The sequence below is a fragment of the Cupriavidus pauculus genome (assembly GCF_003854935.1).
Taxonomy (GTDB): domain Bacteria; phylum Pseudomonadota; class Gammaproteobacteria; order Burkholderiales; family Burkholderiaceae; genus Cupriavidus; species Cupriavidus pauculus_C.
Genome location: NZ_CP033970.1, coordinates 1,817,160 through 1,872,905, shown reverse-complemented (window position 1 = coordinate 1,872,905; position 55,746 = coordinate 1,817,160). Strand labels below are relative to the sequence as shown.

The window sequence follows — 55,746 nt, the reverse complement described above, 5'->3', positions numbered from 1 at the left end:
GTTCGGCTGGATCTGCGGCAGGTTCACGGCGCCGATTGTCGCGCCTGTTTCCAGGAAGTTGGCCAGCTTGGTGGCCACCTCGACGCCGATGTTCTCTTGCGCTTCCTCGGTGCTGCCGCCCACGTGCGGTGTCAGAATCACATTCGGCTTGCCCTGCAGCGGCGTGACGAACGGATCGGTATTGCTGCGCGGTTCCTCCGGAAACACGTCGATGGCGGCGCCGGCGATGTGGCCGCTGTCGAGCATCGCGGCGAGCGTGTCGATATCGACCACCGTCCCGCGCGACGCGTTGAGCAGGATGCTGCCCGGCCGCATGGCGGCCAGCGCCTTCGCGTTGAGCAGGTTGCGCGTCTGGGGCGTGGCGGGCACGTGCAGCGTCACCACGTCGGCCGCCGCCAGCGCGTCTTCGAGCGAGTGCATCGGCACCGCGCCGCCAATCGACAGGCGCGGGCGGACGTCGTAGAACACCACGCGCATGCCCATCGCCTCGGCCAGGATGCCCACCTGGGCGCCGATATTGCCGTAGCCGATCACGGCCATGGTCTTGCCACGGATCTCGAACGAGCCCTTGGCCGTCTTCTGCCACTGGCCCTGGTGCGCGGCGCGGCTTTTCTCGGGGATGCGGCGCATCAGCATGATGGTCTGGCCGATCACCAGCTCGGCCACCGAGCGCGTGTTCGAGAACGGCGCGTTGAACACCGGAATGCCGGCGTGGGCCGCGGCCCCGAGGTCCACCTGCGAGGTGCCGATGCAGAAGCAACCAACCGTCAGCAGCCGCTGGGCGTTGGCAAAGTGTTCGGCGCCCAGATGCGTGGCGGAGCGGATGCCCAGCAGGTCGTGGTCGCGGACGGCGGCAAGCAGGGCGTCGCCGGCCAGCGCCTTCGATTGCGTGGCGACGTCGATCTGATGGCGGCCCAGCAGTTGCTGGCCGCTGGCGTGGATGTTTTCGAGCAGGAGAGCGCTTGCCATGAGGGTAGGGCGTGCTTCAGAGGAGTTTAGAAGGCGGATCGGGCGTCCTGTACCGGACGCGCACAACCAGACAATAGCACCGAGCCTTTCCCGTGCTGGGGTTATGGGCAAGCCATAGGGGACCGGCCAGTCGTCATACAAGTGCTTGTCACGCGGCGCACTTTCTCATAGGATGTCGGACAACTATAACGACGCTGGACGCGGCTTCCAACGCACCCGTCCGGCATCCCAAAGAGGAGACCGCATGGCATCGCATCCGTCCAACGTCGATACCCGCCGCCGCCAGTGGCTCAAGGCCGGCGCGGCCCTTGGCGCCGCCGCCGCGAGCGGCCAGGCCCTGGCCCAGGCTTTCGAATTCAAGCCGGCCCAGCGCTACCCCGACCCGGCCGTCGAGATCCTGGACCCGAGCTTTGGCAAGTACCGCCTGTTCAGCTCCACCGTGGAGCAGGTGGCCACCGGGTTCCGCTGGGTCGAGGGGCCGGTGTACTTTGCCGATGGCCGCTACCTGCTGTTCTCGGACATTCCGAACAACCGCATCATCAAGTTCGACGAAACGACCAACCAGTGGAGCGTGTTCCGGTCGCCGGCCAATTTCACCAACGGCCACTGCCGCGACCGGCAGGGCCGGCTGGTGAGCTGCGAACACCTGACGCGGCGCGTGACCCGCACCGAGTACGACGGCTCGATCACGGTGCTGGCGGACCGCTACCAGGGCAAGCGCTTCAACTCGCCCAACGACATCGTCTGCAAGTCCGACGGCTCGCTGTGGTTCACCGACCCGCCGTTCGGCATCGCCGGCGACTGGGAGGGCGACAAGGCCGCGTCGGAACTGCCGCACGCGGTCTATCGCATCGACCCCAAGGACAACAGCGTGACGCAGGTCATCGCCGACCTGAACGGCCCCAACGGCCTGGCGTTCTCGCCCGACGAGCGCAAGCTGTACGTGATCGAGTCCCGCGCGCAGCCGTACCGCGTGATGTGGGCCTATGACGTGGGCGCCGACGGCCAACTGAGCGGCAAGACGCGCGTGATCGATGCCAACGGCCCCGGCGCGCTGGACGGCTTCAAGGTCGACGTGGACGGCAACATCTGGGCCGGCTGGGGCAGCAGCGGGGCGCCCGGCGCGGACCCGGCCAAGCTCGACGGCGTGCGCGTGTTCAACCCGCAGGGCAAGGCCATCGGCCATATCCACCTGCCCGAGCGCTGCCCCAACCTGTGCTTCGGCGGGCCCAAGCGCAACCGCCTGTACATGGCCAGCAGCCATTCGGTGTACGCCCTGTACGTGGAAACACGCGGCGCGGTCTGAGTCTGACCGGCGCGCCACCGGCGGCCGATACATGGCCGCCGGGGCCGCCGGCGCTGACAAAAACTATTGAAATCACCCACCGAGAAAACTGACTTCCAATCCGCGTGGAATCTGCGACGATGCGGCATTCGCCACCGTCCAGGCGGGCTTGCCCGCACCCACGAGGAGACCTTCATGAAACGCGCATGTCTGGGCGCCCTGGCGGCCGCCGGGCTGTTGGCGCCGCTGGCCGCGCAGGCCACCGAAGGCGCGCTCGGGCGGCCGGTGGCCGGCACCAGCGTGTCGCCCAACGTGGGGGTGATCCCGGACCAGCCGGTCTGGATCGGCAACCTCCAGCAGCTTTACCTGGACGGGTCGGTCAGCGGCGGGCGCGAGGTAGCCATCGGCGGACGCACCACGGCCGGCATCGACGCCAAGCTGGCGCTGACGCTGGCAACGGTGATGAAGGTCTGGAACACCGGCCCGGGCGCCTGGAACTTTGCCACGAGCTTCACGCTGCCCTATGTCTGGACGTCGGTGCACGCCACCACGGCCTTCACGGGCGCCAACGGCGCGTTCTCGCGCGGCAGCTCGGACCGGGCGTCGAACCTCTACGACATCTACTTTGCGCCGGTCATCGCCGGCTATCACTTCTCGAAGACCAGCCACATGGCGCTGAGCTTCAACATCTGGGCCCCCACCGGCCAGTACGACAAGAACGCGCTGGCCAACCCGGGCCTGAACACCTGGACCTTCGTGCCGCAGGTGGCATTCACCCACCTGATGCCGCAGTACGGGCTGGAATTCAACGCGGTGGCCGCGTTCCAGTTCTACACGCGCAACAGCGCCACCGACTACCAGAACGCGCCGCTGTTCACGCTGGACGTCATGGGCGTCAAGAAATTCGGCGCCTGGGGCGCCGGGGTGGTCATGGGCACGGTCCAGCAGCTCGGCGACGATACCGGCCCCGTGGCCGACCGCCTGAACGGCTTTCGCGGCCACGACTTCGCGATCGGCCCGATCGTGACCTACGACACCAGGCTGGCCGGCAAGCATCCGCTGTCGTTCAGCCTGCGCTGGGTGCCAACCGTCGCCAGCAAGAACCGGCTCGACGGCACCGCAACCTTCCTGGCCACGGCGACGCTGGTGTTCTGACAGCCCGCATCTCCGGCAGCGTTTTCTCCCCTCTCCCGCGCGCGGGAGAGGGGCCGGGGGTGAGGGCCAGCGGTACAAGTTGCCACCACTCGGCAAGCAGAACCTCGACGCCCTCTCCCGAAGCCCCTCTCCCAGCGGGAGAGGGGCGCCACCCATCAGCTCAATCCACGCTCAACCCAATGCCATCGCCGGGTCGCTGATGCCGTGGCGGCCGGTTTCGACGCGGCCGGCAAAGCGGCGGTAGAACGTCGGGTCGCTGCTGCACGTGACCGCGAAGTCGTACCACTGGGCGCTGTCGGCCAGCTTCCAGTCCAGCGTCGACGTGCCGCCGGCGGCCACGTCAGCCTTCCACGGGCCGTCGGTCCGGTAGGCCAGCGGCGTGACCGTGAACGTGCACGGCCTGGCGCCCTGGTTCATCAGGTCGACGTAGACGTTGCCGTTGGCGATGTCGTAGCAGACGCGGATCTCGGGCGCTGCCTGCGCCGCGCCCAGCGTCTTGACGTCGCCGGTGAAGCGGCGGTGGTAGCCGTTCGGGCCGAGCACCCACAGGTCGTACTTGCCGAAGTTGTCCAGCGCGGCGTCCCAGCTGTCGGTCAGCGTCTTGCCGGCTTCCACCATGTAGCGGCGCGGGTTGCGGTCGAGCTTGTTGACGTCGTACACGTGGAACACGGCCGCCTGGCCGCCCGTGTTGGCGAAGACCAGTTCCACCTGGCCGCTGGCGTGGCAGCGGGCGCTGGTGTGCAGCTCGTAGGGCAGCGCGCGCGACGGCCGGGTGCCCTGCGCCTGCTGCGGCAGCAGCATGTCGCGCGGCACCGGCACCTGCGGCAGGGCCTGCTGCGCGGCGCGAATCTGGTCGGCCTGGGTGCGCGTGGACGGGCCGCTGAACGCGGGCAGCGGCTCGGTGTTCGGCGACTTGAAGTTGAAGGCGCTGGTCAGGTCGCCGCAGACGGCGCGGCGGTACGGGCTGATGTTCGGCTCCTTGACGCCAAAGCGGGCTTCCAGGAAGCGCAGCACCGACGTGTGGTCGAACACCTGCGAGTTGACCCAGCCGCCCCGGCTCCACGGCGAAATCACGTACAGCGGCACGCGCGGGCCCGGGCCGTAGACGCGGCCGTCCTTGGCCGGCTGGCTGGTGCTGCCGGCCGGCGGGCCGTGGTCGAAGTACTCGGCCTTGAGGTCGTCCTCGGACAGCGTGGTCTTGCCGGCGTAGCTCTTGTCGACGTTGCGCGACGGGGCCGACGGCGACGGCACGTGGTCGAAGTAGCCATCGTTCTCGTCGAAGTTGATCAGCAGGACGGTCTTGCTCCAGACGTCGGGGTTGGCGGTCAGCGCGTCCAGCACCTCGGCCAGGAACCACGACCCCTGCACCGGGCTCGACGGCCCCGGATGCTCGCAATAGATCGACGGCGCGTTGATCCACGACACCTGCGGCAGCGTGCCGTTCATCACGTCACGGCGGAACGCATCGAGGTACTGCTCCGGCTGCGCGCCCGGCAGCGTGTTGGCGATGCCCTTGTACAGCGGATTGGCCGCGTTGTCGGTGGCCGCGTTGTAGGCGTGGTACGGCAGCGCCTGGCCCGTGTTGTTGTACGGGGCGCCCGGCGCGCCGCCGCTGGACACCGGGAAGCCCGAGTTCAGGTTGGCCTGGCGGAACGTGCGGAACGCGCCCAGCATGTTGTCGCCCCATTCGTCGGGCATGTTCTGGTAGCTGATCCAGCTCACGCCGGCCTCTTCCAGGCGCTCGGCGTAGGTCTTCCACGTGTAGCCGGTGTTGGCGTCGCCGGCCGTGCCGTTGATGGCGTCCCACTCGTTGTTGACGAAGGCCACGCCCTGGGGCATCGCGCCGTTGGTGCCGGTCATGTGGAACGAGCGGTTGGCGTCGGTGCCCGTGTGCATGGCGCAGTGATAGGCGTCGCAGATCGTGAACGCGTTGGCCAGGGCGAACTGGAACGGGATCTCCTTTTCCTTGTAGTAGCCCATCGACGTGTCGGTCTTGGCCACGGGCCAGCGCGACATGCGGCCGTTGTCCCACGCCTGCTGGCTGTCGGCCCAGGCGTGCGGGGTGCCGGATACGCGCTGGGCGTTGCCGGCCTGGTCATCCAGGTGGTACGGCGTGATCAGCGTGCCGTTGGCGCGTTCCTGCTGCCAGACCTTGCGGCCGTTCGGCATCGGGATCGTGATGCGGTCGCCAAACCCGCGCACGCCCATGAGCGTGCCGAAGTAGTGGTCGAACGAGCGGTTTTCCTGCATCAGGATCACGACGTGCTGGACGTCCATGATGGTGCCGGTGACGTTGCTGGCCGGAATGGCCAGCGCGCGGCGGATGCTGGGCGGAAAGGTGGCGAGGGCTGCGGCCGAGAAGGCGGCGCCGGCGCTGGCCTGCAGGAATTTGCGGCGGGATGTCATGTTCTGGAAACGGGCAAGGGTTGGTGGCGGTGCGCGGCAGGCGATCAGGGCGCGCAGCGCTTCTCGACGGGCTGGGACGGGGTGGACGGGTCCGAGGGGTTCGACGGGTTGCCGGGGTTGGTCGGATTCGACGGTGCCGGGGCGTCGTCGTTGCCGCCGCAGGCGGACAGTGCCGCGACCGTCAGGCAGACGGCCAGCAGCACCCGGGCAGGGCGCAGCAGGGATGGCATGGGGATTCCTTCGACTGGAGGGGTTGTCTTGCTCCGGCAGATGGCCGGAAGCCCCGCAAGGCTAAGGAGGGAACGTGACAGGCCAGTGACGCAATCGCCGCTTCGTGAAACCGAATGTAAAACTGTGGCGACATCACCGAAATAAAACGGGGCGCCATGAAGGCGCCCCGCAGGCGTGGTAGGAGGGGGACGACGGCCGAATCAGTCGGCCGTGATGTTGCCGGTCTGGATGACCTTCTTCCAGCGCGCGAACTCGGACGCCTGGAACGCCGTGAACTGCTCCGGCGTGTTGGCGACGACCTCGAAGCCCAGTTCCAGCAGCTTGGGCTTGTTGGCCGGGTCGTTCATCGCAGCCACCACGGCATTGTGGAGCTTGGCCTTGATATCCGCCGGCAGGCCCTTGGGCGCGGCGATGGCCTGCCACGAGTAGACCGTCACGCCCTTGTAGCCCAGTTCCTCCATGGTCGGCACGTCGGGCAGGATCGGCGAGCGCTTGGTGCTGGTGATGGCCAGCGCGCGCAGCTTGCCGGCCTTCAGGTGCGGCACGGCGGTGTTGATGTTCATGAACGTGGCATCCACCTGGGCGCCCAGCAGGTCGTTCAGCGCCGGCGCGCCGCCCTTGTACGGCACGTGCACGCCGGTGGTGCCGGTCTGCTGCCAGAACAGCTCGGCGGTCAGGTGGTCGCTGGTGCCGTTGCCTGCCGAGGCGAACGACATCTTGTTCGGGTTGGCCTTCTCGAACGCGATCACGTCCTGCAGCGACTTGTGCGGCGATGCGGCCGGCACGGCCAGCACGTTCGGCGCCTGCACGGCCACGCTGATGTAGTCGAAATCCTTGGTCGGGTCGTAGCCCGCGTTCTTGGTCAGGTGCGGGCCGATCACGAACGGGCCCAGCGACGACACGAACAGCGTGTAGCCGTCGGCCGGCGCGCGCCTGGCTGCCGCCGCGCCGATCATGCCGGCCGCGCCCGGGCGGTTGTCCACCACAAAGCTGCCGCCAAACGTCTGCTGGAACTTGGCGCTCAGGATGCGCGCGATGTTGTCGGTGGAGCCGCCCGGCGGGAACGGCACGATCATCGTCACGGGTTTTTCGGGCCAGGCCGCGTGGGCGGCGGCCATCGTGGCGCCCAGCAGCAGCGATACCAGCGCTTTCTTCATCATCGTTGTCTCCTTCGTTGTGCGTGTGTTGTACGTGTGGCCGGCAGCGCGGGTCAGCGCGTGCCGAATTCGGCCTGCTCGCGCGTCCAGGCGCGGGCCTGGTCGCTGATGGTCAGCCCCAGGCCGGGGCGGGTGGGGACGATGATCCGGCCGTTGGCGATGTCCAGCCGCTCGTTGAACAGCGGCTCCAGCCAGTCGAAATGCTCGACCCACGGCTCGCGCGGATAGGCGGCGGCCAGGTGGACGTGCAGCTCCATCGCAAAGTGCGGCGCGATCATCAGCCCGGCATGCTCGGCCAGCGCGCAGACCTTCAGGAACGGCGTGATGCCGCCCACGCGCGGCGCGTCGGGCATCAGGTAGTCGGCCGCGCGGTGGCGGATCAGGTCCCAGTGCTCGGCGGCGCTGGTCAGCATCTCGCCGGTGGCGATCGGCGTATCGAACTGCTGCGCCAGCGCGGCGTGGCCCTCGTGGTCGTAGGCGTCCAGCGGTTCCTCGATCCAGACCAGGTTGAACGATTCGAACGTGCGGCACATGCGCTGCGCGGTGGGGCGGTCCCACTGCTGGTTGGCGTCGACCATGATCGGCACCGCATCGCCCAGCTTCTCGCGTACGGCCGACACGCGCTGGATGTCGAGCTTGCCGTCGGGCTGGCCGACCTTGAGCTTGATGCCGCCGATGCCGCGCTCCACCGACGCGGCCGCGTTGACCAGCAACTGGTCCAGCGGCGTGTGCAGGAAGCCGCCGGACGTGTTGTAGCAGCGCACGGCGTCACGGTGGGCGCCCAGCAGCTTGGCCAGCGACAGCCCCGCGCGCCTGGCCTTCAGGTCCCACAGCGCCACGTCGAACGCGCCGATGGCCTGCGTCGACAGGCCGCTGCGGCCTACCGACGCGCCGGCCCAGCATAGCTTGTCCCAGAGCTTGCCGATGTCGCTCGGGTCTTCGCCCAGCAGGGTAGGGGCGATCTCCTGGGCGTGGGCGAACTGGCCCGGGCCGCCCGCGCGCTTGGAATAGCTGAAGCCCAGCCCCTCGTGGCCGCTGGCGGTGCGGATTTCCGCGAACAGGATGGCCACTTCGGTCATCGGCTTCTGGCGCCCGGTCAGCACCTTGGCGTCGCTGATCGGCGTGGCCAGCGGCAGGTAGCAGGACGACAGCCGGATCGACGTGATGGCGTCGGCGGCGGACGGGCGTTGCGAAGCGGGCGAGACAGACGGGGCGGTCATGGGCGGGCGCATCCTGTAAAACGTCGGAACCGGGTTCCAGACTTCAGACATCGTATGACATCGTTGTCAAAAAACGGCCGAAACCGGCCGCACGGGCATTGCTATCATCCGGGGCCATGCATTGACTGGCGACGGCCCGAAGCTGCTTTCGCGTCACCGGCAACACGTTGCCCGGACAGCGAATGGAAAGAATGCTAACGTTGTCATCCGCCCCGGTCAATCGGGGCGGGCCGCACCTGGCGTAGTCGTTTACCCGCACCGCAAACCCCTTATGTCCGATTCATCCGGCAGCAAGTCTGTCACGCTGCACGACGTCGCCCGCGAGGCCGGCGTGTCACTGATTACCGCTTCGCGCGCGCTGAGCAACCCGGGCCTGGTCTCCGACAAGACCATTGCCCGCGTGCGCCAGGCGGTGGAGGCCACCGGCTATATCCCGAACCTGCTGGCCGGCGGCCTGAAGTCGCGCCGCACCATGACCGTGGCCGCGCTGGTGCCCAATATCGCGGTGGCGCAGTTCATCCCGACGGTCAAGGCCCTGACCGATGCGCTGGACGCGGCCGGCTACCAGTTGATCCTGGGGCAGACCGGCTACGACCACGCGCGCGAGGAGGCGCTGCTGGGCACGATGATCAGCCGCCGCCCGGACGGCATCGTCGTCACCGGGCTGGTCCACGCGCAGGCATCGCGCGACCGGCTGCGGCGGTCCGGCATTCCCGTGGTGGAGACCTGGGACCTGAGCGACCGGCCCGTGGACATGGCCGTGGGGTTCTCGCACCTGAAGGTCGGCAGCGCCGTGGCGGGCTATTTCCTGTCGAAGGGCTGGCGGCGCTTTGGCATCGCCACCGGCGACGACCAGCGGGCCGCTGTGCGGCGCGAAGGCTTTGTCTCGACACTGGGCCACGACGTGCCCGTCGCGCGCGTGCCGGCGCCCAGCAGCCTGGGGCTCGGGCGGCAGGCGCTGGGCGACCTGCTGGCGCAGGACCCGCGCATCGAGGCCATCTTCTGCAGTTCGGACCAACTGGCCCAGGGCGTGATCGAGGAAGCGCGGGCGCGCGGCCTGCGCGTGCCCGAGGATCTGGCCGTCTGCGGCTTTGGCGACGCCGATTTTGCCGCGCACATGGTGCCGTCGCTGACGTCCGTGCAGGTCGACGGCGCGGGCATGGGCACGCTGGCGGCCGGGCTGCTGCTGGCGCGCTGCCGCGGCGAGACCGTGGCGCAGCCGGTGGTCGACGTCGGCTTCCGCATCGTCGAGCGCGGCTCCACCTGACGCTAGTCGGCCACTTCGGGCGCGGGCAGCACGGTCACGCGCCGCGCCTGTCCCGCCACCGGCAGTTCGATCGTCACGCCGCCGCCGCTGTCGGCATCATGGCCGGTCAGCGCCGTGACCACCACCTGGTGCGTGACCAGCAGGTACGGCCCGCCGCGCGGGTCGAGCTGGTCGATATAGCGCGACAGCCGCTTGATCTGCGCGTCACGCGCGGCGGCGTCCGACCCCAAGAACGAATTCAGCATCGGTTCCACGCGCACCGGCCCAAGGCCGATCAGCCGCGCCGTGTCCTGGCAGCGGCACCAGGCGCTGGTGAGCACCTGCGTGGGCCGGAATCCGGCCGCCTTCCATCGTTCGCCCAGCTTGCGCGCCTGCTCGCGCCCGCCTGCGGAGAGGTTGCGCTGCGTCGCGCAGTCGTCGAGCCGGAAGCCGGCGGGATCGCCCACCCCCGGCGCGCGGGCATGGCGCAGCACGACCACGACGTTCGGGCGGGTCAGGTCGACGGGCGACGTTGCCGCGTGCGCGCGGGGCGGCAGGAGCGCCGGCAGGGTGGCCGTCCAGAGGGCGGCGGGGAGGACAAGCAGGCTGCGGCGAGTGGGCACGGCGGGCTCCGGCGGGGCGTCCGGGGTGGACGTCCTTCACGATAGACCACGGCCGGACGCATAACAAAACCGTATGACCCCCGTGCAAACTGTGATTTGACGGTATGACCGTGCGATTCCCATACTCGGCGCCATCAACGAGGAGAGTTGCATGGAATCGAAGGTCAGCCGCCGCCTGACGCAAGCCACCGCCCCCGAGCTTTGCGCGCACATCTACCTGCCGCGCCTGGCGCGCGAGTTTGCCCCCGGCTTTCGCTATCTCACCGACATCAACGCGGCGCATCTGGTCATGCTGCATGGCGCCGGACTGGTGCCGACGGACGTGGCCGCCACGCTGGCGCGGGCGCTGCTGCGGATCGAGCAGGACGGCCCCGACGCGGTGCCGCTGGACCCCGAACGCGAGGACGCCTATTTCAACTACGAAGCGCACCTGATGGCGATGGCCGGCGCCGACGCGGGCGGCCGCCTGCATGTGGCGCGCAGCCGCAACGACATCCTGGCCACGCACGACCGCCTGCGCGCCCGCGACACCGTGCTGGCGCTGCTGGCCGCGCTGGCCGACACGCGCGACGTGGCGCTGCGGCAGGCCGATGCCCACGCCGATGCCGTGATGCCCGGCTACACGCACCTGCAGGCCGCGCAGCCGATCACGTATGGCTACTACCTGTGCGGCGTGGCGCAGGCGCTGGGGCGCGACATCGCGCGGCTGCGCCAGGCGCTGGACCGGCTGGACGCCTGCCCGCTGGGCGCCGGCGCGCTGGCCGGCACCGCGTTTCCGATCGACCGGGCGGCCACGGCCCGCTGGCTGGGCTTTGGCACCTACGCGCCGAACGCGCTCGATGCGGTGGCGTCGCGCGACTTCGCCTGGGAGATCCTGTCGGCCATGGCCATCGCCACGGTCACCTGGGGCCGCGTGGCGCAGGACCTCTACGTCTGGGCCACGCCCGAGTTCGGGCTGATCGACTTTCCGGACAGCGTGGCTGGCACGTCGAGCATCATGCCGCAGAAGAAAAACCCGGTGGTGCTGGAGTACCTGAAGGGCAAGGGTGGCCACATGATCGGCATGCTCACGGCGTCGCTGGCGGCGCTCAAGGGCAGCCATTTCACGCATTCCGGCGACGGCAACCGCGAAAGCATGCGCGGCTTCTGGGACGCCACCGACGAGGCGCTGCGCTGCGCGAGCCTGCTGAAGCTGGTGCTGCAGACCGCCACGCCGCGTCGCGCAAACATGCTGGACCGGGCCCGCTGCGATTTCTCGTCGGCCACCGATCTGGCGGACATGCTGGTGCGCGACGCCGGCATGTCGTTCCGCGAGGCGCACCACGTGGTCGGCGCCGTGGTGCGCGAGGCGCTCGACCGCCACCTGCCGGCCAGCGAGATCGACAGCGGCATGGTGAACCGGGCCGCCGCCGCGCACACGGGCCGGGCGCTGGACGTCGATGCAGAGGTCGTGGCGCGTTGTCTCGATCCCGTGCAGGGCGTGGCGGCGCGGCAGTCGGCCGGCGGGCCGGCCCCCGCGCTGGTGCGGCAGCAGGTGGCCGACCAGCTCGACGAACTGGCGCGCGACCGGCAGGCCATCGACGCGCTGCGTGTCACCGTCGACGCCAGCCGGGCCGCGCTGCGGCGCGCGGTGGAGCGGCTTCAGTCCCTGGCGTAGCGCGCCGCTGGCGTGTTCTGCGACAGCACCGCGGCCATCGCCCCGCGCGCGGCTTCGTAGGCTTGCCAGTGCTCCACCGCGTGGAGCGACGGGATCGTGATCAGCTCGCCGCGGTCCAGGCCGACCAGCGCGGCGTCGACAAGGTCCGCCGCCGGCATGACGATGGCCTGGTCCAGGTGCTCGACCGGCAGGCCGCCCGTTTCCCAGAAATCGGTGGCCGTGGCGCCGGGCAGCACGGCCTGCACGCGCACGCCCTTGGCCGCCAGCTCGTGGTGCAGCGACTGGCTGAACGCGGTAACGAACGCCTTGCTGCCGCCGTAGACGCCGTTCAGGATCTCCGGCGCGATGGACACGATCGACGAGATGTTGACGATGGTGCCCTGGCCGCGCGCCACGAAGCCGGGCACTGCGGCGTAGCTGAGCCGCGTCAGCGCGGTCACGTTCAGCTCGATCATCCTGGTCATCTGGTCGACGTCGCTGTCCAGCAGCGGCGTATGGGTGCCGATGCCGGCGTTGTTGACCAGCAGCGTGATGCTGGCATCGGTGCGCAGCTTGTCTTCGACGGTGGCCAGCGACGCGCGGTCGCCCAGGTCGGCCGGAAACACCTCGACCGCGCGGCCGGTTTCGTCGGTGATGCGCCGCGCCAGCGCGTCGAGCTTGTCGCGGCTGCGGGCGACCAGCACGAGGTCGTGGCCGCGCCGGGCCAGCCGGTCTGCGTAGATCGCGCCGATGCCGGACGATGCGCCGGTGACGAGGGCGGTGCCAAGGTAGGGGTGCGGGGACATGAGCTTCTCCATTCGGGTGGTAGGGGATGCGCGGCATCCATGGGAAGCATGGTAGGGAAGGTTGGCCCTGGCCGAAATGACGTATATAGTCCGTTTTCAGGACATCGGACATGGCGAGGGGCGGGAATGCACCGGGTGGGGTTTTTGTTGACGGACGGCTTCCAGATGATGACGCTGGGCGCCCAGGCGGTTTTCGAGTACGCGAACCTCGTGGCGGGCGAGCCGTTCTACCGGATCGACGTCTACGCGGTGCCGGGCGGCCCGGTGCGGTCGTCGCTCGGTGTGATGGTCGAGGCGCGGCCGGCAACGGCGCGCGTGACCGTGGACACCTGGATCGTCGCGGGCGTGGGTGATCCGATTGCCGCCCCCGCGCCGGCCCCGGTACTCGATTTCATGCGCAAGGCGGCGCCCCGGGCGCGGCGCGTGGCGTCGATCTGCACGGGCGCGTTCGTGCTGGCGGAAGCCGGGCTGCTCGACGGCCGCCGCGCCACCACCCACTGGTTCTTCTCGCGCGAGATGCAGCGCGCCCATCCGGAGATCCGCGTGGAGGACGACCGCATCCATATCGTCGACGGACCGATCTGGACGTCGGCGGGCATGACGGCCGGCTTTGACCTGGCGCTGGCGATGGTGGAAAAGGACCTCGGCGCTGACGCCGCGCGGTCCGTGGCCCACAAGTTGGTGATGTACCAGCGCCGCGCGGGCGGGCAGTCGCAGCATTCCGAACTGCTGGACCTGGCGCCGAAGTCCGACCGCATCCAGAGCGCGCTCGACTACGCGCGCAAGAACCTGCACCGCGCGCTGACCGTAGAAGACCTGGCCACCGCCGTCCACCTGAGCCCCCGCCAGTTCAGCCGCGTATTCACGGCCGAGACCGGCCAGTCACCAGCCAAGGCCATCGAAAGCCTGCGCCTGGAAGCCGCCCGCCTGATGATCGAACAAAGCCGCCACCCGCTGGACGTAGTGGCCCGCGAAACCGGCTTCCGCGACCGCCGCCACATGCGCGAAGCCTTCCTGCGCGGCTTCGGCATGCCGCCGCAGGCGGTGCGGCGGGAGTCGAGAAGCTGACGAATTCCCAGGCATGGTTCGGAAATGTGACGCCAAGAATGCATGTGAGCCAGATGTACACACGGTATGTACATCTGGCGTCGGCGGCGTATACTGGTTTCGTTATCTGTTCAGAGGCCGCCATGCACCGCACGAAACTCTTCCGAAACGGCAATTCGCAGGCCATTCGGATTCCCGCCGATCTTGCCTATCCGGATACCGATATTCCATTCGAGATCGAGCGGGTGGGCGATGAATTGCGCATCCGCCCGGCCCGCAGGCGTCTCACCGGACTGCTGGATGTCTTCGCCAGTTTTCCGGCCGACTTCATGGCCGAGGGCCGTGAGGAGCAGTCCCAGTCGGAAAGGGATGCGCTCTGATGCCGACCTACATGCTGGATACCAATATCTGCATCTACCTGATGAAGCGGCAGCCGCCGCAGGTTGCGGCGCGGCTGGCGGAATGTTTTGAGGGTGAGGTCGTGCTGTCGGTGATTACGCTTGCGGAACTCGAATACGGTGTATCGGTTTCCAGCGCCCCCGAGCATGCCCGGCACGCACTGGACGCGCTCGTCGCACGCGTGCCGGTGCTGCCGCTGACGCCTGCCGCCGCCCATGCCTATGGCGCCATCCGCAAGGCCACGCGCCATCGAAAGTCCGACGCGCTCGACAAGCTGATTGCCGCGCACGCCCGGTCCGTCGGCGCAGTCGTGGTCACCAACAATGTGAGCGATTTCGCGTCGTATCCGGGCATCCAGATCGAAGACTGGACCCAGCCCGCCCCGCGCGAACACTAGCCGCGGGGCAACGCGGCCTTACCCCACCAGCTTCAGTACCGCCGGCACCGTCAGCACGGCCGTGTAGTAGCCCATGAACTGCACGCCGGTGTTAAAGCCGATGGTGCGCGACAGCAGGCCGCCGAGCAGGCCCATTGTCAGGATCACCAGCAGGCCCAGGAAGTTGCCTTCCCAGACGCTGATCACGAGGATCAGGCCGACGAACGTGGCGATGATCGCCTCGTGGGAGATCTTGCGGGCCACGAACAGGGCCGCGCGGCGCGCGTGGTTCATCGCGAACGGGTAGGACACCAGCGCCGCGAGCACCACGGCGAGCATGCCGTAGCCCAGGAACTCCCAGTGGTTCAGCAGGTTGTGGAGGTTGTGGGTCTGGCCGCCGCCGGCGTCGACCGTGTAGACCGGCGGTGCGTTGAACAGCGGCGCGGCCGGGCCGGCGGCCACCGGGCTCAGCGGCAGGCCGAAGGCGATCAGCGGGATCAGCGCCTCGGCGATGTAGGTGGCCTCGGTCACGCCGTTGCGGGCGCTCAGCACCGTGGTCAGCCGATGGTAGGCGTGGCGCACGCGCGAGCCGACCAGTTCGCCCAGCACCACGGTCATCGCCACGGGGCTGAACACGAACGTGGCGCTGGAGATGACGGCGGTGCCGAGCGTCCACTTGACCTGGCTGCGGTCCAGCACGCGCAGCGGGTTCGGGAAATAGCCCGCCCAGCCCTTGACGTCGGGCGCCAGCGAGAACGTGCGCACCTTGTCGCGCCGCATGCGCGGGCGTTCCACGGGCGAGATCGACGAGAACAGGTCTGCGATCAGCGGCCCGATGGCGATGCCCAGGAAGTAGCTGATGCTGAGCTTGACGCCGAACTTGGCCGTCAGCGTCTGCAGCGCGACGATCACCACCACGAACGGCAGCAGCGCGGCCACCGACGCCCAGCGGCCCGCCGAGCTGTAGGCGATGATCACGGCCGCCGCCACGAAGATCCACGGCGCCGCCTTGGTGATGGTCGGCCCGAACGGTGCCAGCAGCACCGCGAACAGCACGGCCAGCGGCACGGCCACGAAGGCCGCGATGATGGCGCCCGAGATCATCTTGCGCAGCGCGATATGCGGCACGCCCAGGTTGCGCAGGTGGTTGGCGTCCTGCAGCAACGGCGTGGCCATGGTGTCGCCGGGAATGCCCAGCAGCGCGGTGGGAATGGCGTGGGTCATGTGCTTGGCCACGGCGCCGGCCAGGAAGAACGTGAACACGCCCTCGGGCGGCACGCCCAGCAGTACCACCAGCAGCGTCAGCGGCGCCAGCGTGGTGGTTTCATCGGTGCCGGAAATCAGTCCGATGGCGGCAAAGACGATGGCGCCGGCCAGCCCCATGCCGGCGGCGACGAGAATATGCGAGAACAGTGTGGATTCGATCATGAATGGTCTCCCCGGGACTTCAAACCGCTTGCCGCTGCGCCAGTGCCTGCGCCACGGGGGCGCTGGCCGGTGCGGCACCGGGATGTTCTGGCGAATGAAACAGTTCCAGCAGTTGCAGCTCGCGCAGTTCGGCCACTACCACGGGCGGCAGCGCGTGGATCGGGCCGATGCCGCCGGCGTCTTCGGCCAGCTTGCGCAGCGCGTCCAGGCGGGCCGCAGTCTGGCCGGTCTCGTTTTCCACGACGATGCGTTTGGGCTTGAACAGCATGGCGCAGATCAGGCCGGCTACCAGGCAGCCGAACAGGCCGGCCAGCATGGCGTAGGCGCGCGCCAGCTCGGGCGAATCCACCACGGCGGCCAGCAGCCGGCTCGCGGCCCAGTAGCAGGTCAGGCTGACCGCGGCGCCGATGGCGATGGACCACGCCAGGTGCGTCGTATCGGCCGTGTCGCCCCAGACCTCCACCAGGCGGCGTTCCGATGCATTCTCGTGTGGATGCATGATTTGTCTCCGATATCGGCTGGCCTGGGCATGCCCTTGCACGCCTGGCCAGCTCTTTCTTCAAGGATGAACTGCTGACTAGCGGCTGCGCAGCTCCTGGAGCAGCGCCACCGCGCGATCGGTGCGTACATCGTGTTCCTCGGCCATGCGGCGCGCCACGCGGTCGACTTCTTCGCCCACCGCGCCGGCCACCAGCGCGATGTTGCGCGCGTGCAGCGCCATATGCCCGCGCTGGATGCCCTCCGTGGCCAGCGCGCGCAGGGCGCCCAGATTCTGGGCCAGCCCCACCGCCACGGCAACCTCGCCCAGCGTCTGCGCGGAATCCACGTCGAGAATCTTCAGCGCCAGCCGGGCCAGCGGGTGCGTCTTGGTAGCCCCGCCAACCAGCCCCACCGGCATGGGCATCTCGATCGTGCCCACCAGCGCGCCGGTGTTGTCCTTCTCCCAATGCGTGAGCGACGTGTAGCGGCCGCCGCGACAGGCATAGGCGTGCGCGCCGGCTTCCACGGCGCGCCAGTCGTTGCCGGTGGCCACGATGACCGGGTCGATGCCGTTCATGATGCCCTTGTTGTGCGTGGCCGCCCGGTACGGGTCGATGGCCGCGAACGTGTAGGCATCGATCACGCCCTCGATGATCTCGGCCCCGCTGCGCTCGCGCGTGGCCAGCGTGTCGGCGGTCAGCCGCACGCGCGCCCGGGCCAGTCGCAGATCCGCCAGATTCGACAGGATGCGCAATCTTACCGATCCGCCGGTAATGCGTTCCACCGTCGGCGACACGGCCTCGGCCATCGTGTTGACGGTGTTGGCGCCCATGGCGTCGCGCACGTCGACGATCAGGTGCATCACGATCATCGGGCCGCGCGGCGTGTCGGGGAACACATGGACCTCGATGTCCCGGCAGCCGCCGCCCAGGCCGATCAGCACCTTGTCGCGGCTGTTGGCCAGGGCGACGATTTCGTCGCGCTGGCGCAACAGTGCCTGGCGCGCGCCGAACGGGTCGGCAATGCCCAGCACCTGGACCTGCGCCCGCATCAGCGGGCCGGAGCTCGATGCCTGGAAGCCGCCGTCCTGGCGCGCCAGCTTGGCCATGAACGACGCCGCGGCGACGACCGAGGGTTCCTCGACCACCATCGGCACCACGTAGTCGCGGCCGTTGACCTGGAAGTAGCCGGCGATGCCGAGCGGCAGGTCGAACGTGCCGACCACGTTCTCGATCATCCCGTTGGCCCGATCCGTGCCGAGCGCGCCGGGCTCGGCAATCAGGCGCGCCTCGTCCGCGGTCAGCCCGGTCACGGCGGCGACGTGTTCGAGCCGCTGGGCCGGAGTGAGCGCGCGAAAGTTCGGAAGCGCGGAATCGGTTGCCATCGAGGTCTCCATATGTGTATAAGATGGAGACAGTTTAGGGACGCTGTACCAGTATCGAAAGGTACAGTTTGGCGGGACAGTCGCGCCCACCTCGTCCTCCCTTTGTGATGGTCTGTACCCCTATGAGCCCAAAATCCACGCCGATTTCCGTCTCGCTGGCCGATATGCTGGAGCGCCAGATCCTGGACGGTGCCTACCGCAGCGGCGAGAAACTGCCGTCCCTGCGCGAGCTGGCCCAGTTGCAGGGCCATAGCAAAAACACGATCGTCGCCGCGTTCGAAATCCTGGTGGGGCGGGGGCTGGTGGAGCCCCGGCGCGGCGCGGGCTACTTCGTGACGTCCCAGCCGGCCCGGCCGAAGCCGGACGAGGATGCCGGCTCGCTGAACCGGGCGATGGACATCGTCTGGCTGATGCGCGAGCAGCTCAAGAGCCGGCCCGACGTGCTGGCGGTGGGCGACGGCTTTCCGCCCGTCGAATGGCTGTCCGAGGCGCGGCTGGACAAGTACCACCACAAGGTCGTGCGCACCGGGCTGGGGGCGCTGTTCCGCTATGGCAACCGGTTCGGCTACGCGCCGCTGCGCGACCATCTGGTGCGCAAGCTGGGCGACCTGGGCATCGGCGCCGAAGCCCGGCAGATCGTGCTGACGCACGGCGCCAACGACGCGCTGGACCTGGTCATCCGCTACTTCCTGCAGCCGGGCGAGACCGCGCTGGTGGATGATCCGGGCTACTACCCGCTGTTCGGCAAGCTCAAGCTGGCGGGCGTGCGAATCGTCGGTGTGCCGCGGCTGGCCGATGGGCCGGACCTGGAGGCATTCGAGCAGATCCTGATCCGCGAACGGCCGCGGCTGTTCTTCACGCAGTCGGTGGGTCACAACCCGACGGGCTCGGACCTGTCGGCGGCCAAGGCATTCCGGGTGCTGCAACTGGCCCAGAAATACAACATCCAGGTGGTGGAAAACGACCCGCTGGCCGATTTCAAGCCGGCCACGCTGCCGCGGCTGTCCGCGCTGGACCAGCTCGACCGGACGCTCTATATCGGCAGTTTTTCGAAGTCATGCTCGGCGGCGCTGCGGGTCGGCTTTATCGCCTGCGGGGCAGACCTGGCCAGCGATCTGGCCGACCTGAAGGCGCTGATCCACGTGAGCAGTTCGGAATATTGCGAGCGGACCGTCGACGTGATCCTGAGCGAGGGCCACTACCAGCGCTACATCACGCGGCTGCGCGCGCGGCTGGCCGAGGCCACGAGCCGTGCGCTGGCGCTGTTCGACCGGCTGGGCGCCGAGGTGCTGGTGCGGCCCGAGCAGTCGCTGTACATCTGGGCCGCGCTACCGGGCGTGCCGGACACGCTGGCGCTGGCCGAGCAACTGCTGCAGGAGAAGGTGATGATCGCGCCCGGCCGCGTGTTCCGCGTGGATGCGGACTCGCCGCAGCCGTGGTCGCGCTACAACGTCGGCGCGCTGCAGGACCCGCGCTTCGAGGCGGCCCTGCTCAAGGTGCTGGAGCGGCGTTAGCCCCAGCGGCGTACGCGGCCGGTGTCGACGTGGAGGAAGTTGTCGGACTGGTAGAAGCCCACGCCGCCCACCTGCAGCGACTGCGCGGCGTCGCGCAGGTCTGCCAGCGGCACGCCGGGCAGCCGGATGTCGATGGCCATGCCGTCCATGTGCAGGCTGCGCCGGGCCACGCCGCCGCCGCGCGTCTTGCGCAGGCGGTCGTTGGTCAGCGGGCAGCGGTAGCCGGAGATCACCTGGAATGGCGCGTTGCTGCCCACCTCGCGGCGCAGGCTGAACAGCAGGGCGAACAGCTTCGGATCGATCTCGCCGACCGTGCCCGAATAGTGGTCGCGCAGGAAGTGATTGAGCGACGTCTGCGCCTGCGGCAGCACCTGGTCGCCCATCGCGTAGACCAGCGACAGGTGCTCGCCGGTGTGGGTGTGTTCGAAGGAAAGCGAGCGGGCATCGGGGCCCAGCGCTGCCAGCGCGGCACGCGGTGCCAGCGTCGACAGGCCCGCGCCTAGCGCGATGGCGCCGGCACGGTGAAAGAAACGGCGACGCTGGGAGGTGCTGGAATCGGACATGGAAACTTTTACAACGGTGCGGCGTTCAGGAGGGCCGTACGGCAGGCCTGGCGCCCGCGCGCTGCCGCAGCGCCTGGTCCAGCAACTTGTCCTGTCCGTAAATGTCAGGCACGAAGTATACCCGCCCATCGGCGCGCGCGACGGCGGTGCCATACGCCAGCACCACGGGCACGGGCTGCTGTAGCGCGACGGTCTTCGATTTGCCAGCCGTCATTGCCTCACGGATGCGCGACTCGGTCCATTCGGGCATCCCCTGAAGCGCGAACTGGGCCAGCGCCACCGGCGCCTCCACGCGGATGCAGCCGTGGCTGAAGTCGCGCCGCTCGCGCTTGAACAACTGCGGCGTGGGCGTGTGGTGCAGGTAGATGGCCTGGTTGTTCGGGAAGATGAACTTGATGTCGCCCAGCGCGTTCAGCGGGCCGGGGCGCTGGCGGATGCGCGCCTGCCCGTTCAGCACCGCGTCGATGTTCGCCTGGCTCAGCGTGGCGTTGGCCTGCGTGCCGTAGACGAACTCGAAGCCCTGCCGCGAGAAATAGCCGGGGTCGCGCTGCGCCTTCGGAATGACCTCCTTGCGCGCGATCGACGACGGCACGTTCCAGTACGGACTGAACTCGATGTAGCGCATGTCCTCCTTGAACAGCGGCGTGCGGGTGTCCAGCGCCTTGCCGACGATGACCTTCATCTCCAGCTTGATGTCTAGCTTGCCTTCGGAATAGTCGTAGGCGCGCAGCACGAATTCGGGCACGTTGACCACGATCATGCGCGGGCCCTCGGCCAGCGGCGTCCAGCGCAGGCGCTCCATCGTCAGGCCGATCTGCGCCACGCGGGCGGCTGGCGACACATTGAGCTGCGCCAGCGTGCCGGCGCCGATCACGCCGTCGGTATCCAGCGCATGGCGCTTCTGGAACGCCTTGACGCCATCGACGAGCGCGCCTTCGTAGCGCTGCGGCACGGCGGTGCCGGGCGCCAGATCGCCCAGCGCTTCCAGCCGTTGCGCAAGCTGGGGCAGGGCGGCGTAGGGCTGGCCCGGCGTCAGCTTGCCGCCGGCGGGTGCGGGCAGTGGCGACTTCCAGTACGGCTCGGCCGCCAGCTTGCGATACCTGGCCAGCGCGGTGCGCAGCGTGCCGTAGAGCGGGAACGACGGGGCGGCCTCGCGCAGCGCGTCGGCCAGCCGGTTGGCGGTCATGGCGTTGCGCAGGTAGGCCTCGGGATCGAACGGTGGCAGGTTGCTGGCCGAGAAATTCGCGTGGACCTTGCGTGGATCCACGCGGCCGCGATGGAGGTCGGCCAGGTAGCGCGTCATCGCGCGGGTCAGCGCGGTGTCGAAGCGCTGCGCGGCTTCGGGTGACGCGGCCGGGGCGCCGACCAGCTCGCCAAGCGTGCGTTGCAGGCCCTCGGCGTCGTAGTCACGCGGATCGAGGCCGTCGGCCGGCGAATCGTTCAGCGCCTTGATTGCGGCCTGCGCGGCCTGCGAGGGCCGGCCTTCGGCAAACCAGAGCAGGTCCTGCGGGGGCTGGGCCAGGGCGGCGGTGGCGCTGCAGAGCAGCCATGCCGTGCCGGCGCTGGCGAACACCTGATTGAGGGACCGGCGGACCGGCGTGGGCAGTGCGGCCGGCGTGAACTTCCGGGTCATGCATGCAACAGCGGCAACAGTCATCGTATGGGGTCGATTGCGTTCGGCGTCTGCCTATCCTATCCGATCATCGTGATCGATCCAGCCCTTTGAACATCTGGAAATAAAGTTTCTACGATTGCATCGCGCTTGATTCAGGTCAATTTGCACGGCTTCGCGGGAACTATGCTTGGTAGCAACGACAACGCAGACGCAAGAGGTGCATCGATGTACGAGCGGATTCTCGTGGCGGTGGATGGCGGCCCGTCCTCCGAACTGGCCATCGCGCAGGCGGTGGGCCTGGCCAAGCAACTGCAGGCCGAAGTCAAGGTGCTGTTCGTGGTGGATGACAGCGAACTGTTCTTCGAGCACGCCTATATCGATCCCACCGAAATCGTCAACGGCATGGTCCACGTGGGGCAGAAGGCGCTGGCGGCCGCGTCGCGGCGCTTCGAGAACGCCGGGGTGCGCTGCCTGACCGCGCTGGCCGAAAAGCCGGTGTCGCCGGGCAACATCTCGGGGACCATCGTCAGCCACGCCGACCAATGGCAGGCCGACCTGATCGTGATGGGCACCCACGGCCGGCGCGGCATGCGGCGCGTGATCATGGGCAGCGTTTCCGAGGGCGTGATTTCGAAGTCGGCCAAGCCGGTACTGCTGATCCGGGGCGAGTCGGTCCACTGACCGGCAAACTGCGGCGGGAAGGTTTGGGTAGCAACGCAAGCCATTGCGATAAGAAAAGTTATCGCAACGCGAGGACGCCGGTGCTAGACTCCCGCCGATGACAGCCCCCCAGACCCCGCTTTCCGCCTTTCCCGACGCCGATTCCCTGGCCACGCTGCGCGCGTGGCACGCGGGGATGTCGACGCGGGCCGCCGTCACCCAGTATCTCGATGCCGACCGCGCGCACGGCCAGTCGTCGCGCGGCATCCTCGGCCGCATCCGGCGCCAGTTGGCGGCCTACGCCCGCTACCGCCGGCGCGAGGACCTGGCCGCCCTGTTCGAATTCCCGGCCGCCGAACGGCCGCAGCGGGGCAGGGCGGCGGACCAGGCCATCGAGACGCTGCGCAACATGCCGCCGCCCGCGCCGCAGATTGCCGATGACATCGGCATGTGGCTGGCGCCGGCGTCGGTGGCCGCGCTGCGGGCACACGACATCCACACGCTGGCCGACCTGACCGTCCGCATCCCGCGCCGCCGCCAGTGGTGGGCAACGATTCCCGGCCTGGGCGTCAGCGGTGCGCGGCGGATCGAGGCGTTCTTTGCCGAATGGCCCGAGCTGACCGCCCGCGCCCGGGCGCTGGTCGCGGCGCAGCCCCGCGCGATGATCGTGCCGTGGGAGCAGATGGGCCATCTGCCGCATGAAGTGGACGGTTCGCTGGGCCAGTTCCGCGCGCCGCGCGACACCTGCTCGCTCAACGCCGACAACGATTACGCGGCGGTGCAGGCGTGGCTGGCGCTCCATGAATCCCCGTCGACGCAGCGCGCCTACCGCAAGGAGGCCGAGCGCCTGATCCTGTGGGCGATCATCGAGAAAGGCCGGCCGCTGTCGTCGCTGACGACCGAGGACGCCACCGCCTACCGCAATTTCCTGCGCCAGCCCCGGCCGCGCGACCGCTGGGTGGGCCCGGCCCGGCCGCGCAGCGCGCCGGACTGGAAGCCGTTTACCGATGCGTTGTCGCCGCGCTCGGCCGCCTACACGCTGCAGGTGCTGGGCGCGCTGTTCCGCTGGCTGGTGCAGCAGCGCTACGTGCTGGCCAATCCGTTTGCCGGGCTGAAGGTGCGCGGCGGGACCAAGACGGCGGCGCTGGACGTCTCGCATGCGTTCTCCGAAGGGGAATGGATGCTCACGCGCAGCATCGCCGACGGCCTGGAATGGTCGTACGGCTGGGAGGCGCCGGCGGCCCAGCGGCTGCGTTTCATCCTCGATTTCACCTACGCCACGGGCCTGCGCGCCAGCGAACTGGTCGGCGCCACGCTGCGCAACGTGGAAACCGACCTGCATGGCGACCACTGGCTGCATCTGGTGGGCAAGGGCGCCAAGGCGGGCCGGGTGGCGCTGCCGCCGCTGGCGCGCAACGCGCTGGACCGCTACCTGGTCGAACGCGGCCTGCCGGTGGCCCGCGCCCATTGGGACCCCGCTACGCCAATTGTCGGCAGCCTGGGCCCCGACGAAAGTGGGGGGATTACAGGCGCGCGATTGTGGATGATCATCAAGCGGTTCTTCTCGACCGCCGCCGACACGCTAGAGGCCGAGCGGCCGGCCACGGCGGAGAAACTGCGCCAGGCCAGCCCGCACTGGCTGCGCCATACCCACGCCACGCACGCGCTGGCACGCGGCGCGGAGTTGACCACGGTGCGCGACAACCTGCGCCATGCGTCGGTATCGACGACCTCGCTCTACCTGCATGGCGACAGTGTCAAGCGCGCCCGGCAGATGGAAGATGCCTTCGGCGGCTGAGCGTCCCGGCGATGGTCTGGGCCGGAAACACGAATCACCGTGGCGGATCGACCCGCCCACCACAACAAAGGGCTGACCATGCGCAGGGAAGTGCAGGCTGAAGAGATCGAACTGGGCCAACCGCTGAAGGCGACGCTGGTCGATGAACTGGGCTTTCCGGTCGCGGACGAAGGCACGGTGTTCCACGCCGCCGAGGAGCGGGAACTGGCGCTGCACGGCGGCCGCTGTTTCTGGGCCGATGGCGAGGCGCCGCTGCGGGCCGACATGCCGAGCACCGCCTGGCACGACCGGTATGGCCTGCTGGTCGGCACGCTGCTGCACGTCAAGCGGCCTACCGACGCGGCGCGCGCGGCCGTCAGCCGGCTGATCGGCTTCAACGACGGCGCCGCGTTCATCGGCTGGCCCGCCCTTGCCGGCGTGGCCGCCGAGATCGCCGATGGCGAAGTGGTGCTGTTCCGCGGGTTCTCGGGCACCAACATCCACAGCTTCTCGGCGCGCGTCCAGGCCACGTCGCGCACGCCGTTCCCGTACTGGATGCTTGACGATATCCGGCATATCGAGGCGCGCGAGATGCGCGGCAGCATCCGCGTACCGGTGCGGCTGGTGGGGTCGCTGGTGCTGTCCGGGGAACAGGCCCGGCCGCAGACGGTACTGATCACCGACCTGAGCACGGGCGGGGCGTCGATTTCCACGGCGTCGCCGCAGTTTGAAACGCCGGGGCAGCCGGTGCGGCTGGAATTTACGCTGCGCGCGGCGGGGCTGAAGCAGAAGCTGTCTGTCGAAGGGTGGACACGGCAGGACCCCGACGCCGATGCGGCCGAGCCATTCCACAACGTCGGCGTGGCCTTCGATGCCTACGGCGAGCGCGAATCGCTGGTGCTGTACGCGTTCGTCCACGAACAGTTGCTGGAAAGCGCCACGATGCGGCCCGGCGTGAAGTCGCCCGACTAGGCGCGCCGGCTAGTCCTCGAACGGCCGGCGGCCAAGCGTGGCGACCACGTAGTCGACAAAGCAGGTGATGCGCGAGGCCAGGGCGGTGTTGCGGTAATAGACTGCGTGGATCGGCTGGCGGACATCGAGCGTCTGGCGGGCAAAGAGCGGCACCAGCCGGCCGGACTGGCGGTCGTCGCGCGTCATGAAATCGGACAGGCAGACAATGCCCTGGCCGGCCAGCGCCAGGCTGCGCAGCGTCTCGCCGCTCGATGAGGCAATGGTCGGCTTGATGTGGACGATGCCCCCGTCGGCGGCGCGCAGCGGCCAGTCGTTCAGCGATTCGGGCTGCGTGAAGCCCAGCAGCGCATGGCCGGACAGTTGCTCGACCTTTGTCGGCGTGCCGTGCCGCTTCAGGTAGTCGGGGCTGGCCAGCACGCGGATACGGCTGGTGCCGATGGGGCGGGCATGCAGCGTCGAATCCTTGAGCGTGCCGATCCGGAACGCCACATCCGTGCGCTTTTCCAGCAGGTCGATGATGCCTTCGTTCGAATTGAGTTCGAGTTCGACGTCGGGGTAGCGCGCGCGGAAGCCTTCCACGAGCGGCACGATGACATGGAGCATGAATGGCGTGGCGGCGTCGACGCGCAGGCGGCCCACCGGGCGCAGGCGGCGGGCGGCCATCTGCTCCTCGGCCGCGTCCACCATCGCCAGGATGGCGCGTGCCTGTTCCAGGAAGGCGGCGCCCTCCTCGGTCAACTCCAGCCGCCGCGTGGTCCGGCGCAGCAGCGTGGTCTGCAGCTTTTCCTCCAGCCGGCTCAGCGTGCGGCTGGTGGCGGATACGGTCAGCGACAGGTGATCGGCCGCCGCCGTGATCGAGCCGGTGTCCACGACGGCCACAAAGGCCAGCAGTTCGTCGATCGTCGTCTTCATTGTTGCGCGGGAATCAAGCCAGACCGACTTATACACGGCTCTGCTCGCAAATGTAAGACCGCCCGCCGACGGCTGTCGGACGCCTGAATGCCCCGCTACGGGTGCCGCATGCCGAGCCGGATCTCGCGGGAATCGACGGGCCGGGGGGCGCCCCGATGGCCCGCCAGCGCGGCCGGCAGCGGGGTGTTGCTGACCACGACGCGGTACCAGTCGCGGTAGACCACATAGGTATGCATCAGCGGCGAGAGTTGCAGGTAGGTCTCCGGCGACATGACGGCCATCGCCGCCTCGGGGCCGGCCCAGCGCTTTTCGAACGCGTCAAGGGTGGGAACGGCGCGGTCCGGCTCGATGTCGGTGCCGAACGTCAGCTCGTCGGCCGCGCCGACCATCGTCAGCGGATGGCCGACGTAGAACGGCAGCGTGTGGTCGAGCATCTGCACGCCGTACAGCGGCATCCGGGGCGTCAGCACCAGCCGCAGTTCCGGGGCCAGCGTGGCGCCCGACGCGGGGCCGTCCACGGTCTCGTAGCCGACCAGCGCCGTGCTGAAGCCCAGGTACATGCCCATCGCGTACACCGCCACGCTGCGCAGCACGCCGCGGCGCGCCAGCACGCCGGCGATGGCGATCGACACCAGCATGATCAGGAAGGCCGCGGCGACCCACACGGCGTAGACGCGCCAGACCGCGTTGGGCGTGTGGTTGGCATGCAGCGTGGCCACGAACGGCGCGGCCAGCAGCCCGCAGCCGGCAATCGCCGCCATGATCCGCAGTTGCCTGCGCCACGCTGCGGGGTCGAGCTTGTCGAGCGCCACGCCGGCCAGCAGGCCGAGCGCCGGGACGATCGGCACGATATAGCCGGGCAGCTTGGAATGGGACAGGCTGAAGAACACGAAGATCGATGCGGCCCAGAGGCCGGCCATCAGTGCCGGCCGGAACGCGGGCGGCTGGCGCCCGTCCGTGCGGGGCACGGCCGCCCAGATCCGTGGCCACAGGCCGATCCAGGGCAGGAAACCGCCGACCAGGATCGGCACGAAGTAGGCGAGGGGGCCGCTCCGGGCGTGCAGGTTGGTCGTGTAGCGCTGCCAGTGCTCGTGGATAAAGAAGAAATGGAGGAATTCCGCGTTGCGGCTGGCCACCAGATAGAACCACGGCACGGTGACGGCCAGCATGACCAGCGCGCCCGGCACGGGATGCAGGCGCCGCCACAGCCGCCAGTCGCGCGTCACGGCCATGTAGACCAGCAACACCAGCCCCGGCAGGGCGATGCCGACCAGCCCCTTGGTCAGGATCGCCACGCCCATCGCGGCCCAGCAGGCCAGCATCCACCTGCGGCGCGCGGCGGGCGCGGCGTCCGGGTGCTGGGCCATCAGCATGCAGGCCAGCACGCAGGACATGACGCCGGCCAGGGTCATGTCGAGCGTGTTGTAGTGGGCGGCGATGCTCCAGATGGGCGCGGCCAGCAGGGCCAGCCCGGCAAAGGCGGCGGCCCGCAGGCCAAACCATCGCCACGTGGCCAGCATCGTCATCGCCATGCCGAGCAGGCCGGCCAGCGCCACCGTCAGCCGGGCCTGCCACTCGCCGATGCCGAACAGCGCGTAGACCACGGCCGTCGCCCACATGTGGAAGGGCGGCTTCTCGAAGTACTTCAGGTCGTTGTAGCGGATGGTGACCCAGTCACCGGTGGACAGCATTTCGCGCGAGATTTCCGCGTAGCGGCCTTCGTCGGGCCCGAGCAGGTGACCCAGGCCCAGCGTACCGAACCAGAGCAGCAGGGCGGCGGCAACCCACAGGGCGGCCCAGCCTGCGCCGGACAGATGGGGGGCGATCGATCCCTGGCCATACAGCGGTACGCCGGCCGGCCGGAGGTGTGGGGGCCGGGGCTTGTGGTGAGGCATGGAGATCGTCTCTGCGTCAGGCGGTGGATCGGCCGGCGCCTGCCCGTGGAGGACGGGCCAAGCGCCGTCGCGCAGAGTATCCGACGGACCTTAAAAAAACCTTAACGCCGCCGGATCGCGCAACAGTTTCACCCGTTTGGAGCAAATTCGTTGACGGCGCAGGTATCGAAAATGATAATCGCTCCCATTCAAAGAATTACAAAACCATTACAGTCAGGGAAATGAGCCGTTATCTGCACAAGAAGTACGTCCGTGTCAGCGTTTCGATCGGACCCGCATTGCTTTTCCATGTCGCGCACGCCCAGAACGTGCCCGCCGAACCCCAGACACTGCCTTCCGTGACGGTCCGCGCCGATGGCGACAAGGACCTCGGCACCGGCTACAAGCCCACGTCGACGGTCAGCGCCACCAAGACCGAGGCACCGCTGCGCGACGTCCCGCAAACCGTCAACGTGGTGACCGCGCAGGTCATGCAGGACCAGCATGCGACGTCGATCCAGGACGCGCTCAAGAACGTGCCGGGCGTGAGTTTTTCGTCGGGCGACGGGCAGCGCGACCAGGTGTCGATCCGTGGCTTCAGCGCCATTGCCGACCAGTTCGTCGACGGCATCCGCGACGACGCGCTGTACTTCCGCGACCTGTCCAACGTCGACCGTATCGAGGTCATCAAGGGGCCGGCCGCCGTGCTTTACGGGCGGGGCTCGTCGGGCGGCCTGATCAATCGCGTCACGAAGAAGCCGGGCATCGACGTCACCGATTTCGCGCTCAGCTACGGCATGTGGGCCGACCGCCGGGTGGAGGGCGACGTGGGCCGCACGTTCGGCGACGGCGCCGCGGCATTCCGCATTACCGCCGCCCACGAGGAAGCCAACAGCTACCGGTCGCAGCAGTTCCTGAACCGGACGGCCGTGGCGCCGTCTCTGGAGCTGCGGCTGGCCCCGCAGACCACCGTGCTGCTGCAGGCAGACTGGCTGGAAGACCGCCGCGTTACCGACTTCGGCGTGCCGGCGTACCGGGGCCGTCCCGTGCCGGTGGACCCGTCGACGTACTACGGCGCCGCCAACGCGCGCGATGCCGACTACAGCCAGAGCCGCGTCTACTCGGGCACGGCCACCGTGAACCACCGGTTCAACGACAACTGGTCGATCCGCAACGCCACGCGCTACTACCACTATTCGCTCGACCGCAACAACACGCTGGTGGGCTCGGTCAACGAGACCACGCGGCGCGCATCGCTGACGCATGGCAACGTCTACCGCGAGGAACACGGCTGGTTCAACCAGACCGACCTGACGCAGAAGGCGGAGTTCTTCGGCATGAAGCACGAGCTGCTGTATGGCGTGGAAGTGGGGCAGCAGAACAAGGACCTGGTCAACTACTCGCGTGCCAACGTGGCGTCGGTGGACCTGTTCAACCCGGTGCTGCCGGTGCTGCCGCGCCTGGTGGGCGGCACGCCGGCCACGAGCAACCTGGGCGTGTTCAAGACGCTGGGGCTCTACACGCAGGACATGATCCAGTTCTCGGAACAGTGGAAGGCGCTGGTGGGCGTGCGCTACGACCGCTTCGAGCAGGAAACCATCCAGCGCCTGCCGGGCCAGCCGAACCTGGCGCGCACGGACAATGCCTGGAGCCCGCGCGCCGGACTGGTCTGGCAGCCGTCGAAGCAGCAGTCGTACTACGTGTCGTGGAGCCGGTCGTTCCAGCCGTCCGGTGAAGCGTTCTCGCTGGCGGCCAACAACGCGCAGCTGGCGCCGGAGACGACGCGCAATACCGAAGTGGGCGCCAAGTACGACTTCCTGGATGGCAAGGCCAGCACGACGGTGTCGCTGTTCCGGATCGAACGGACCAACATCAAGGTGGCCAACGCCACGGGCACGGCGCTGATCCCGATTGGCGAGCAGCGGACCGACGGCCTGGAACTGAGCGGCGCGGCGGAACTGGGCGGCGGCTGGCGCATGCTGGGCGGCTACGCCTATCTGGATGCGGTGGTCACGCAGTCCACGCCGGCGCTGCAGGGCAAGCAGGCAACGCTGACGCCGCGCCATTCGGGCAATGTCTGGCTGACCAAGGACCTGGGCCACGGCTTTGGCCTGGGCGGCGGGCTGAACCTGGTGGGCGCGCGGCAGGCCGATCCGGCCAACACGGTGACGCTGCCGGGCTACGTCACGGCCGACATGGTGGCCTGGTATCGCCGGGGCAAGTTCGAGGCGCAACTGAACCTCTACAACATCTTCAACCAGGGCTACATCGTGTCCGGGCACGGCTCCAGCCCGAACCTGAACCTGCCGGGCGCACCGCGCAGCGTCATGGCGACCCTGCGCTACCGGATGTAAGGCAGTACGGGACGGGCCGCCAGTGGGCGGCCCGGCTCTTTTGGCTAGTTGCCGCGGCCGTCCCTGGCGAGCCGCATCACAATGTCGATCACGTCGACGGGCAGGCAGGGCTTTTCGAGCACGACATCGAACAGGTGAGGATGCTGGCGACCGATCTCGGCCTGCGCAGCGGTGAGCAGGATGATGGGGATGTGCGCCACCGCCTGGTCCGCCCGCAGCGCCTGCGCGACTTCCAGGCCGGTCATCACAGGCATCATGAAGTCCGTGATGACGACGTCCGGCACCAGGTCTGCCACCAGGCGAATGCCTTCCTCGCCATCGGCAGCCGTGCGAACCTCGAGCCCCTCGGCCTCCAGCATGAACGCCAGCGCATCGGCATTCATGGTTTCATCGTCAATGACGACTACCGTTGCCATGGCTTAGGACCTGGTTTGGGGTTGGGCGCCTGTGAAAACTGAAACAGAATCCGGTTCGCCTGGATGTTGGGACACGATCAGGCGGTTGGCGACCCGCAGGCCTCCGGGACCGATCACGACGTCATGGAACGTGGTGTCGAACGCGCTGTCGCGCATCTTGACGACGCCCACGAACCGCCGCAGCTCGCCGCCCAGCCTGACGTGCCGCAGCAGCATCAGGTTGTCCATCAGGCTGCTGTAGTCGGGCAGGGGATCGGTGCCCGTCAGGCTGTTGAAATCCGGCACCTCCAGCGTCGCGACGGTGGAAACGCCGGCGGCGCGCAGTTCATTGGTCACGGCCGTGTAGAACTCGACCAGGCGGCCCTGGTGGAAGGCAGACCGCTGGAACCCCGTCACGCCATCGATGAACACCCGGCGCACGCCATGTTCGCGCACGGCGGCGAGCAACTGGTGGCCCAGCAGGTCCAGCAGGTTCTCGGTCATCGGATTCCAGAGGATGTACAGCGCGCGGGAGCGCTCCAGCGCATCGAGGTCGATGCCCAGCGCGCGCGCCTTCGCCTTCAACCGCAGCGGCGATTCGTAGAACCCGAAATAGAGCCCGGGCGACTCGGGGGTGACCAGGCTCAGGAAATTGATGCCGAACGTCGTCTTACCGCTGCCGGCCGCGCCCATGAGCAGCGTCACCGAACTGGCTGGCAGCCCGCCGCCGATCAGCGGTTCCAGGCCCTGCACGCCGGTTTCCAGGCGCGCGTGTTCGAGCCATTCGTCGCTGGACGGAGTGTCGTGCAGCGCCTCCAGGCGCGGATAGACGTCGATGCCGTGGTCGGAGATGCGGTACTGGTGCAGGCCGCCCAGCGCGGCACTGCCGCGCGACTTGGAGATGCGCATCTGGCGCACGGTCCGGATGCCGACCAGTTCTTCCTTGAGCTGGATGACGCCATCGACCATCGTGTGTTCGGGGCTGACATCGTCGATGCCGGCGCTGGTCAGGAAGAAGACGGTGCAGCCGGTGAACGCCGCGTGGCTCTGCAATTCGGCCACGAACGTCTTGACGTCCAGCGCGGACTCGGCCTTGTCCTTGGCAATCAGCAGGCCGTCCAGCACCAGCGTGTCGCACTGGTTGCGCGCCATTTCCTGGCGCAGCGCCTTGACCAGCGCCTGGAGCCCCTGCTCCTGCAGGATCTTGAACAGGCTGATGTAGAAGACGTCGCGGCCGACCGCTGCGCCATCGTAGAAATCGAACGTCGCCAGCGCCTGGAACAACCGGTCATGCGACTCCGCCAGCAGCGTCACGTAGAGAATGCGGCCGCCGGCCTTGACCTGATGGAACGCGATCTGGTTGGCCAGGATCGTCTTTCCCGCGCCGGGACTGCCCTGGACGATGTACGTCGCCCCCTGCACAAGGCCGCCGCAAAGAATCGTATCAAGCCCCGGTACACCGCTTTGGACGCGCACGAGCTGTTTAGTCATAACTGGATCGATAACAGGCCCGACCGCGAAGGCTGGCCCAGAAGGGGAGTGCAGGGACGGGGGCGACCCCGGATTGGGCGATTCTATCCCACCGGGGTGCAGTTGACGCGGCTCGTTGTGGCCGGCTGCGATCGGGCCAGCCGCAGCGGCCGGGCCCGATGGCCGCTGGGGCCGCCGGGCGGTGCGCGGTGCAGGCCGCGCGGGCATGTCCGAAAGTGCGGTGACGATCGGCTAGCGCACTGGCAGGCTATCGCGAACTTTTCGCGCCATCGGTGTAGGGATCAGCCTTGCGCGCGCCATCCGTGAACGGATCCGCCGTCTTGCCCGGCGCCAGGCTCGAAGCGGTCGGCTGACGGGCGCCTTCAGTATAGGAGTCGAACTTGCCAGACTTCGCACCATCGGTGAACGTATCCGGCTTGCCGGTCTTGGCCCCGTCCAGATACGGATCAGGCTTGGCCGTCTTAGCGCCCTGGGTGTACGGATCGACCGACTTGGTCTGGGCATACGCCAACGGCGCGGCGACGACGGCGACTGCCATAACGCTGTGCAGGAGTGTCTTGATCATGAAAACCTCAACGTGTCGGGTGGCATGGACCGCTATGACGCCTGGGGCGGCAAGCGGCGTGTCTCAGTCGGTTGCAAGGATGGTGCCGGGGCGTGGGAGGGCCTCGTGGGGCTGGGGCGGCACTCGGGAGGCGGTTGTGGGTGGCAGGGATGCTTGGGGAGGCAATTTTTACTGGTATCTGGTATTTAACATAACAATGATTGGATGCTAGTTTGCTGCTGATCACTTGCACTGTATATTCATACAGTATAATCCCGCCACCTTGACTCCTGACGCTTCGCCCATGTCCTCGAATCCCACCCCCCTGGAAGACGACGTTCCGCACATCCACGAACCGAGGATTTGGCGAGACAAAGGCTGGACGGCAAGGGTCATCAAGAACGAGGACGGCGAAGGATGGGCTGTGGAGATGATTCGCGACGGTCATGTCGAGCCTGCACTCGTCGGCCCGTGGACAATGGGCCGGAACAAGGTCGATCCCAAGCCGCTCGACGCGGCTGCGCACCAGACGTTGGTCAAGACAGCGTCCGAAGTCATCCGCCGGCACGAGCAGCAGTTGCATGCACGACTGAACAAGGAAGTCACCATTACGACTGCTTTGCAGATGCTGACCGTCAAACTCGCAATCACGCCGGACGAATTCGAACCGTTCGGCACGCTGACCGCAATCGATCCGTATGGTGAGGTCGTGGCGAGCGTCAGCGTGCCCGCGGACTTTCGTTTGACGGTGGACAGCGCGACGCGATGGGCGGAGGGTGGATTCGGTCAGATCCGGCGATAACCTTGTCGTCCGGCCGGGCAGCCTCCACACCTGGCCATGGCCAGTTTTCCCGTGGACGACCCGTCAGGTGCCGAACTCCCCTAGCAGGGCTTCACGATCTTCATCCAGTCGGGGCGCGCGGCGTACAGCGCTACCCTGCCACGCTTCGCCGATCTTGATGGGGTTTCCAGACACACGCAGCGTCCTGTCGCCCCCGATCGGGACGTCCAACAGCATGTGTCGGGCAGATACGTGGGCGTTCTCCATGATCTCCGGCACACCGTTCAAGGGTCCATGCGGTACGCCGGCTGCCTCCAGCACGGCTTCCCAATTCGCCGTCCTGGCCTCCCGCAATCGGCCTTCCAGACATGCCTTCAGTGCAGCGTGATGTTCGTTGCGGGCCGGTACGGATGCGAATCTCGGGTCTGCGATCCACTCGGGTCGGTCCAGCGCGTTGCAAAGCCGCTCGAACAGCGCGTCGTTGCCGACAGCGATGACAACGAAGCCGTCTTGCGTGGCGAACATGTCGAACGGCGTAATCGACGGATGGCGGGTGCCGAGCGGCTTGGGCACCGTGCCCGTCGCGGAGAAGCGGGCGATGGGATTTTCCAGCAGCGCCACCTGGCAATCGAGCATCGAGATGTCGACCCGCTCCCCCACTCCCGTTGTCGCGCGGCGCAGGAGCGCGGCCTGGATGCCGATGGTGGCATATAGGCCGGCACCAATATCGCCGATCGACACGCCGACGCGCGCCGGGTTTCCATCCGGCTCGCCCGTCACGCTCATCAGTCCGCCCATCGCCTGGACTACCATGTCATAGGCCGGCCGGTTTCGATAGGGACCTGTCTGGCCAAAGCCGGATATGGACGCGTACACTAGGCGCGGATATCGCTGCCGAAGCATCTCCCAGGTGTAGCCCAGCTTGTCCATCACGCCGGCGCGAAAGTTCTCGACCAGAACATCGGCCCCTTCCAGCATCCGTTCAAGGACTGCCCGGTCCACGTCGGCCTTCAGATCAAGCGCAATCGACGACTTGTTGCGGTTGACCGACGCAAAATATGCGGATTCGCCGTCGACGAATGGCCCCACCTGGCGCGAGTCGTCGCCCTTGCCGGGGTTTTCGATCTTGATGACGCGGGCGCCCAGGTCGGCCAGCATCATTGTGCAGTAGGGGCCGGCCAGCACCCGGGTCAGGTCAATGACCGTAATGCCGTGCAGCGGGCCCTGCAGGACGTTCATACCGGTTTCCTTCATGCTTGGTTTACCCTTCGGCATCAGTCAATCTTCGCCCCGCTCGATTGCGCAAGGTCCACGCCGATCTTGCCTTCGCGTGCAGCGAATTCGCGAAACTCGGCCACGGAAGCCGATACGGACACCTCGTCGCCTTGCGCCAGGAAGCGCTTGCGAAGTTCGGGATCGGCCATGACCTTTGCCGTCGCCGCAAACAGCTTGTCGATGATTTCCGGCGGGGTCCTGGCGGGTGCAAAAAGCCCGTACCAGGCGGAAAGGTCGTAGCCCTTGAGGCCGCTTTCTGCAATGGTCGGCAACTGCGGGTTTGCATTCGAGCGTTGGGCCGACGTGACGGCGATCGGAATCACCTTGTGGGTGTCGATCATGGGTTTGACGGACGGCGCCGTGCCGAACGTCAGTTGCACGTCTCCGGCTGCGACAGCCTGTGCCGACGGCGCGCCGCCCTTGTACGGCACGTGTGTCATGCGCACGCCGGCCAGCTTGGTGAAATAGACGCCCGCCAGGTGCGTGATCACGCCGTTGCCCGATGACGAATAGTTGATGGCGCCCGGATGGGCCTTGGCCTGGGCAATCAGGTCCTGCACGTTCCGGATGCCAGCGTCCTTGTTCACGGCCAGGATCAGCGGCGCCGCCGACAGCTTCGTGATGGGCGCGAAGTCTGACGGCTCGTAGCGAATGTTCTTGTACAGCACCTTGTCGCCACCCATCAGACTGGCGGTGGCAATATACAGCGTGTAGCCGTCGGGGGCCGATTTGGCGACATACTCCGCCGCGATAGTCGTGCCCGCCCCCGGCCGGTTGTCGACGACCACCGGCTGGCCCAGCTCTCGACTCAGCGCATCGCCGTAGAGGCGCGCGGTATTGTCGGCGCCGCCGCCGGCGGGAAAGCCGATCACGAGTCGTATCGGCTTGGTGGGATAGTTGGCCTGCGCCGAGGCGGCAATGGGCAAGGCGCCCATCACCGTGCCGATCACGGCAAGCACAGTACGACGGGTCGGGGTGGTCTTCATCATGATGTCTCCTCCGTAGCTGTATCGCCACTTGAGTGAATGGCCGCGGCAGGCTACCTGCCGTGGAACGCCGGGATCCGTTTTTCCCGCCATGCTGCTGCGCCCTCGCGCAGGTCTTCCGATGACTCCGAGTGACGGATGTCCTCCTGCAAGGCGTCAATGTCAAGGCGCCCGCAGGCGATGTCGTTGAGGTGGCGTTTCATGCCCAGCAGCGCAATGGGCGCCATGCTGGCAAGCTGCGCGCTCAGTGCTTCGACACGGGAAGTCAGCGCCTCGGCTGCCACCAGCTCTGTCAGAAAGCCCACGCGCAGCATCTCTTCCGCCGAAATACGGTCGGCTGTCAGAAACAGCCTCTTGGCCGCGTTCAGACCGAGACGCGAGACATAGCGCTCCATGCCGCCGCGATAGAAATGCAGGCCGAGCCGAGCAGCCGGCATGAACATGTCGCAATCCGGTACCCCCACCCGGAAATCGCATGCCAGGCAGAGGTCCGTTGCTCCCCCGTAGACCCCGCCCTGGATCGCAGCGATCGTGACCGGCCGAGCCACGGCGATGGCATCCATCACGTCGCCGAAATTTGCGGCGCCCTCTTCCGCTTTGCCACCCAGGGAGCCGATGTCGTAGCCACTGCAGAAATACTTGCCCTCGGCGGCAAATCGGAGCACAAGCACCTCTGGCCGGCCGTTGACCGCCGCCACGTGATCGCGCAATGCGTCGAGGTCGGCTGGACTTAGGCGATTGGCCACCTTGGGTCGTCGCAGCGTAATCGTGGCAATGCGACCTTCGACGGAGAGCGAGGGCAAGTTATCATTCATCTTGATATATTTCGTTGGCCTTTTGATATATCAAAACAGGCTACAGATATTTTCCAAGGGAAAGTAGAGGGTTAACCCGTGCAATCGCTCCAAGACCGCATCCGAGAAAACGTTATCGCCGCGATCCAGGCCGGCGAGTTGCGCCCTGGCGCGCAGATAGATGAGAAGGCCTTGGCCGAACAGTTCGACAGCTCGCGCACGCCTGTCCGCGAGGCGTTACTGATGCTCGCAGCCCAAGGATTGGTATCGATCGCGCCGCGTGCCGGCATGTTTGTCCACAAGCCCAGTGCGGCGGAGCTGGTGGCCATGTTCGAGACGCTGGCGGAAATGGAGGGGGTGGTCGCCCGTCTGGCGACGCGACGAATTTCCACAGAGGGTCGAAAAGCACTGTCAACCGCGCACGAAGCCGCGGGTATCCCGGCCCGTGCATGCAATGCGGCCGCCTATGCCGAGGCAAATCGCGCCTTCCATGACGTGCTGTACCAGGCCGCAGCCAATCCGTTTCTGACCGAGCAGATCGTCCAGTTGAGAAGGCGCCTGGCCATTTACTGGCAGCGCAAGGACCTTATCAATGAGGCGCGCCTGGCGTCGTCTTATCGCGAACACAGCCAGGTTGTCGACGCGATACTGAGCGGACAAGCGGATGCCGCCGCCGAAGCGATGCGCATCCATATTTCGGCAGGCGGCAGAGCCTTGGCAGACCTGGTCTTGCTGGCCGAAGCCCCTTCCGCCTGATGTCCAGGGTCGTTGCAGGCCCGTTGAAACGCGCGATGAGCGTGGCGGCCGCTTGAAATGCAACCCACCGTCCACAATCGCAAAGCGCGAGCCAAGCTCACGTTGCACTGCATCATCGCGATCAGTATCATGCGCGATCCCCATTTTTCGCGCACACTGTGGACCGGCAGAAGGTTCTCGCTGTAGGAGCCTTGTGTACTGGCAAGCGGTCAGCAATGTCGTGCATAGCGGTAGAACGCCAAATCATCAGCCGCCTGCCCACAGGAGTATGTATTGACTCATCCGGATCGTGACGTTGATTCGTCGAACCCGTTACCTGACAGCGGCCAACCCAGTCGCCGCAAGACAGCCGGGAAGTCCAAAGCTGTAGCGACAACCCCCGACAGCACGTCCAACGCTCGCCAGGATGCAGAGCGTCAGAGCCAGATGCGCTCGCTGATCGCCCTCGGACGCGAGCGCGGCTACCTGACGCACGCGGACATCAACGACCATCTGCCGGACAATGTGACGCCGGCCGCGATGGACACCATCGTCAGCACGTTCAGTGACATGGGCGTGGCCGTCTACGAACAGACGCCCGACGCGGAAACACTGCTTCTGAGTGACAACGCCCCGACCACGGCATCCGATGACCAGGCAGATGAAGAAGCGGAAGCGACACTGTCGACCGTCGACTCCGAATTCGGCCGTACTACGGATCCCGTCCGCATGTACATGCGCGAAATGGGTTCCAGCGAACTTCTCACCCGCGCCGGGGAGATTGAAGTCGCCAAACGCATCGAAAGCGGCCTTCAGGACATGATTCGCGCCATCGCGGCGTGTCCGTCGGTGGTGTCCATGATTCTGGCCGACGTGGACCGCGTGGTCGCCGGCGAGTTGCGCATTGACGACATCGTGGACGGCATCAGCGATGCCACGGACGAAGGCGACATTCCAGCGCTTACGTCAGACGAATCGCGCGCCGACGACGATGGCGCTGACAGCGTTGCGGCCGATGCCGAAGACGATGCGTCGGACGACGATGATGGCGATGCCGGTGCCGAGGACTCAGAGAAAGCAAACGCAGCCCGCCTGGAACAGCTGACGGCCGACAGTCTCGCAATTTTTGCGCGGGTGCGCGCGCTGTTCGAGCAAGTGCCCGCGGGTGTGGTGTCGGGGAAAGCGCGATCGGCAGCGATTGCAGGGGTGCGAGCCGAGATTCAGCAGGCACTCGCGCCAATCCGCTTCACCGCGAAAATGATCGACCGCCTGTGTGGCAGCGTGCACGAGAAGGTCGCGGAGGTGCGCACCATCGAACGCGGCATCCTGGAAATTGCCGTGGAACGGTGTGGCATGCCTCGCGAGGCCTTTATCGAGTCATTCCCGGGCCACGAGACCGATCTCGAATGGACCCACCGCACGGCGGCAACGTCGAAACAGTTTGGCCCTGCCCTCGCGCGCCACTTGCCCTCCATCCAGGCAAGCCAGCAGAAGCTGATCGACATCGAGACGCAAGTCGCCCTGCCTCTCACGCAGCTCAAGCAGATCAACCGCGAGATGAGTGCCGCCGAGCGAAAGATGCGGCAGGCCAAGGGCGAAATGATCGAGGCTAACCTGCGGCTCGTGATTTCCATCGCGAAGAAGTACCTGAACCGGGGCATGCAGTTTCTGGATCTGATCCAGGAAGGCAATATCGGCCTGATGAAGGCCGTCGACAAGTTCGAGTACCGGCGCGGCTGGAAATTTTCCACGTACGCGACGTGGTGGGTTCGCCAGGCCGTGACGCGCGCGCTGGCCGATCAGGCACGAACCATTCGTGTTCCAGTGCACATGATTGAAACGATTAACAAGCTGAACCGGATTTCGCGCGAGATCCTGCAGCAGACTGGGCAGGAGCCCGATCCTGCCGTACTGGCCGAACGCATGGCTATGTCCGAGGAAAAGGTACGCGGCATCCTGAAGATCGCCAAGCAACCCATCTCGCTTGAGACCCCCGTTGGCGAAGAGGGCGACACGACGCTGGGCGACATGATCGAAGACAGCGCGACGAGCTCACCTGCGGAGGCAGCCGTAATGTCCGGCCTGCGCGAGCAGATCGAAGCAGCGCTCGCCGAGTTGTCGCCGCGCGAAGCCAAGGTACTGCGCATGCGATTTGGGCTGGACACCCACACCGAGCACACACTCGAAGAGGTCGGCAAACAGTTCGACGTGACCCGCGAACGGATCCGTCAGATCGAAGCCAAGGCGATGCGCAAGCTGAAGCATCCCGTCCGTGCTGACAAGCTGAGGCTGTTCCTGGAACGTTGAAACGACCGGGAGGCGCCGAGGCGGCGTTTGATGTGTTGTTGGGGTGTTTGCTGCCTGAGGTTGGGATTGTGCGCGCAAGCGTGCGAGACGCCGGCGGGCAGTAGCATGAGCACACTCCTCCCTGGACTGGAAATACCGCGATGCAAATACTGGTTGACGCAGACGCCTGCCCTGTCGTTGTCAAAGAAATGTTGTTCCGGGCCGCGCAGCGTGTCGAGGTGTGCGTGACGCTGGTAGCGAACAAGTACATGCGCACGCCGCCCTCTCGCTTTATCAAGGCGCTGCAAGTGCCAGCCGGCTTCGACGCCGCCGATGACCGCATCGTCGAACTCGCAAGTAGCGGTGACCTCGTGATCACGGCGGACATACCTCTTGCCGCCGCTGCCCTTGAAAAGGGCGCTTATGTGCTCGCCCCCCGCGGAAACTGGTTCAGCCGCGAGAACATCCAGGAACGCCTGACGATGCGTGAGGTGATGGACCAGCTTCGCGGCTCGGGCATCGATACCGGCGGTCCGGCGCCATACGCCGCACAAGATAGCAAGGCATTCGCCGCCCAACTGGATCGCTTCCTGGCCCGCCGGCCGTCGCCAGGAACGACCGTCTGAATCGTGCGACGCCCGGAAGGCTGGAGCTGGTAGTGTGGCTGAGGGATGGCTCTTTTCAGCCATGAGCAGACACTCGACGGCCAGGACGAGATCAGGCTAATCTGCTAGCTTGAATAGCGAAAACGCTCGCAATGAGGTCGTTGACATTTCTACCCCCTGAACTCGCGCTGCAATCAATCTCCCATCGCGAAATTGTCTTACCTCTCAATGCAGCCATTGAAGCGGTTGACTATTTCGCCAGCAAACAGATTCACATTCTGGGGTGGGAAGGGTGGATTCTGGCGGAGGATGGACGGGTCGGTCATGGCAGCGCACCGCAAGGCACGACGAATCTCGAAGACCTTTCGCCACTGGACGCTGCGGAACTCTGCCGCCAAACCATCCCGATTGCGGCGCGCGAATGGTCGAGGGATCATCCAGATTCGACGGATCGTCTGCACTTTTGCATCACGATTCTCTGCGAGCCTGTACCCAAAATTGCCCGCACGTGAAGGACCGCTAAGGGTCGGCAAGAGTCTTTTTAACGCTGTTTCCTTAGCTCTGGAGTGCCAGATCCATCAGCCGGCGGCCGCAACCATGGAGGCGAGGACAAGTGTTCTGCAAGGTAATCGGCTAGCGCGGTGACCTTTGCAGGCCGAGTTCGTGCCGATGGCGTGACGAAGTACAGTCCGCCCCGTGTCAGGCTCCAGCCAGGCAGGATCGCCTCCAGCCGCCCATCGGCCAGATATTCGCCCGCCATGAATTCCGGCAACTCTGCAATGCCCTGCCCCGCTAGCAGCATCGGTAGAAACGCTTCCGAGTTGGTCACGCGCAGCGGCCCCACCGGCGTCACCGGGTGCTCCTCACCCGCGTCATTGGCGAAGCGCCAGACGTCGCCACGCGCCCGGTAGGCATACGAAAAGCATGGTCTGCCAACGAGATCGCGGGGATGGGCCGGGCGACCGAAAACGTCCAGGTACGCTGACGACGCCACCAAGATCTGTGAGACCCGGCACAACCGCCGGGCGACCAGCGAGGAATCCGGTAGTGCGGCAATGCGCAATGCCGCGTCAAATCCCTGGGCGACGATGTCTGTGGTGGCATCGGACAAGTGTAGATCGATGGAGACCTCGGGATAGGCCTGGAAGAACGCCGGGAGCAGAGGCGCTACCCAGCGCACGCCAAAGGACATCGGCACAGCAAGGCGGATGAGGCCACGTGGCTGCGTCGACATTTCCCTAGCGGCGCTCTCTGCCTCTTCGGCCTGCCGGTAGATGTCGCCCGCTTTTTCGGCAATCGTCGCGCCGAACTCCGTCAACGCCAGTTGCCGTGAGGTGCGATTGAATAGCCGTGCTCCTAGCCGCTCCTCCAGCCTGGCAACGCCGCGCGACACGGTGGCCACGGACACGCCCATGACGCGCGCCGCCGCGGCAAACGACCCCTCTTCCGCCACCTTGGCAAACATCGCCAGCCCTTCGAAATCAGGGAACTTGATCATTTCATTTTCGCAACGATGATTTGCGATCAATTCTATTTCGAAATGGTGCGTCCGTCGATATGCTTCCTACATCGCCTCCCGCGACTAAATTTCAACGACATCAACCGATATCAGGCAAGGAGAATCACCATGACCCGCAGACTCGAAAACAAGATTGCACTCGTTACCGGTGGCACGAGCGGCATCGGCCTGGCCACTGCCAAGCGGTTCGCCGCCGAAGGCGCGCACGTGTATGTCACCGGCCGCAGGCAGGCCGAACTCGATGCAGCGGTCGTAGCCATTGGCAACGCCACCGGCGTGCGTGTGGACTCGTCGAAGCCTGAAGAGCTGGATCTGCTCTACAAGCAGATCCGCACCGAGAAGGGCCGGCTCGATGTGCTGTTTGCCAACGCCGGCGGCGGCACGATGGTGCCGCTTGGCGACATCACCGAGGCCCACTATCACGACACCTTCGACCGCAACGTCAAGGGCACGCTGTTCACCGTGCAGAAGGCGTTGCCGCTGCTCTCCAGCGGCGCGTCAGTGATTCTGGCCGGTTCCACCACGACCATTGAAGGCACCGCCGCTTTCAGCGTCTATTCCGCCTCGAAGGCTGCGATTCGGGCGTTCGCCCGTAGCTGGATTCTGGACCTGAAGAACCGCGGCATTCGCGTCAATACGATCAGCCCGGGTGCCACGCGTACGCCCGGCCTGGTCGACCTGGCGGGTCCCGATGCCTCGCAGCAGCAGGGGCTGCTCGACTATCTTGCATCGCGCATCCCGATGGGGCGTGTAGGCGAGCCTGACGAGATTGCCGGTGCTGCCCTCTTCCTCGCCTCCGACGACTCGAGCTTCGTCAACGGCGCAGAATTGTTCGTGGACGGTGGACAGGCACAAGTCTGAGGATAGCGAGGCAATGTTGGCCCGCGACGCCATACTTGGAGATCAAGCGTGGCGTCGTGGCCGCAAGGGGATGGCACGCCAGCGGTCGGTCGCCGGCCAGAAGCGGACACCCGACGTGAGCATCCGCATTGTTTAGAATCGTCCGTGCTTGAGCAAGATCGATGCGCCAATGGCGTTAGCCGGCAACATACCATTCGCGGAACTGCTCAAACACCCGAAACCCAACGTAATCGAGTTTTCGCTTGTAGAGCCAACGATAGTAGCAATCCCAATAACTGATCATTCGATCGTGCGTTCGTTTCAAGAAATCCGGGTTCTCCCGGAAGAACGCTCCGTAAACGCATTGATCCATCGAAGGCAGGCTCGCTTCGATCTCGGCGAGGATTTCAATTACATACTCGCCGCAGAGGTGCACAACGAACGGCACAATCCAAGGCTCCGGGGAAGTGACGAGCCGCCCGACATGCCGCTGGCGCACATGTCCGTCATGGTGCCGCGTCAGCACGCACGAATAGATATCCGCTTCAGCATCGTTCAGCCGACGAAATAGCGTGTCATCGCATTCGTGGTGAATTCGATACGGGATGTTGAGTGATTCGCCTCGAACAAAGACAGGCGATCCGGGATGAGTCGCCGTGCTGGGTCGAATTAAGTCCGTAACGACGGTTACTTCCGAGCGAAGCACTGCGGGGAAAGCAGCCGCCCAAGGGCTGTCTTGAACACTATTGTTCGCTGCGCGGGTGTTTGTCATATTGTTTCACCGTCAACCGCAACTCCGCCATTGTGTCATACGTTGACGGGTGGTCGGTAGCGACCTGCGACAGTCCGCATTGGGCGTCTGGGACTGTCCTTTCAGGGTCGGTAGCTGCCCCTTTGCCGCCCAGCAGCCCGCGCCTCGTCTGCGCAGAGAGCCGGGATCAGCCAACAGGAACCACTTAAGAACGGCAGTCGCTCCCGCGAACGGCAGCGAGGATGCACGCGACTTGTCGCGGCACCGAAACGTCGCGGCCGCGAAAATCGTGCGATGCACTTCTCCAAAAAGGCCGCGCTATACTTCGCCGCGACGCGTCTAGCGTATCCCCACCCTGCACCGCACGAATCTGCCTTATGACTGAAATCACCTCCCTGACGCCCGACGAACTCCAGGAGCTCGACGATATGCTGGACGACCTGCGCCAGCGCGCTGAGGAAATCCCGCAGTGGGAGTTCTGCGACGGTTTTCTCACGGCCCTGGTCTGCACGCGCCGCCGCATACCGGCTGCCGACTACTTGCCCATGTTGCTGGGAGACGGCGCGGCGCTGGACGTGGCCGAGGACAGCCCTCTGCCGTTGCTGCCCGCGTTCCATGAAGCGGCCCAGCAGGCCCGCTTCATGGAGCTGTGGCAGCGTCGATGGAACGAGGTGGAATATCAACTCGATCAGCCCGTGGAGAGGCTGGAGGACGAACGCTCCTTCTGTCCCGAAGTCATGGACATGCGCGGCGCCATCTTGAGCCTGCCGCAGGAAGAGCGCGCTGAGATGGATGGCCGGGAGATCCCGGCGTTTGGCCAGGTGTGGGCGCTGGGCTTCATGTTTGCGGTGGAGAACTGGCCCGAGGAATGGGCCGCCCCACGCGACAAGGAAGCTGCCCAATGGCTGGACGACGCGCTCGAAGCCATTGTCGCCCTGACCGAGGACGACACCGGCCAGCCCGCGGTCTGCATGTACGACGAGGATGGCCCGCCCAGCACCAGCCAGGCGCGCTTGGAAACCTTCGGTGAGGCAATCTGGGCTGTCTACGACCTGCGTCAGATCTGGAAGAGCCTCGGCCCGCGGGTGGAGGCCCTGGTGAGGGGCGACCAGCCCGGCCGCAACGACCCGTGCCCGTGCGGCAGCGGCAAGAAGTTCAAGAAGTGCCACGGGAAATAGGCATTCGGCAAGCCACTACCTAGCCACCGAAGCGGACGGCCGGCGAAAGCGTGAAGGATTCGCGCATGTCACGCACTTCCTCGACTGGCGTCCGCCCAAAAAGCCGCTTGAACTCCCGGCTGAACTGGGATGCGCTTTCGTAGCCGACTCGTCCCGCTGCAGCAGCCGCGGTCACGCCGTCGCGGATCATCATCAGGCGCGCCTGGTGCAGCCGCGTGGACTTGATGTACTGGATTGGCGATGTCTGCGTCACGGTGCGAAAGTTGGCGTGAAACGCCGGCACGCTCATGCCCGCTTCTTCGGCCAGGCGCGCGACGTTGAGCGGCGTCGCATACTCGGTGTGAATCCGCTTGAGTGCCCGGGCCACGCGTCCGAACCGGCCGTGATGCGCCAGCGCGGCACGCATCGCCGCCCCCTGCTCGCCGGTGAGCACTCGATAGCAGATCTCCCGCACGATCCCTGGCCCCAGCACCTGGGCGTCCAGCGGCACCGTCAATGCCTCCAGCAAGCGGATCGTGGCGCCGGCAAGATCGCCGTCAAGCAAGGTGGAAACGATGCCGGTCGGCTGCGCTTCGGGGTGGTGTCCGGCGGCCCCGATCTGCGTGATCAGGTCGCTCAGTTCGATCAGGTCCAGACGGATGGACACCGCCAGCAGGGGTTCCTCCGGCGAAGCTTCCGTTTCCGTCGAGAACGGCAGCGGGACGGACAGCACGAGGTAGTGCTGTGCGTCATAGACATAGACCTCGTTGCCGAGAAAGCCAAGCTTGCGCCCTTGGCAAACGATCACGATGCAAGGCTCGTACAGCACCGGCGTGCGCCCAAGCGGCCGGTCCGAACGCATCAGCCGCACGCTGTCAAGCGCCGACTGGGTGTATCCCTCGTTGGGCGCCAGTCTCTCCAGCAGACTGACCATGCGGGTGAAAGCGGGATTGCGGAGGTTCGACACCGCACTCTCCTGTTGTCGCGATGGACGACATTGTAGTTGGCCCTCAGCCAGCCGTGCCAGTGCATTCAATAGTAATAGGCAATAACGGCATCGGACCGTGTATTCGCTTCCGGGCGCCCCTTCCCTACCATTCATTCACCGGCTGACGAACCCCTTCCGCTTCATTGCAGGCCGCAGCCGGCGTGCGTCTTCCTCGAGCAATCGCGGGCAGGCACCGCCAGAACCGAACCGACAATAGGAGTAAGCAAGATGGCAACCTCAACCACCGAATCGAAAGTCATCCTGATCACCGGCGCCAGCAGCGGCATTGGCGAAGGCACCGCCCGCCTGCTTGCCGCGCAAGGCCACCGCCTGGTGATTGGCGCACGGCGCACCGACAGGCTCGTCGCGCTGACCGAATCGCTGAAGCAAGCCGGCGGCCACGCCCGCTATCGTGAACTGGATGTCACGTCGGCAGAGGACGTGGCCGCCTTTGCACGCTTTGCGCTCGATGCGTTTGGCCGCATCGACGTGCTGGTCAACAATGCGGGCGTGATGCCGCTTTCGCCGCTGAACGCGCTGAAGGTCACCGAATGGAACCGCATGATCGACGTGAACATCCGTGGCGTACTGCACGGCATCGCTGCCGTCCTGCCGACGATGGAGCAGCAAGGCCAGGGCCAGATCATCAATATCTCCTCGATCGGCGGCCTGTCCGTGTCGCCGACGGCCGCCGTCTACTGCGCCACCAAGTTTGCCGTGCGCGCCATTTCCGACGGGCTGCGCCAGGAGACGGACAAGATCCGCGTGACGGTGGTCTGCCCGGGTGTGGTCGAGTCCGAGCTTGCCGATTCGATTACCGATGACACCGCGCGCTCGGCGATGCAGGAGTTCCGCCGCGTTGCCATCACGCCCGACGCCATCGCTCGTGCCGTCGCCTACGCCGTGGAGCAACCGGCCGATGTCGATGTCAGTGAGATCGTCGTACGGCCTACCGCCAGCCCGTACTGAGCGTTTCCGCAACCGGCACGCCTGGGAAGGAAACCGTCATGACTTCAAGCCATCGGCGGCTGGCGACTGACGCACTGGCCGCCGTGGCAGCCAGATAGTGCCAACACCCCGGCTGCCCTTTCCGGCGGCCGGTTTTGCTTCACCGGTATAATTCGGGCCGCATCTCATCCCGAATTCCTGTTGTCTGAAGTGATGTCTCGATTCTGCGCGCCTGTGCCACCCGCAGCGCGAAATGAACGCGTGAGCAGCGGCGTCATCACCTACCCCCAACCAGCCCGCGCTAAAAGACGGCGAACGCTCGGCCCAGGATTCGCTTTACAAGGATCCTCGCAATGCTGAAGGCAATGCTGGCCACCGCGCTGGTGGCCTGTGGTTTCACCACCACGCCCGTACTCGCCCAAACCGCCAGTAGCCAATGGCCCACCAAGCCGATCCGGCTGGTGATTCCGTTCCCGCCGGGCGGCGGCACCGATATTCTTGCGCGTCTGGTGGCCAACCAGGTGTCGCAGGAGACCAAATGGACCTTTGTGCCGGACAACAAGCCCGGGGCCGGCGGCACGCTCGGCATCGCGGAAATCGTCCGCGCGGCGCCTACCGGCTACGAACTGGTGATGGGACAGAAAGACAATCTCGTGGTCGCGCCGTGGCTCTACAAGTCGGTGTCCTATGTGCCGGGTCGCGATCTGGTTGCGATCAGCCACGTCGCCTACACGCCTATCGCCATCGTCACGTCGGCCAATTCGCGCTTCAAGACCCTGGCTGACGTGGTAGCCGCCGCGAAGGCACATCCGGAATCCATCAAGTACGGGTCGCCCGGCAACGGCACGACCATCCATCTGGCCGCCGAGATCTTCAGCCAGGCGGCCGGTATCAAGTTGCTGCACGTGCCCTACAAGGGCTCCAATGCCGCGATGATGGACGCCATGGCCGGCAACGTCGACCTGATGGTGGCCTCCGTGCCCTCCGCGCTGGCGCAGGTCAAGGCTGGCAAGCTGCGCGCGCTGGCGGTCACGTCGGCAACGCGCAGCACGTCGCTGCCGAATGTGCCGACTGTCGCGGAGAGCGGCTACAGGAACGTGGACGTCAGCACCTGGTACGGAATCTTCGCCCCGGCCAAAACGCCTGCCGATGTTGTCGAGCGCATCGGAACCGAGGTCAACAAGGTGCTCGCCCGGCCTGACGTCATACGTGCCATCCACGAGCAAGGCGCCGAGCCGAAGCTGATGAGCGCGGCGCAGTTCGCGGAACTGGTGACATCGGAATACAAGGCGTGGAAACCCATCGTGGAAAGGTCGGGCGCCAAGCTCGACTAAGCGCCTGCGCCTACACGAGCGGCTCGCCCCCGGTGCCGATGGGGCTGCGGGGCTCCAGCGCTCGTGTCGGAACATGGGTACGTGCTCCGGCCCCTTCGAATTCGACGATGACCGCAGTGGGGCTCGCAACGCGGGTGATGGTCACGGGAGCGCCCCGGAAGATCCAAGTCGTCTCCACCTGGTAGGGACTTTGTCGGTACGCTTTGCGGCGTTGCTTGCTGTTCATATCAAAAGCGCTTGGTCAGCCAACTGCTCCCGCCAATCATGCTCGGCTTGGCGCGGCGGGAGGCTCGATCTGGTGATGCCGCATAAGGGGCCGTTGCGTGAGAGTTCGTCAGGCAAACAAGGTTCCTGCCTCCGCGGCACAAGATAAGGATTACGAGACAACCTCCTCCGTTCTCGCGTCCGCGACTGCTTGCACCAGTTCCTCGGTCACACGAATCTCTGCCCCGATCGGCGTCATTTGCGCCGTTGCCGCAAATGGCGCGGCCGAAGTCGGAGACGGATGGCTATTGCGTCGCCACAGGAAGAACGACGCCAGTCCGGCGTGCAGGACGAGAAACGCCCAGAAGAGCCCGCTGGCACCTAACCGGTTCATGAGCGGCGAGATGATCAACGGACTGATTGCCGAACCAACCGAGTTGATCAACAGCATGCCCTGGATGACGCGTACCAGCTCGCTGGCCTCCGCACGATCCGCCGAGTGGCTCACCGCCACCGGGTAAATGGCGAAAATGCCGCCACCGATCAGGAACATCAGCGCCATCAACAATGGCGGATAACTCGGAAGGATCAGCACGGCCAAGGAAACCGCCGCGCACCCCACGCTCAAGGCAAGCAGGACGGTCTGCCTGTCCTCCCTGTCGGACCATCGACCTACCGGGTATTGCAATGCCATGGCGCCGCAGATGGCACAGGCCATTAACTGCCCGACCTGGGCAACGCTCATGCCCTCTCGCTGCAGGTAGATCGGCAGCAGCGTATAGACCGCCGCGATGCCCACGCCGGAACCGAAGCTGCCGATGGCACCTGCGGGGGTCATGCGCACGAGATCCTGTGGCATCAGCGGCGCGGCATGGGCCACGTCCGGTGCAGTCTTCGGCAGGACGGCCATGGGCAATACCGCCATGGACCCGAGCACGCCGGCCACCATGAACGGCGCGCTCGCCGCCACGGATCCAATGGCGCCCAGGCTCATCTGGGCAAGCATGGTCGATCCGTAGAGCGCGATCATATAGATCGCCAGCAACCGCCCCCTGGACTTCGTATCCCCGACGAGTAGCAACCAGCTTTCCACGACGAGGTAGATGCCCACCATCGCCCAGCCATTCACAAGACGCAGCAGGAGCCAGACCCAGGGATCGAAAACCAATCCCTGGAGCAGGTAGGTAATGGCGACAAGGGAGGCAAAGCTGCTGTACGAGCGAATGTGCCCGATCCGGGAGATCAGCCGGTCGCTGGTAACCGCGCCGAGCGTCAGCCCTACAAAATATGCCGACGAAATGGCACCGATCATCGTTGCCGAAACGTTCGCGGCGTCGAGGCGGAGAGACGTGAGGGAAGACATGAAACCGCTTCCCAAACTCACAATGAACAACCCTAAAAGTGGCCCAACAGCCACGGCCCAACTGCTGCGCGACACAACTTCCTCTCAAAGCAACACGAAACGCATCGCGGAGGATACCCGATGTGGAGCAATGCCCCGGACTTCGCGCGCCGCGCGCCGTGTATTGTCACGTTCTTGGCGGGAAGCGATGCTGCGTGCGAGCGGACGATTCTCAACGTCACAGTTTGGCTATACTTGTCAGTATGACGATCTGTCAAAAATGACGGAGGTAACGTGAGCGACCATCGCACCAAGGTGGCGGAGAAGAAGCGTCTGCTGATGCGCACAAAGCTGCTGGACGCGGCGATGCGCGTGATCGGCGAACAGACCGGCGCCGCACCGGTCATCGACGACGTCATTCGCGAGGCGAAAGTTTCTCGCGGCACCTTCTACAACTACTTCACGTCGTTGGAAGATGTCATAAACGCGATCGGGCAGGAGATGAACAACCAGATGGTGACGGACATCCTGCCCGTCTACAACGTGCTGGAGGAACCCTGGCAGCGAGCGGCCGTCGGGTTCCGGCTGTTCATGGTGCGCGCGTTGCTGGACCGCAAGTGGGCCGGGTTCGTGATTCGCATCGAGGCCTGGCCGCACACCGCGCAGCTTGCCAAATACATGTCCGGCGACCTTGCCGCCGGCAAGGCGCGCGGGCAGTTCCGCATCGACAACATCGAGGCCGCCACCGATTTCCTGATGGGCGCATCGGCGCGCTGCATCCAGGCGATTGGTCACGGTGTGGACGACCCGCCCGCCTATATGGACGCCGCCACGCGCATGGCGCTGCAAGCCGTCGGTTGTGCCGACGACCTGTGCGACCACGGCGTGGCCTTCTCGCAGTCCTATCTGAAGGCCTGGGCCAGCGGTGAGCTGACCGCAAGCCGCCCGCTCTGGGCGCTGAACCTGAATTCAAAGGATGGCCACCGCTTCCTGGCCCACGATGCGGCCTGACTAGATCGGGAACGCGAACTCGATCCAGATGCGCTCCCCCTTCGACCGGTTGCGCACTGCAAACTCATGCTGATACTTGAGGACAACGGCAGCCGCGGGGCCAAAGACATAACGTAGTTGCGGCCCGATCGCGGCCGCCTGTCCCCGGAAGCCATCCGGGCCCACGCGTTGCCCGTTCTGCTTGTCGTCCGACACCTGCTTCAGGTAATAGCCTTGCACGCCAACTTGCAGCTTCTTGCCAATCGCGTAGCCAACCAGCCAGTCGATCGACCCGATCGTTCCCGAGTGGTACTGCGTGGCATGGTTCGGTGAATGCACTTCCAGTTGCGCCGTGGCCGACAGCTCCCACTTGGGCGAGGGAAACCACGTCGCGTTCAGGTTGGGCTGGAATGCGTAGTAGTTGGTGCCGATGTTGGCCAGGCGCGTCGACGAGTACGACCCGGTCCGCAAGCTGACATCTGGCGACAGGAACGTGAAGAAGGTCTTGTCCGGATTGGTGTAGCCGATCATGAACGGCTGCAGGATGATGTCTCCCAGTCCGGTGCGGGTACCCGAACTCCCGGCCGCATCCACATTGACCCGTGCCACGGGCACCACGATGCCGCTCGATATCGCAAACGGTCCCAGCATCGTGCCCCACGTGTGCACCACGCGCGGCGCGTCCACGAACACGGCGCTGCGAAAGCCGGGTACCGCAGCGTTGCCGTCGGGACCCGCGAACTTGTTCGCGACATAGAACAGCGAGTAGTTGTAGAACTGTGTCCCGCCCGGTGGCGGAAGCACGCCATTGAGCACCGTATTCACGCCGATGGGATAGGTGCCCAGGCCGTTTTCCGTTGCGAAGGCCGTGGCGGGCAGCAGCGCCGCGGCCAACAAGCAAGCGCGGAACGCACGGGGAATGCTGTTCATCTTTGTCTCCAGAGTTATATGAATCTGTCATATCGACAATCATGTCCACTCTAGAGATCAGCCATTGCCGCCACAAGGCCGCCCGCGTCAGGAATTGCCCCCGATTCCCACGTTAATGTCCGTCACTCTGACGTTCTGTCAGCGCTTTCAGGCCCTGCTGCTTCACATCGGCTTGCGTAGGCGCGAGCAAACGCTGCCGCTTTCGCGTCGACCCCGAGACTGCGAAGCGCCATGCGCATGCTGGTGTCGATGTACTGCTGCGGATACCGTGTCCGGCGGAAGTACAACGTGCGGATGCCTTCGAGAACGGTGCCCAGCACGAGATCGACCGCCGCCTGCAGATCGTCGATCTCCATGCGGCCTTGCAGCGCGCCTGCCCGCAGGTCCGCCAACACGCAATCGAGCAGCAACGAGCGGCCCGGCACCAGTTCTTCCCGCAGCGCAAAGCCGGCCCACCGCCGGTCGCCATGGGCGTGCGCCAGAAAGCAGTACATGCCGCAACTGAAGCGCTGCACCGGGTCCGCGAGCAGATCGTGGGCCGGCAGGATCTGCGCGGTGAACTGGTCGCGTACCTCGCGCCCCATGGCCAGCATCGCTTCGTCCAGCGACGCGAAATGCTTGTAGAACGTGCCGCGAGCGATGCCGGCCGCCTTGACCACGTCTTCGATCGACACCGTCAGGTTCGACGGGTCCGACACCAGGTCCAGAATGGCGGACACGATACGTGCCCGCGTGGCCACGCGCTTGGCCTGCGCGACGCGCGAGCGATGGTCCGGCGCGTCGCCGGCCCCGTCGCAAGCGGGCGGATGTGGGGTCGTTGTCATCATCATGTCGTCTCCGCGGTGACGGTCGTGGCCATCACGCCTTGTTCTGCAGCCTCTTTGCTGGCTGCATTCTTGCACCGGATTCAGGCGTCGCGCCACCCCCGCAGAATCGGCTGCCTGCGCAGCCTGCCGCAGTACGTTTCACTGCGATGCGCATCTGGCGCCCGCGATTGCAGCAGCCTCTGCCGGGGCCTTCTTCTTAGAATCGATGCACCTCTTTTCTTCAAGATTCCGAGCTTCGACGGAGATCACGCCATGAACATGCCGGCCCCCGAGTTTCGCCCCAACAACGTTCCTGCTGCGCCGCGCGCCGCAGCGTCGCCCGTCATGCGCGGTGCCGACATGGTGGTACGGGCGTTGCTGGCCGAAGGGGTGACGTCGGTTTGGGGTTATCCGGGCGGCGCGGTACTGCCGATCTACGACGCCATCGCCGCGCAGGACGGCCTGCGCCACCTGCTGGTGCGTCACGAGCAGGCTGCGGTGCACGCCGCCGATGGCTTTGCGCGCGCCAGCGGCCAAGTTGGCGTGGCACTCGTCACCTCTGGCCCGGGCGTTACCAACGCGGTCACGGGCATTGCCACCGCGTATTTCGATTCGATTCCGCTGGTCGTGCTGTCCGGCAACGTGCCCACCGCGATGATCGGCGAGGACGCGTTCCAGGAGTGCGACGCCGTCGGCATCACCCGGCCCATCGTCAAGCACAACTTCCTGGTGCGCGACGTAGCCGAGCTTCCCGTCACGCTGAAAAAGGCTTTCCATCTCGCCCGCACGGGCCGGCCCGGTCCGGTACTGGTCGATATTCCGAAGGACGTGGCACTGGCGTGCGGTGCATTCGACTACCCGGCCACCATCGACATCCGGTCGTACCGCCCCGCGCTGGACGGCCACGAAGGCCAGATCCGCCAGGCGGCAAGGCTGCTGCGCACAGCGCGCCGTCCCTATCTGTACGTGGGCGGTGGCGCGGTCGCCGCTGAAGCCGCAGCCGAAGTCGCCGCACTGGCGCGGCTGGTCGACGCACCCGTGACCACCACGCTGATGGCGCTGGGCTGCTTTCCTGCCAGCGATCCTCGCTTTGTCGGCATGCCGGGCATGCACGGCACCTACGAGGCCAACCGTGCGATGCAGGACTGCGACGTGCTCGTCGCCATCGGTGCACGGTTCGACGACCGCGTCATCGGCAACGTGGCCAGCTTTGCCGCCACGCCGCGCGAGATCATCCATATCGACATCGACCCGGCCAGCATCGGCAAGCGCGTGAAGCCGACCGTTCCGATTGTTGGCGACGCGCGGCGCGTGCTGCGCAGCCTGATCGCCGTGCTGTGCGACACGCCACCCGCACCGGGCAACTGCGAGGCCTGGTGGCGCGACATTGCCGCCTGGCGTGCCACGCAATGCCTGGCGTACGAGCGCGATGCGCAGCGCATCAAGCCCCAGTTCGTGATCGAGACGTTGTGCCAGATCGCCGGCGACGACGCGTTCATCTGCTCGGATGTCGGGCAGCACCAGATGTGGGCGGCCCAGCACTACCGTTTCGGCCGCCCGCGCCGCTGGATCAATTCCGGCGGCCTTGGCACGATGGGCGTGGGCCTGCCGTATGCCATGGGCGTCAAGCACGCCTTTCCGGAGCACGACGTTATTACGGTCACCGGCGATGGCTCGATCCAGATGTGCATCCAGGAACTGTCCACCTGCCGCCAGTACAACCTTCCCGTCAAGATCGTCTCGCTCAACAACGGCTACCTGGGCATGGTGCGCCAGCTCCAGCACGTGGAGTACGAACGGCGTTATTCCGAGTCGTACATGGATGCCCTGCCCGACTTCCCGGCGCTGGCCCGCGCCTACGGGCACGTCGGCATCCAGGTCACCACGCCCGCAGACGTGGAGCCGGCCCTGCGCGAAGCGCTGGCGCAGAAGCACCGCGCGGTCTTCCTGGACATTCATGTGGACGGCAGCGAGAACGTCTGGCCGATGATTCGCGGCGGGCGCGGGCTGGAAGAAATGCTGCTGGGCGAGAACGCGCTGGAGCCCGGCCCCGCCGCCGCGCAACCCTGAAGCATGCGCCTCGGCGTGGAAAATGCCCCCGCTACCGATGGGATAGCGGGGGCACGCGCGGGCACGACAATCGCGGACCGGCCAGCTCAGCGGTTGGTCGCCTGGAAGGTGACCTGCCGCCATCCGTCGGCCTCGCGTCGCCATGCCTGCGAGGTCATCACGTCCATGTCGATCCGCTGCCCGGTGGCGCGCATCTCGATCGACTGCAGCAGACGGCCCACCGCCACCGCCATGTCGCCCTGGATGCGCACTTCCAGGTGGTCGCGGCTGGCCGACAGGAATGCGATCTTGTCGCGCACCATGGCAAGGTAGGTTGGCTTGTCGTCGACCTGGCCATTGGCGTGGATATGGATCACGTCATCCGCGACCAGCGCATCCAGCGTGTCGATGTCGCCCGCCACCAGGGCCTTGCAGCGTTCCGCTTCCAGCCGGCGGATTTCGGCAGCCACAGCGGACGTATCCAGCGTCGCGGTGATGGTGTTCATCGTGCGCCCTCCTCTTCCACGCGGTTCTCGATCTCGCCCAGTCCGTCGATCTCGACCAGCACCCGGTCGCCCGCACGCAGCCACGACGGCGGCTTGTGCGCCACGCCTACCCCGCCCGGCGTGCCAGTCATGACCACGTCGCCAGGCTCCAGCGTCATGGCCGCCGACAGATGGGCGACCTGATCGTAGCAATCGAAGATCAGTTGCGCCGTGCTGGAGTCCTGGCGCTTCTCACCGTTCACAAAGCAGCGGATGCCCAGTGCATGCGGATCGGGCACCTCGTCCGCCGTCACGATCCACGGGCCAAACGGGGCATGCGTATCGAACGACTTGCCGAGCGTGAACTGCGACGTGCGGAGTTGCCAGTCGCGCACGCTGACGTCGTTCGACACGCAGTAGCCAAAGATCACGTCCCTGGCGTTGTCGCGGCTGACGTGCTTGCAGCGTCGGCCGATGATGAAGGCCAGCTCGGCCTCGTAGTCGAGCTGCTCCGACACGCGCGGACGCTCGATCGGTGCGTAGGGGCCGGTGGCGGCGGTCGGCATCTTGGCGAACCATAGCTGCTCGGCCGGCCTTGCCATGCCGGATTCGGCCACATGGTCGGCATAGTTCAGGCCAATGGCCATGATCTTGCCGGGGCGCGGGATGGGCGCCAGCAGCGTGACGGCCGATAGCGCCGTGTCGACGCGGCCGCTGGCGGCCAGCGCTTCCAGCCGTTCACGCCAGACAGGAAAGGCGTCGATCAGGCCAATCATGTCACGGGGGGCGTCGGGCAGCGCCGCGTCGATCTGGACAAGGCCGCCGGGCACGACGAGGCCGATATGGATGCTGCCGGTAGCGTTCTGGTAGGTCGCGAGTTTCATGGTGTATCCCTGGTGTTATTGCGGGCCCTTCTGCTCGGCCGCACGCGCGGCGCCGAGCGCGCAGAGTTCGGCGTCACTGGCGCCGGCCTCCCACATGGCGACCAGCGCATCGGGGTCGAACTCGATGCCCATGATGTTGCTGGCGAACGCCTCGGTCTGGAAGAAGCCGGAACAGTCTGCCGGATCCGGATAGTTGTCCACCTGGAGCTCAATGTTGTTGCCTTCGGGATCGCGGTAGTACAGCGATGTGGTCGGGCCGTGGTTGATGCACCAGACCGGCAGGATGTTGCCTTCCTTCAGGCGCTTGTACGTGCCAAGCAGTTCGCCGACCGAGCGATAGCTGTAGGCGACGTGGTGTACGCCCGCAGCCTCCGGCTGCTTGGCCGGAATGTCGGGCATGTTGAAGAACGCCAGGCGGTGGTGTTCCTCGTCGTAGGTGATGAAGGTCAGCACGTCGTCCTCGAAGACGAGCTTTGCCTGAAAGACGGCCAGGTACCACGCGACGGTCTCCGCGCGGCGCGCGCAGCGGTACACGAGG

52 protein-coding genes (2 of these 52 running past the window's edge) are annotated in these 55,746 nt (G+C 66.3%); 23 read left to right on the top strand and 29 right to left on the bottom strand.

Going from position 1 to position 55,746, the window contains the following annotated elements; translation table 11 throughout:
• On the bottom strand, window positions 1-969 hold the 5' portion of the coding sequence (gene serA, locus EHF44_RS26500) for a phosphoglycerate dehydrogenase (protein WP_124686635.1). 237 nt of this gene lie to the left of the window's left edge; 969 of the gene's 1,206 nt are visible here — the first part of the coding sequence; its start codon is at window positions 967-969; the stop codon falls past the left edge of the window.
• 244 nt (window positions 970-1,213) lie between these two features.
• Between serA and EHF44_RS26495 the strand changes: the two genes are divergently transcribed.
• Complete coding sequence (locus EHF44_RS26495) at window positions 1,214-2,275, top strand: SMP-30/gluconolactonase/LRE family protein (RefSeq protein ID WP_124686634.1); 1,062 nt, start codon at window positions 1,214-1,216, stop codon at window positions 2,273-2,275.
• Between the two features lie 174 nt (window positions 2,276-2,449).
• Window positions 2,450-3,409 carry a SphA family protein gene (locus EHF44_RS26490; protein WP_124686633.1) on the top strand — a complete coding sequence of 320 codons (960 nt, stop codon included), beginning with the start codon at window positions 2,450-2,452 and terminating at the stop codon, window positions 3,407-3,409.
• Between the two features lie 171 nt (window positions 3,410-3,580).
• Here the strand turns inward: EHF44_RS26490 and EHF44_RS26485 are convergent, their stop codons facing one another.
• The 4 genes from EHF44_RS26485 to EHF44_RS26470 all read right to left on the bottom strand — a co-directional run bounded on the left by EHF44_RS26485 (window position 3,581) and on the right by EHF44_RS26470 (window position 8,423).
• Complete coding sequence (locus EHF44_RS26485) at window positions 3,581-5,815, bottom strand: phosphocholine-specific phospholipase C (RefSeq protein WP_124686632.1); 2,235 nt, start codon at window positions 5,813-5,815, stop codon at window positions 3,581-3,583.
• A gap of 44 nt (window positions 5,816-5,859) precedes the next feature.
• Entirely contained in the window at window positions 5,860-6,045 is a 186-nt protein-coding gene (locus EHF44_RS26480; RefSeq protein WP_124686631.1) for a hypothetical protein, read from the bottom strand.
• Window positions 6,046-6,246: 201 nt separating this feature from the next.
• Window positions 6,247-7,203, bottom strand: coding sequence for a Bug family tripartite tricarboxylate transporter substrate binding protein (locus EHF44_RS26475; RefSeq protein ID WP_172966208.1), 957 nt, complete (start codon window positions 7,201-7,203; stop codon window positions 6,247-6,249).
• Window positions 7,204-7,256: 53 nt separating this feature from the next.
• On the bottom strand, window positions 7,257-8,423 hold the full coding sequence (locus EHF44_RS26470; RefSeq protein ID WP_124686629.1) for an L-talarate/galactarate dehydratase: 1,167 nt from the start codon (window positions 8,421-8,423) through the stop codon (window positions 7,257-7,259).
• A gap of 271 nt (window positions 8,424-8,694) precedes the next feature.
• On the opposite strand from EHF44_RS26470, the gene EHF44_RS26465 reads away from it, so the two are divergent.
• Window positions 8,695-9,690 carry a LacI family DNA-binding transcriptional regulator gene (locus EHF44_RS26465; protein WP_124686628.1) on the top strand — a complete coding sequence of 332 codons (996 nt, stop codon included), beginning with the start codon at window positions 8,695-8,697 and terminating at the stop codon, window positions 9,688-9,690.
• A 2-nt stretch (window positions 9,691-9,692) separates the two neighbouring features.
• Here EHF44_RS26465 and EHF44_RS26460 read toward each other — a convergent pair whose 3' ends face one another.
• Window positions 9,693-10,292, bottom strand: a complete 600-nt coding sequence (locus EHF44_RS26460) for a histidine phosphatase family protein (RefSeq protein ID WP_253700235.1) — start codon at window positions 10,290-10,292, stop codon at window positions 9,693-9,695.
• 151 nt (window positions 10,293-10,443) lie between these two features.
• Between EHF44_RS26460 and argH the strand changes: the two genes are divergently transcribed.
• Window positions 10,444-11,949, top strand: coding sequence for an argininosuccinate lyase (gene argH, locus EHF44_RS26455; RefSeq protein WP_124686627.1), 1,506 nt, complete (start codon window positions 10,444-10,446; stop codon window positions 11,947-11,949).
• On the opposite strand, the gene EHF44_RS26450 is transcribed toward argH, so the two are convergent.
• Window positions 11,934-12,734, bottom strand: a complete 801-nt coding sequence (locus EHF44_RS26450) for an SDR family NAD(P)-dependent oxidoreductase (protein ID WP_124686626.1) — start codon at window positions 12,732-12,734, stop codon at window positions 11,934-11,936. The two genes, argH and EHF44_RS26450, sit on opposite strands and share 16 nt — an antisense overlap.
• A gap of 126 nt (window positions 12,735-12,860) precedes the next feature.
• Between EHF44_RS26450 and EHF44_RS26445 the strand changes: the two genes are divergently transcribed.
• The 3 genes from EHF44_RS26445 (at window position 12,861) to EHF44_RS26435 (ending at window position 14,577) form a co-directional block, all read left to right on the top strand.
• Complete coding sequence (locus EHF44_RS26445; RefSeq protein WP_124686625.1) at window positions 12,861-13,802, top strand: GlxA family transcriptional regulator; 942 nt, start codon at window positions 12,861-12,863, stop codon at window positions 13,800-13,802.
• 122 nt (window positions 13,803-13,924) lie between these two features.
• Window positions 13,925-14,161, top strand: coding sequence for a type II toxin-antitoxin system VapB family antitoxin (vapB, locus tag EHF44_RS26440; protein WP_124686624.1), 237 nt, complete (start codon window positions 13,925-13,927; stop codon window positions 14,159-14,161).
• On the top strand, window positions 14,161-14,577 hold the full coding sequence (locus tag EHF44_RS26435) for a type II toxin-antitoxin system VapC family toxin (RefSeq protein ID WP_124686623.1): 417 nt from the start codon (window positions 14,161-14,163) through the stop codon (window positions 14,575-14,577). Before vapB ends, EHF44_RS26435 begins: the two co-directional genes overlap by 1 nt.
• Window positions 14,578-14,595: 18 nt before the next feature.
• On the opposite strand, the gene EHF44_RS26430 is transcribed toward EHF44_RS26435, so the two are convergent.
• The 3 genes from EHF44_RS26430 to EHF44_RS26420 all read right to left on the bottom strand — a co-directional run bounded on the left by EHF44_RS26430 (window position 14,596) and on the right by EHF44_RS26420 (window position 17,848).
• Window positions 14,596-15,984, bottom strand: a complete 1,389-nt coding sequence (locus EHF44_RS26430; RefSeq protein ID WP_172966188.1) for a tripartite tricarboxylate transporter permease — start codon at window positions 15,982-15,984, stop codon at window positions 14,596-14,598.
• Window positions 15,985-16,003: 19 nt separating this feature from the next.
• The gene (locus EHF44_RS26425) at window positions 16,004-16,483 is read right to left on the bottom strand and encodes a hypothetical protein (RefSeq protein WP_124686622.1); all 480 of its coding nucleotides are present in this window, start codon (window positions 16,481-16,483) and stop codon (window positions 16,004-16,006) included.
• Between the two features lie 78 nt (window positions 16,484-16,561).
• Window positions 16,562-17,848: a hydroxymethylglutaryl-CoA reductase, degradative gene (locus tag EHF44_RS26420; protein ID WP_124686621.1), complete on the bottom strand. Its 1,287-nt coding sequence runs from the start codon at window positions 17,846-17,848 to the stop codon at window positions 16,562-16,564.
• A gap of 122 nt (window positions 17,849-17,970) precedes the next feature.
• On the opposite strand from EHF44_RS26420, the gene EHF44_RS26415 reads away from it, so the two are divergent.
• The gene (locus EHF44_RS26415; protein WP_124686620.1) at window positions 17,971-19,362 is read left to right on the top strand and encodes a PLP-dependent aminotransferase family protein; all 1,392 of its coding nucleotides are present in this window, start codon (window positions 17,971-17,973) and stop codon (window positions 19,360-19,362) included.
• On the opposite strand, the gene EHF44_RS26410 is transcribed toward EHF44_RS26415, so the two are convergent.
• Window positions 19,359-19,925 carry a YcbK family protein gene (locus EHF44_RS26410; protein ID WP_124686619.1) on the bottom strand — a complete coding sequence of 189 codons (567 nt, stop codon included), beginning with the start codon at window positions 19,923-19,925 and terminating at the stop codon, window positions 19,359-19,361. The genes EHF44_RS26415 and EHF44_RS26410 overlap by 4 nt on opposite strands.
• Window positions 19,926-19,950: 25 nt before the next feature.
• Window positions 19,951-21,558, bottom strand: a complete 1,608-nt coding sequence (locus EHF44_RS26405) for a L,D-transpeptidase family protein (RefSeq protein ID WP_124686618.1) — start codon at window positions 21,556-21,558, stop codon at window positions 19,951-19,953.
• A 207-nt stretch (window positions 21,559-21,765) separates the two neighbouring features.
• Here EHF44_RS26405 and EHF44_RS26400 point away from each other — a divergent pair, with 207 nt between their 5' ends.
• From EHF44_RS26400 to EHF44_RS26390, 3 genes are all read left to right on the top strand, one after another.
• Entirely contained in the window at window positions 21,766-22,221 is a 456-nt protein-coding gene (locus tag EHF44_RS26400; RefSeq protein WP_124686617.1) for a universal stress protein, read from the top strand.
• Window positions 22,222-22,318: 97 nt separating this feature from the next.
• On the top strand, window positions 22,319-23,998 hold the full coding sequence (locus EHF44_RS26395) for a site-specific integrase (RefSeq protein WP_124686616.1): 1,680 nt from the start codon (window positions 22,319-22,321) through the stop codon (window positions 23,996-23,998).
• Window positions 23,999-24,037: 39 nt separating this feature from the next.
• Window positions 24,038-24,949, top strand: coding sequence for a flagellar brake domain-containing protein (locus EHF44_RS26390; RefSeq protein ID WP_253700233.1), 912 nt, complete (start codon window positions 24,038-24,040; stop codon window positions 24,947-24,949).
• Between the two features lie 9 nt (window positions 24,950-24,958).
• Here the strand turns inward: EHF44_RS26390 and EHF44_RS26385 are convergent, their stop codons facing one another.
• Window positions 24,959-25,861 carry a LysR family transcriptional regulator gene (locus EHF44_RS26385; RefSeq protein ID WP_124686615.1) on the bottom strand — a complete coding sequence of 301 codons (903 nt, stop codon included), beginning with the start codon at window positions 25,859-25,861 and terminating at the stop codon, window positions 24,959-24,961.
• Window positions 25,862-25,956: 95 nt separating this feature from the next.
• On the bottom strand, window positions 25,957-27,756 hold the full coding sequence (locus tag EHF44_RS26380; protein ID WP_124686614.1) for a glycosyltransferase family 39 protein: 1,800 nt from the start codon (window positions 27,754-27,756) through the stop codon (window positions 25,957-25,959).
• Window positions 27,757-27,977: 221 nt separating this feature from the next.
• On the opposite strand from EHF44_RS26380, the gene EHF44_RS26375 reads away from it, so the two are divergent.
• Complete coding sequence (locus EHF44_RS26375) at window positions 27,978-30,089, top strand: TonB-dependent receptor (protein ID WP_124686613.1); 2,112 nt, start codon at window positions 27,978-27,980, stop codon at window positions 30,087-30,089.
• A gap of 44 nt (window positions 30,090-30,133) precedes the next feature.
• Here the strand turns inward: EHF44_RS26375 and EHF44_RS26370 are convergent, their stop codons facing one another.
• The 3 genes from EHF44_RS26370 to EHF44_RS26360 all read right to left on the bottom strand — a co-directional run bounded on the left by EHF44_RS26370 (window position 30,134) and on the right by EHF44_RS26360 (window position 32,540).
• Entirely contained in the window at window positions 30,134-30,505 is a 372-nt protein-coding gene (locus tag EHF44_RS26370; protein ID WP_124686612.1) for a response regulator, read from the bottom strand.
• 3 nt (window positions 30,506-30,508) lie between these two features.
• Window positions 30,509-31,975: an ATPase domain-containing protein gene (locus tag EHF44_RS26365; RefSeq protein ID WP_124686611.1), complete on the bottom strand. Its 1,467-nt coding sequence runs from the start codon at window positions 31,973-31,975 to the stop codon at window positions 30,509-30,511.
• Window positions 31,976-32,222: 247 nt separating this feature from the next.
• Window positions 32,223-32,540, bottom strand: coding sequence for a hypothetical protein (locus tag EHF44_RS26360; protein WP_124686610.1), 318 nt, complete (start codon window positions 32,538-32,540; stop codon window positions 32,223-32,225).
• A 283-nt stretch (window positions 32,541-32,823) separates the two neighbouring features.
• Here EHF44_RS26360 and EHF44_RS26355 point away from each other — a divergent pair, with 283 nt between their 5' ends.
• Window positions 32,824-33,321, top strand: coding sequence for a hypothetical protein (locus EHF44_RS26355; protein ID WP_124686609.1), 498 nt, complete (start codon window positions 32,824-32,826; stop codon window positions 33,319-33,321).
• Between the two features lie 63 nt (window positions 33,322-33,384).
• Here the strand turns inward: EHF44_RS26355 and EHF44_RS26350 are convergent, their stop codons facing one another.
• The 3 genes from EHF44_RS26350 to EHF44_RS26340 are packed head-to-tail and all read right to left on the bottom strand — an operon-like array spanning window position 33,385 to window position 36,376.
• The gene (locus tag EHF44_RS26350; RefSeq protein ID WP_124686608.1) at window positions 33,385-34,539 is read right to left on the bottom strand and encodes a CaiB/BaiF CoA transferase family protein; all 1,155 of its coding nucleotides are present in this window, start codon (window positions 34,537-34,539) and stop codon (window positions 33,385-33,387) included.
• A 35-nt stretch (window positions 34,540-34,574) separates the two neighbouring features.
• Window positions 34,575-35,561, bottom strand: coding sequence for a Bug family tripartite tricarboxylate transporter substrate binding protein (locus EHF44_RS26345; protein WP_124686793.1), 987 nt, complete (start codon window positions 35,559-35,561; stop codon window positions 34,575-34,577).
• A gap of 53 nt (window positions 35,562-35,614) precedes the next feature.
• Complete coding sequence (locus tag EHF44_RS26340; RefSeq protein WP_124686607.1) at window positions 35,615-36,376, bottom strand: enoyl-CoA hydratase/isomerase family protein; 762 nt, start codon at window positions 36,374-36,376, stop codon at window positions 35,615-35,617.
• Window positions 36,377-36,454: 78 nt separating this feature from the next.
• On the opposite strand from EHF44_RS26340, the gene EHF44_RS26335 reads away from it, so the two are divergent.
• The 4 genes from EHF44_RS26335 to EHF44_RS26320 all read left to right on the top strand — a co-directional run bounded on the left by EHF44_RS26335 (window position 36,455) and on the right by EHF44_RS26320 (window position 40,493).
• Window positions 36,455-37,111 carry a GntR family transcriptional regulator gene (locus EHF44_RS26335; RefSeq protein WP_124686606.1) on the top strand — a complete coding sequence of 219 codons (657 nt, stop codon included), beginning with the start codon at window positions 36,455-36,457 and terminating at the stop codon, window positions 37,109-37,111.
• Window positions 37,112-37,537: 426 nt separating this feature from the next.
• Window positions 37,538-39,397 carry an RNA polymerase sigma factor RpoD gene (gene rpoD, locus EHF44_RS26330; protein WP_253700231.1) on the top strand — a complete coding sequence of 620 codons (1,860 nt, stop codon included), beginning with the start codon at window positions 37,538-37,540 and terminating at the stop codon, window positions 39,395-39,397.
• Window positions 39,398-39,537: 140 nt separating this feature from the next.
• Window positions 39,538-40,002: a YaiI/YqxD family protein gene (locus tag EHF44_RS26325; protein WP_124686604.1), complete on the top strand. Its 465-nt coding sequence runs from the start codon at window positions 39,538-39,540 to the stop codon at window positions 40,000-40,002.
• A 140-nt stretch (window positions 40,003-40,142) separates the two neighbouring features.
• On the top strand, window positions 40,143-40,493 hold the full coding sequence (locus EHF44_RS26320) for a hypothetical protein (protein WP_124686603.1): 351 nt from the start codon (window positions 40,143-40,145) through the stop codon (window positions 40,491-40,493).
• 29 nt (window positions 40,494-40,522) lie between these two features.
• Here the strand turns inward: EHF44_RS26320 and EHF44_RS26315 are convergent, their stop codons facing one another.
• Entirely contained in the window at window positions 40,523-41,479 is a 957-nt protein-coding gene (locus EHF44_RS26315) for a LysR family transcriptional regulator (RefSeq protein WP_124686602.1), read from the bottom strand.
• Between the two features lie 129 nt (window positions 41,480-41,608).
• Between EHF44_RS26315 and EHF44_RS26310 the strand changes: the two genes are divergently transcribed.
• The gene (locus EHF44_RS26310; RefSeq protein WP_124686601.1) at window positions 41,609-42,361 is read left to right on the top strand and encodes an SDR family NAD(P)-dependent oxidoreductase; all 753 of its coding nucleotides are present in this window, start codon (window positions 41,609-41,611) and stop codon (window positions 42,359-42,361) included.
• 175 nt (window positions 42,362-42,536) lie between these two features.
• Here the strand turns inward: EHF44_RS26310 and EHF44_RS26305 are convergent, their stop codons facing one another.
• Window positions 42,537-43,112 carry a hypothetical protein gene (locus tag EHF44_RS26305; RefSeq protein ID WP_124686600.1) on the bottom strand — a complete coding sequence of 192 codons (576 nt, stop codon included), beginning with the start codon at window positions 43,110-43,112 and terminating at the stop codon, window positions 42,537-42,539.
• A gap of 356 nt (window positions 43,113-43,468) precedes the next feature.
• Here EHF44_RS26305 and EHF44_RS26300 point away from each other — a divergent pair, with 356 nt between their 5' ends.
• Window positions 43,469-44,269: a YecA family protein gene (locus EHF44_RS26300; protein ID WP_124686599.1), complete on the top strand. Its 801-nt coding sequence runs from the start codon at window positions 43,469-43,471 to the stop codon at window positions 44,267-44,269.
• 19 nt (window positions 44,270-44,288) lie between these two features.
• Here EHF44_RS26300 and EHF44_RS26295 read toward each other — a convergent pair whose 3' ends face one another.
• A complete protein-coding gene (locus EHF44_RS26295) occupies window positions 44,289-45,182 on the bottom strand; it encodes an AraC family transcriptional regulator (RefSeq protein ID WP_124686792.1) in 894 nt (297 codons plus the stop codon).
• Window positions 45,183-45,464: 282 nt separating this feature from the next.
• Here EHF44_RS26295 and EHF44_RS26290 point away from each other — a divergent pair, with 282 nt between their 5' ends.
• Entirely contained in the window at window positions 45,465-46,205 is a 741-nt protein-coding gene (locus EHF44_RS26290; protein WP_124686598.1) for an SDR family oxidoreductase, read from the top strand.
• Window positions 46,206-46,537: 332 nt separating this feature from the next.
• Entirely contained in the window at window positions 46,538-47,518 is a 981-nt protein-coding gene (locus EHF44_RS26285) for a Bug family tripartite tricarboxylate transporter substrate binding protein (RefSeq protein WP_124686597.1), read from the top strand.
• 376 nt (window positions 47,519-47,894) lie between these two features.
• On the opposite strand, the gene EHF44_RS26275 is transcribed toward EHF44_RS26285, so the two are convergent.
• Complete coding sequence (locus EHF44_RS26275; protein ID WP_124686595.1) at window positions 47,895-49,085, bottom strand: MFS transporter; 1,191 nt, start codon at window positions 49,083-49,085, stop codon at window positions 47,895-47,897.
• A 273-nt stretch (window positions 49,086-49,358) separates the two neighbouring features.
• On the opposite strand from EHF44_RS26275, the gene EHF44_RS26270 reads away from it, so the two are divergent.
• Window positions 49,359-50,075: a TetR/AcrR family transcriptional regulator gene (locus tag EHF44_RS26270; RefSeq protein ID WP_216644002.1), complete on the top strand. Its 717-nt coding sequence runs from the start codon at window positions 49,359-49,361 to the stop codon at window positions 50,073-50,075.
• On the opposite strand, the gene EHF44_RS26265 is transcribed toward EHF44_RS26270, so the two are convergent.
• Together EHF44_RS26265 and EHF44_RS26260 are read right to left on the bottom strand one after the other, a co-directional pair.
• Complete coding sequence (locus tag EHF44_RS26265) at window positions 50,076-50,984, bottom strand: SphA family protein (protein WP_124686594.1); 909 nt, start codon at window positions 50,982-50,984, stop codon at window positions 50,076-50,078. It abuts the gene before it with no gap.
• Window positions 50,985-51,106: 122 nt separating this feature from the next.
• Complete coding sequence (locus EHF44_RS26260) at window positions 51,107-51,814, bottom strand: TetR/AcrR family transcriptional regulator (protein ID WP_216644001.1); 708 nt, start codon at window positions 51,812-51,814, stop codon at window positions 51,107-51,109.
• A 249-nt stretch (window positions 51,815-52,063) separates the two neighbouring features.
• On the opposite strand from EHF44_RS26260, the gene ilvB reads away from it, so the two are divergent.
• Window positions 52,064-53,860 (top strand): biosynthetic-type acetolactate synthase large subunit, encoded by a 1,797-nt coding sequence (gene ilvB, locus EHF44_RS26255; protein ID WP_124686593.1) that lies wholly within the window; start codon window positions 52,064-52,066, stop codon window positions 53,858-53,860.
• A gap of 86 nt (window positions 53,861-53,946) precedes the next feature.
• On the opposite strand, the gene EHF44_RS26250 is transcribed toward ilvB, so the two are convergent.
• The 3 genes in view from EHF44_RS26250 to EHF44_RS26240 are tightly spaced (at most 15 nt apart) and all read right to left on the bottom strand, a layout consistent with a single transcriptional unit that may run on beyond the window.
• Window positions 53,947-54,345, bottom strand: coding sequence for a nuclear transport factor 2 family protein (locus EHF44_RS26250; protein ID WP_216644000.1), 399 nt, complete (start codon window positions 54,343-54,345; stop codon window positions 53,947-53,949).
• On the bottom strand, window positions 54,342-55,208 hold the full coding sequence (locus EHF44_RS26245) for a fumarylacetoacetate hydrolase family protein (protein WP_124686592.1): 867 nt from the start codon (window positions 55,206-55,208) through the stop codon (window positions 54,342-54,344). The genes EHF44_RS26250 and EHF44_RS26245 overlap by 4 nt, the downstream gene beginning before the upstream one ends.
• Window positions 55,209-55,223: 15 nt before the next feature.
• Window positions 55,224-55,746: the 3' portion of a VOC family protein gene (locus EHF44_RS26240; RefSeq protein ID WP_124686591.1), read on the bottom strand. The gene runs 56 nt beyond the window's last position; 523 of the gene's 579 nt are visible here — the last part of the coding sequence; the start codon falls outside the window, past its right edge; the stop codon is at window positions 55,224-55,226.

Bases quoted from the DNA above. Each gene is read 5' to 3' on its own strand.
- EHF44_RS26410 (WP_124686619.1), bottom strand. From the start codon at position 19,925: ATGTCCGATTCCAGCACCTCCCAGCGTCGCCGTTTCTTTCACCGTGCC.
- EHF44_RS26425 (WP_124686622.1), bottom strand. From the start codon at position 16,483: ATGCATCCACACGAGAATGCATCGGAACGCCGCCTGGTGGAGGTCTGG.
- EHF44_RS26275 (WP_124686595.1), bottom strand. From the start codon at position 49,085: ATGTCTTCCCTCACGTCTCTCCGCCTCGACGCCGCGAACGTTTCGGCA.
- EHF44_RS26465 (WP_124686628.1), top strand. From the start codon at position 8,695: ATGTCCGATTCATCCGGCAGCAAGTCTGTCACGCTGCACGACGTCGCC.
- EHF44_RS26480 (WP_124686631.1), bottom strand. From the start codon at position 6,045: ATGCCATCCCTGCTGCGCCCTGCCCGGGTGCTGCTGGCCGTCTGCCTG.
- EHF44_RS26360 (WP_124686610.1), bottom strand. From the start codon at position 32,540: ATGATCAAGACACTCCTGCACAGCGTTATGGCAGTCGCCGTCGTCGCC.
- EHF44_RS26315 (WP_124686602.1), bottom strand. From the start codon at position 41,479: ATGATCAAGTTCCCTGATTTCGAAGGGCTGGCGATGTTTGCCAAGGTG.
- argH (WP_124686627.1), top strand. From the start codon at position 10,444: ATGGAATCGAAGGTCAGCCGCCGCCTGACGCAAGCCACCGCCCCCGAG.
- EHF44_RS26350 (WP_124686608.1), bottom strand. From the start codon at position 34,539: ATGAACGTCCTGCAGGGCCCGCTGCACGGCATTACGGTCATTGACCTG.
- vapB (WP_124686624.1), top strand. From the start codon at position 13,925: ATGCACCGCACGAAACTCTTCCGAAACGGCAATTCGCAGGCCATTCGG.
- EHF44_RS26435 (WP_124686623.1), top strand. From the start codon at position 14,161: ATGCCGACCTACATGCTGGATACCAATATCTGCATCTACCTGATGAAG.
- EHF44_RS26340 (WP_124686607.1), bottom strand. From the start codon at position 36,376: ATGAATGATAACTTGCCCTCGCTCTCCGTCGAAGGTCGCATTGCCACG.
- EHF44_RS26250 (WP_216644000.1), bottom strand. From the start codon at position 54,345: ATGAACACCATCACCGCGACGCTGGATACGTCCGCTGTGGCTGCCGAA.
- EHF44_RS26385 (WP_124686615.1), bottom strand. From the start codon at position 25,861: ATGAAGACGACGATCGACGAACTGCTGGCCTTTGTGGCCGTCGTGGAC.
- EHF44_RS26470 (WP_124686629.1), bottom strand. From the start codon at position 8,423: ATGACCGCCCCGTCTGTCTCGCCCGCTTCGCAACGCCCGTCCGCCGCC.
- EHF44_RS26370 (WP_124686612.1), bottom strand. From the start codon at position 30,505: ATGGCAACGGTAGTCGTCATTGACGATGAAACCATGAATGCCGATGCG.
- EHF44_RS26495 (WP_124686634.1), top strand. From the start codon at position 1,214: ATGGCATCGCATCCGTCCAACGTCGATACCCGCCGCCGCCAGTGGCTC.
- EHF44_RS26400 (WP_124686617.1), top strand. From the start codon at position 21,766: ATGTACGAGCGGATTCTCGTGGCGGTGGATGGCGGCCCGTCCTCCGAA.
- EHF44_RS26405 (WP_124686618.1), bottom strand. From the start codon at position 21,558: ATGACCCGGAAGTTCACGCCGGCCGCACTGCCCACGCCGGTCCGCCGG.
- EHF44_RS26485 (WP_124686632.1), bottom strand. From the start codon at position 5,815: ATGACATCCCGCCGCAAATTCCTGCAGGCCAGCGCCGGCGCCGCCTTC.
- EHF44_RS26285 (WP_124686597.1), top strand. From the start codon at position 46,538: ATGCTGAAGGCAATGCTGGCCACCGCGCTGGTGGCCTGTGGTTTCACC.
- ilvB (WP_124686593.1), top strand. From the start codon at position 52,064: ATGAACATGCCGGCCCCCGAGTTTCGCCCCAACAACGTTCCTGCTGCG.
- EHF44_RS26345 (WP_124686793.1), bottom strand. From the start codon at position 35,561: ATGAAGACCACCCCGACCCGTCGTACTGTGCTTGCCGTGATCGGCACG.
- EHF44_RS26300 (WP_124686599.1), top strand. From the start codon at position 43,469: ATGACTGAAATCACCTCCCTGACGCCCGACGAACTCCAGGAGCTCGAC.
- EHF44_RS26415 (WP_124686620.1), top strand. From the start codon at position 17,971: ATGAGCCCAAAATCCACGCCGATTTCCGTCTCGCTGGCCGATATGCTG.
- EHF44_RS26295 (WP_124686792.1), bottom strand. From the start codon at position 45,182: ATGGTCAGTCTGCTGGAGAGACTGGCGCCCAACGAGGGATACACCCAG.
- EHF44_RS26310 (WP_124686601.1), top strand. From the start codon at position 41,609: ATGACCCGCAGACTCGAAAACAAGATTGCACTCGTTACCGGTGGCACG.
- EHF44_RS26325 (WP_124686604.1), top strand. From the start codon at position 39,538: ATGCAAATACTGGTTGACGCAGACGCCTGCCCTGTCGTTGTCAAAGAA.
- EHF44_RS26380 (WP_124686614.1), bottom strand. From the start codon at position 27,756: ATGCCTCACCACAAGCCCCGGCCCCCACACCTCCGGCCGGCCGGCGTA.
- EHF44_RS26445 (WP_124686625.1), top strand. From the start codon at position 12,861: ATGCACCGGGTGGGGTTTTTGTTGACGGACGGCTTCCAGATGATGACG.
- EHF44_RS26420 (WP_124686621.1), bottom strand. From the start codon at position 17,848: ATGGCAACCGATTCCGCGCTTCCGAACTTTCGCGCGCTCACTCCGGCC.
- rpoD (WP_253700231.1), top strand. From the start codon at position 37,538: ATGCGCTCGCTGATCGCCCTCGGACGCGAGCGCGGCTACCTGACGCAC.
- EHF44_RS26260 (WP_216644001.1), bottom strand. From the start codon at position 51,814: ATGATGATGACAACGACCCCACATCCGCCCGCTTGCGACGGGGCCGGC.
- EHF44_RS26245 (WP_124686592.1), bottom strand. From the start codon at position 55,208: ATGAAACTCGCGACCTACCAGAACGCTACCGGCAGCATCCATATCGGC.
- EHF44_RS26265 (WP_124686594.1), bottom strand. From the start codon at position 50,984: ATGAACAGCATTCCCCGTGCGTTCCGCGCTTGCTTGTTGGCCGCGGCG.
- EHF44_RS26290 (WP_124686598.1), top strand. From the start codon at position 45,465: ATGGCAACCTCAACCACCGAATCGAAAGTCATCCTGATCACCGGCGCC.
- EHF44_RS26395 (WP_124686616.1), top strand. From the start codon at position 22,319: ATGACAGCCCCCCAGACCCCGCTTTCCGCCTTTCCCGACGCCGATTCC.
- EHF44_RS26375 (WP_124686613.1), top strand. From the start codon at position 27,978: ATGAGCCGTTATCTGCACAAGAAGTACGTCCGTGTCAGCGTTTCGATC.
- EHF44_RS26355 (WP_124686609.1), top strand. From the start codon at position 32,824: ATGTCCTCGAATCCCACCCCCCTGGAAGACGACGTTCCGCACATCCAC.
- EHF44_RS26430 (WP_172966188.1), bottom strand. From the start codon at position 15,984: ATGATCGAATCCACACTGTTCTCGCATATTCTCGTCGCCGCCGGCATG.
- EHF44_RS26490 (WP_124686633.1), top strand. From the start codon at position 2,450: ATGAAACGCGCATGTCTGGGCGCCCTGGCGGCCGCCGGGCTGTTGGCG.
- EHF44_RS26305 (WP_124686600.1), bottom strand. From the start codon at position 43,112: ATGACAAACACCCGCGCAGCGAACAATAGTGTTCAAGACAGCCCTTGG.
- EHF44_RS26450 (WP_124686626.1), bottom strand. From the start codon at position 12,734: ATGTCCCCGCACCCCTACCTTGGCACCGCCCTCGTCACCGGCGCATCG.
- EHF44_RS26365 (WP_124686611.1), bottom strand. From the start codon at position 31,975: ATGACTAAACAGCTCGTGCGCGTCCAAAGCGGTGTACCGGGGCTTGAT.
- EHF44_RS26475 (WP_172966208.1), bottom strand. From the start codon at position 7,203: ATGAAGAAAGCGCTGGTATCGCTGCTGCTGGGCGCCACGATGGCCGCC.